We start from the raw sequence: 55,990 nt of genomic DNA on the forward strand, positions 1-55,990 counted from the left end.
GCGGCCGCCTTCATCGCCTTCTTGTTCTCCCGGACCTTCGCCAGGGAGACCGGGTCCACGATGTCGGCGACCGACATCAGCAAGTCCTCGGCGCCGTAGGGCCCGGCGGCCTCCCGCCACCCGGGTGCCTCCAGTCCGAACTGCTTGCCCAGCAGGGCGAGGAAGATCCGGGCCTTCTGGTCGCCGAACCCGGGCAGCGCTTTCAGGCGCTTGAGCACCTCGGCGCCGGTGGGCCCGCCGCGGGTCCAGATGTTCTCCGCCTGCGAGTCCCAGTCGTCGCGTACCGCCGCGCAGACCGCCTGCACGCGGGCCGCCATGGACCCGGGGAAACGGTGGACGGCAGGACTGATCCGGAAGAGTTCCTCGAACTCCGCCGGGTCGGCGGAGGCCAGCGTTGCGGGATCGAGAGTGCCGGCCCGTTCGGCGATCTTCGCCGGCCCGGCGAACGCGGACTCCATCGTGACCTGCTGGTCCAGCAGCATACCCAGCAGCAGGGCCAGCGGATTCTCCGCCAGCAGTCGGTCGGCGTCGGAATCGCCGGTGATGTAGAGACTCATGATCGACCTTCCTCGGCGCCGACGGACACCGGCGCATCGTCGGACTCCGCGCCCACCGGCGAGGTCATCGCCAGCAGGGTGCGGAGGATGTGGGCACCGTCGTCGGCGATGCCGTCGTGGTGGAAGTCCGCGGACTCCCAGACCCGCAGTCCGCGCACGCGGGCCGCGGTCTCGAGGCTCAGCTCCCGGTCGACGTAGACGTCGTCGCTGTAGACCGCCGCGGCCACGGGGACGCGGTTCTCCGCCAGCACCTCGAGGTCGTACAGGTCCTCCCAGTCGTCGATTCCTGCGAGGACCTCCGCTGTCTCCCGCAGCGGGGCGAGCGCGGGATCATCGGCGAAGTACCAGGGGTAGACCATCTCGCCGGTCAGCAGCGGTTGAGCGGCCTCGGGGCGGAAGTCCGGGAACTCGGCGAGGACCCGATCGGCGGCCCACGCGGTGGCGACGCCGCCGGGACCGTCGTGCCGGCGGCCGAGCCCGGCCTGACCGTAGATCGACTCGTGCATCAGCGCGTAGAGCGGGTTGGACAGGCGCGAGACCTGCTGCTGGAGCGTCTCGACGAACGTGTCGGCGAGGCGTCGGCCGTCCCGGGTCCGCACGAAGGGCTGCTCGAGCACGTGGTGCAGCTGGTGCACGCGCGCGTTGCCGCCGAGGTACTGGCCCAGCATCTGCACGAGCCCCCGGGTGACCGGACGACCGTCGGGCAGGATCTCCCGCACCCGCGAGACGTGCTCGAAGACCTCGTCGAGCGTCGCCCGGTCGCCGGGGTACCACTCGAAGTACTCCCGGTTCCGGGCCGCCATGCGGGCGTAGGTGGCGCGGTAGACGCGCTCGGCGTGCCCGCTCAGCGGGGCGAGGCCGCCGGTGATCAGCGACCGCTCGAGGCCCTCCGGTGCCAGGGAGAGGTAGGTCAGCGTGATGAATCCGCCGTAGCTCTGGCCCAGCGTGCTCCAGCGCTCGAGGCCCAGCGCGCGCCGGATCGCCTCGGCGTCGTGCACGATCGAGTCCGCCCGGAAGCGGCGGAGGTAGGCCGCCTGAGCGGCGGCGTCCCCGCGGAGGGGGAGCGTCTGGCGGTTCACGGGCGAGCTCAGGCCCGTGCCCCGCTGGTCCAGCAGCAGGACCCGGAAGTGCTCGGCCGCCTCGGCCAGCCAGCCGGAGAGGCTCGTGGCGCGCGGCGCCCCGCTGCCCGGGCCGCCCTGGAGGTAGAGCAGCCAGGGCAGTTGATCGGGGTCGGCGTGGCGGGCGGAGACGACCTCGCGGGCGAACACGGACAAGCGTTCCCCGGACGGTGCCCCGTGGTCCAGGGGGACGTCGAACCAGTGCTCGGTGGTGCGCAGCCCGCGGAGGCTGTGGCTGCCGCGGACGGTGTGGCCTGCGGCGAGCGGGGCGGGTGCGGCCCCGCTCACGTCGTCACCGGCGCCTGCGCGGCGACGGCCTGCAGCGCGTCCCCGTGCAGCCGGCGGGTCGTCCAGCCGTCCAGCGAGCCGGCGCCGAGGGCGTCGTAGAAGCCGATGGCGGGCGCGTTCCAGTCCAGGACCTGCCATTCCAGGCGCCGGTAGCCGCGTTCGACGGCGATTGCGGCCAGCGTGGCCAGGAGCGCCTTGCCGCTGCCGGTCCCGCGCGCCTCGGGCCGCACGTAGAGGTCCTCCAGATGGATCCCGTGGACGCCCTCCCAGGTCGAGTAGGTGAGGTACCAGATCGCCATCCCGACGACGTCGTCGCCGTCGGCGCCCGGGATCGCGGCGACGTGGGCGAAGACCCCCGGCTGCTTCCCGAACAGGTGGTCCTGGAGCATCGCCTCGGTCGTGCGGACGGCGTCGGGCTCGCGCTCATAGGCGGCGAGCTCGTTGATCATGCCCAGCAGGTGGGGCACGTCGCGCGGCTCCGCGGGACGGATCCGGACGGGAGCCGCGGCGGGGGCGGCTCCAGCGGGGGCGGGCTGGGCCGCGGAGGTGTCGGAAGTCATGAGGACTTCCTATGCCAGCGTGGCCCGCGGGTGCAAGTCGGGTCGGTCTGGCGCGTCCGGACGGCTCAGAGCGGGAAGCGGCCGGTGGCACGGTCCCACACGTTGGCCGCCGCAGCGACCAGTAGCGCCGAGCCGAGCATGTGGGTCAGCACGAGGGCCACGGGCAGGCCCGTGAAGTGCTGCCAGTAGCCGATGGCGCCCTGCAGGAGGACCACGGCCAGGAGGAGCATGACGGCACGGCGCAGCGCGCGCTGGCGCGCGTCCCGGGCCACGAGCAACAGCAGCACGAGTGTGGCGGCCACCAGCAGGTACACGGGCGCGGTGTGCATCCGCGTCACGATCTCGGCGTCGAACGGGTGGCGGGGCGAGGCGGCGTCGCCCGCGTGCGGCCCGGTGCCGGTGACGACGGTGCCCAGGACGACGGCGGCGGCCGCGGTGGCGAGCACCGTCCAGCCGAGGGCGCGGACGGGCCTCGCCAGGGGCCTGACCGCCACGGAGTCCTCGCCGCGCCGGGCCATGCCCGTGCGGTTCACCAGGAGTACCGCGACCGCGACGACGACGGCCGAGACCAGGAAGTGCAGGCTCACCACCCAGGGGTTCAGGTCCGTCCAGACGGTGATGCCGCCGATGACCGCTTGGGCCGGGATGACGCCGAACAGTCCGACGGCGAGCCGGAACACGACCGGCTCCGTCCTCCGCATCCTCCAGACGGAGACGATCATCGCGACGGCGATCGCCGTCAGGACGAACGTCAGGGTGCGGTTGCCGAACTCGATGAGCCCGTGGATGCCCATCTCCGGCGTCGGGGTCATGGATCCCGGCACGCAGTTCGGCCACTCCGAGCAGCCCAGGCCCGACTCCGTGAGCCGGACCGCGCCCCCGGTCACGATGATGCCGATCTGCGAGATCAGCGACGCGATGGCGAGCGTGTGCACGCCCCGACCCACGCGGGTTGGCAGGCGGTCGGTCCAGCGGGCGGCGGTCGCGGTCACAGCGGGTCTCCGATCGGAGGGCGGGAGGGGAGGGATCGACTCGTGGGAGCCGGACGGTCGGCGGGCGGGGGTCAGGTCCACTTGAACCACCGGGTCGCGGCCGCGCCCGCGGCGACCGCCCAGAGCAGCAGGACGACGACGGGTCCCAGGGGCAGCACACCGTCCATCAGGGCGGCCCGGAGGCCGTCGCCCAGTGCGGCCGAGGGGAGGAAGCCCACCAGGGCGGACAGGGCGCCCGGGAGCCGGTCGGCCGGCAGCAGCAGGCCGCCAGCGGCCGCGAGCAGGACCCAGGCCAGGTTGGTGATGGCCAGAGTCGCCTCGGGGCGCACGGTGCCGGCGATCAGCAGGCCCAGGGACGTGAAGGCAGCCGTGCCGAGCAGCAGCAGCGGCAGGGCGGCCAGGATCCCGGCGGGGTCGGGACGCCACCCGAGGACGAGGGCGACGGCCGAGACCAGCACCACCTGCAGGGCGAGGACGCAGAGCACGGCGACGGCCTTGCCGAAGATCAGGCCGGCCTTGCCCAGCGGGGTGGTCGAGAGGAAGGTCAGGACGCCGTAGCGGCGGTCGAAGCCGGTGGCGATGCCCTGGCCGGTGAACGCCGTGGAGACGACGCACAGGGCCAGCACGCCCGGAGCGGCGGCGTCGATCCGCGTGGGACCGACGCCGTCGAGCACGTCCACGAGTGTGAGTCCGACGAGCGCCAGCAACGGCAGGACGACGGCCAGGACCAGCTGCTCGCCGTTGCGCAGCATCAGGCCTGTCTCGTAGCGGCCGTGGCGGAGGATCCGGACGGGCAGGGAGGCGGCGTTGCCACCGTGCCGCGAGGGGGCGAGGGGAGTGCTCATGCCGTTCCGTTCGGGCGTTGTTCCAGGGGAGTGGCCTGTTCTTGGGGGAGGCGACGATTCCGGTGATCGGGTGCGCCAGGCGGGTCGAGGGGGCGGCCGGCACTGTCCGCGGCGGAGCCTCCCGCCAGATGGAGGAACACGTCCTCCAGGGTCCGCGGCTGCATGCTCAGCGCCGTCGGCAGCACGCCGCGGCGCTCCAGCCATGCCGTGACCGCCGAGAGGTGTGCCGTGGTGGAGATGCCGGCGATGCGGACCCGGCCGTCGCCGTCGGGGTGCACCGTCAGGCCCGCGGCGGTCAGCCCGGGGTCGGCGGCGAGCCGGCCTTCTGCGGCGAGCTCCAGGACCCGCGCCTCCGTCGGCTCGTGCGAGGTCAGCTCGGCCACGGTGCCCTCGGCGACGTTGCGGCCCCCGGCGATGATGTAGACGTAGTCGGAGAGGCGCTGTGCGTCGTCCATCAGATGCGTGGTGAGGACGATGGCCAGCCCGGCGTCGCGCAGCTCGCGGATCAGCTCGAAGACCGTCTGGCGGGACTGGGGGTCCAGTCCGGCGCTGGGCTCGTCGAGGAACACGGCCTCGGGGCGGCCGACCAGGGCGGCGGCCAGCGCGACCCGCTGCTTCTGCCCGCCGGAGAGTCGTCGGATGGGGGTGTGCGCGAACTCGTCGATGCCCAGCCGCGCCATCAGGGCCACCGGATCCTCCGGGGTGCGGAACATGCCCGCCACGTGCTTGAGCAGCGCGGCCGGCCGCACCGACGGCGGCAGCCCGCCGTCCTGGAGCATCACGCCGACGCGGGAGCGGATCTCCGAGCCGGCCCGGTACGGATCGTGGCCGAGCAGCGAGACGGTTCCACCGTCCGGCTTCAGCAACCCCTGCGCGCAGGCCAGCGTCGTGGACTTGCCGGCCCCGTTGGTCCCGAGGAGCGTGGTGACGGCGCCGAATTCGGCCCGCAGGTGGATCCCGTGCAGGACCCGCACCATCCGGCCGTCGAGCGCGGCGATCGGGCCGAAGTCCTTGCGGAGGCCGTCGACCGTCAGGGCAGGGGTTGACGAAGACACGGGGACATTCTACGCGACGTAGAGGACGACGCCGGCCCGTCACAGTCCGGTTCCGCGGGCGTAATGATCGAGGACTCCACGCCCGCGCGGCTAGGCTGGACGGCAGCACCGCGTGGTCGGCTGGGCAGGGGTGCCGAACCTCACCTCACGGGGCCTGCTATTAAGGGTCGCCTTCCTAGCGGATTAGTTTTGAATAGGTCATGATTATGTTGTGTATTCAGCCGATGTGAGCAGACCTGACGTGGACGGGGTGAACGCCCCGGATCGCCGCATGCCCGAGACTCGCACCCCCGAGACCGAGGAGCGCACCCGTGACCGGGTCCTCCAGGCGGTGCTCGAGGAGGGGCCGGTCAGTGCGGCCGAGCTCGGCGAGTCGCTCGGCTTCACCCCGGCCGCCGTCCGCCGCCATCTCGACGCGCTGAGCAGGCAGGGCCTGGTCGAGGTCAAGCTCATCGCGAGCCAGGGCAGCGGGGCCGGTCGTCCGGCGCGGCGCTACGTGCTCAGCCACCGAGGTCAGGCGAAGCTCGGCAACGACTACCTGGACCTCGCCAGCGAGGCGCTGACGGAACTGCGCAACGCGGCCGGGGACGACGCCGTCGCGGCCTTCGCGGCTCGCCGCTTCCGGGCGATGGAGGAGCGCTACCGTCCCCTCGTCGAGGCGGCGGGAGAGGACGTCAGCGCCCGCGCCGACGTCCTCGCGAAAGCGCTGGCGGAGGACGGGTTCGTCGGATACACCCGCGACGTCGGGGCGAACCTGCCCGAGGCCATGCAGAGCATCCAGCTCTGCCAGGGGCACTGCCCCATCCAGGGCCTCGCGTCGGAGTTCCCGGACTTCTGCGAGGAAGAGACCAAGACTTTCGCCCGGCTGCTGGGCGTCGACGTGCGCAGGCTGTCGACGCTCGCCCGCGGCGGGCACGTGTGCACCACGCACGTGCCCGTGGGGCGACACAAGACTCCTCAGCGAGCTGAGAAGAGAACTCGAATCAAGATCAACAAGCAGGAGAGGCTGCGATGACGGATCAGATTTCACAAGAGGCCGCCGATCCAGGTGTGATCGCCGAGATCCTCGAGAAGAATCCCGAGCTCCACGGCATCGGCAACTACGAGTACGGCTGGTCGGACAAGAACGACGCCGGCGCGAACGCGCGCCGCGGCCTGAGCGAGGAGGTCGTCCGCGACATCTCCGCGAAGAAGAGCGAGCCCGAGTGGATGCTCGACCTGCGCCTCAAGGGGCTGAAGTACTTCGACCGCAAGCCGATGCCGACGTGGGGCGCCGACCTCACCGGGATCGACTTCGACAACATCAAGTACTTCGTCCGCTCCACCGAGAAGCAGGCGACCACCTGGGACGAGCTGCCCGAAGACATCAAGAACACGTACGACAAGCTCGGCATCCCCGAGGCGGAGAAGCAGCGCCTGGTGTCCGGCGTCGCCGCGCAGTACGAGTCCGAGGTCGTCTACCACCAGCTCCGCGAGGACCTGGAGCGGCAGGGCGTCATCTTCCTGGACACCGACACGGGCCTGCGCGAGCACCCGGAGATCTTCCAGGAGTACTTCGGCTCGGTCATCCCGGTCGGCGACAACAAGTTCGCCTCGCTGAACACGGCCGTCTGGTCGGGCGGCTCGTTCGTCTACGTCCCCAAGGGCGTGCACGTCGAGATCCCGCTGCAGGCCTACTTCCGGATCAACACCGAGAACATGGGCCAGTTCGAGCGCACGCTGATCATCGCGGACGAGGACTCCTACGTCCACTACATCGAGGGCTGCACCGCGCCGATCTACCAGTCGGACTCGCTGCACTCGGCCGTCGTCGAGATCATCGTGAAGAAGGGCGCCCGCGTCCGCTACACGACCATCCAGAACTGGTCGAACAACGTGTACAACCTGGTCACCAAGCGCGCCGTCTGCGAAGAGGGCGCGACCATGGAGTGGGTCGACGGCAACATCGGCTCCAAGGTCACCATGAAGTACCCGGCCGTCTACCTGGTCGGCGAGCACGCCAAGGGCGAGACGCTCTCCATCGCCTTCGCCGGCGAGGGCCAGCACCAGGACACCGGCTCGAAGATGGTCCACATCGCGCCGAACACCTCGTCCTCGATCGTCGCGAAGTCGGTGGCCCGCAACGGTGGCCGCTCGGCCTACCGCGGTCTGGTCCAGGTCCGCGAGGGTGCCAAGGGCGCGAAGAACTCGGTGGTCTGCGACGCGCTGCTGGTGGACACCATCAGCCGTTCGGACACGTACCCGTACATCGACGTCCGCGAGGACGACGTGACCATGGGCCACGAGGCGACCGTCTCGCGCGTCTCCGAGGAGCAGCTGTTCTACCTGATGTCCCGCGGGCTGGCGGAGGACGAGGCCATGGCGATGATCGTGCGCGGCTTCATCGAGCCGATCGCCCGGGAGCTGCCGATGGAGTACGCACTCGAGCTGAACCGCCTCATTGAACTGCAGATGGAAGGATCCGTCGGTTAATCATGTCTGAGACCGCAACCGCAATGTCCGGCGAGAAGGCCCGTATCGGCGCTCCGTCGATCGCAGGCTTCACCGAGGAGGGGGAGAACCTCTCCCCGGTGAACGAGACCTCCTCGCCGATCGGCGGGGACGCCGCCAAGGCCCACAGCCATGGCCCGGCCGCCTCCGTCCCGCAGGCCTCCCGGGGCGAGCGCCCCACCAGCTACGACGTCGAGGACTTCCCGGCTCTGACCGGCCGCGAGGAGGACTGGCGCTTCACCCCGCTCAAGCGCCTCGGCGCCCTGCACAAGCAGGCGCCGACCGGTGCCGCGCCAGCCGTCGCCGCCGATCTCTCCGGCGGCGCGACCGTCGAGACCGCGGGCATGGACGACGCCCGCGTCCGCTCCGCCGGCGTGCCGGAGGACCGCGTCTCGGCCCTCGCCTGGAACGCGGCCGCCGAGGCGACGATCGTCACGGTCCCGGCCGGGGCCGAGGGCGCCGCCGCCACGCTGACCATCAAGGGCGACTCGGCCGAGGCCGCCGCCCAGCACCTCGTGGTGGTGGCGGAGCCGAACTCCAGCGCCGTCGTCGTGCTCGACCACGTCGGCTCGGCCGTCCTCTCCCAGAACGTCGAGATCGACGTTCAGGAGGGCGCGCGGCTGACCGTGATCTCGCTGCAGGAATGGGAGGACACCGCGATCCACGCGTCGAGCCAGCAGGCGCGCATCGCCAAGGACGCCTACTTCCGCCACGTCACCGTCTCCTTCGGCGGCGACCTGGTCCGCATGACGCCGTCGGCCCGCTTCGCCGGTCCGGGCGCCGAGGCCGAGATGTACGGCCTGTACTTCGCGGACGCCGGCCAGCACCTGGAGCACCGCCTCCTGGTGGACCACGCGCAGCCGAACTGCAAGTCCGACGTCCTCTACAAGGGTGCGCTGCAGGGCGAGAACGCGCACACCGTGTGGGTGGGCGACGTCCTGATCCGCAAGAACGCCGAGGGCACCGACTCCTACGAGGCCAACCGCAACCTGGTCCTCACGGACGGCACTCGGTCCGACTCGGTCCCGAACCTCGAGATCGAGACGGGCCAGATCGAGGGGGCCGGCCACGCCAGCACCACCGGCCGGTTCAACGACGAGCACCTGTTCTACCTGATGGCTCGCGGCATCGACGAGAAGACGGCCCGCCGCCTGGTGGTCCGCGGCTTCCTCAACGAGATCCTGCAGAAGATCGAGGACCCGCAGCTCGAGGAGCGGCTCAACGAGACCGTCGAGTCCGAGCTCGCGGCCACCGAGGTCTAGACCCCTCCGCCGGCCTCCGCTCGCGCGGCGGCCGGCCCGCCACTTCACGGCATCGCCGGCGGCAGCCCGCCGGAGACCGCCAGACATACCCCACGACGCCGGGCGACCCGGCCTATCAGGAGAAAACGGACACCATGTCTACTCTGGAAATCAAGGACCTGCACGTCTCGATCGACACGGAGCAGGGCACCAAGGAAATCCTCAAGGGCGTGACCCTGACGATCAAGACCGGCGAGACGCACGCCATCATGGGCCCCAATGGCTCCGGCAAGTCCACGCTGGCCTCGACCATCGCCGGGCACCCGCGCTACAACGTGACCTCGGGCTCGATCCTGCTGGACGGCGAGGACGTGCTGGAGATGGGCGTCGACGAGCGCGCCCGCGCCGGCCTCTTCCTGGCCATGCAGTACCCGGTCGAGGTCCCGGGCGTGACCATGACGAACTTCCTGCGCACCGCCAAGACCGCGATCGACGGCGAGGCCCCGAGCCTGCGCCACTGGACCAAGGACGTCAAGGCGGCCATGGAGAACCTGAAGATCGATGCCGACTTCGCCAACCGCAACGTCAACGAGGGCTTCTCCGGCGGTGAGAAGAAGCGCGTCGAGATCCTGCAGATGGAGCTCTTCAAGCCCAAGTTCGCCATCCTCGACGAGACCGACTCCGGGCTCGACGTCGACGCGCTGAAGGTCGTCTCCGACGGCGTCAACCGCGCCTCCGAGCAGAACGAGATGGGCACGCTGCTGATCACGCACTACACCCGCATCCTGCGCTACATCAAGCCGGACTTCGTGCACGTGTTCGTCGACGGCCGCGTCGCCGAGCAGGGCGGCCCGGAGCTGGCCGACCAGCTCGAGGAAGAGGGCTACGACCGCTTCCTCGTGAAGGCCTAGCCATGAGCGAGGAGACCCACGGCAGCACCCAGACGCCCCTCGAGGACGTCGAGGAGGCGCTGAAGGACGTGATCGACCCCGAGCTCGGGGTCAACATCGTGGACCTCGGCCTGCTCTACGGGCTGAAGTACGACGACGAGGGCACGCTCATCATCGACATGACCCTGACGACGGCCGCCTGCCCGCTCACCGACATCCTCGAGGAGCAGGTCGCGTCCTCGCTGGAGAGCGTGGTGGACGCGCACCGGCTCAACTGGGTCTGGATGCCGCCGTGGGGTCCGGAGCGGATCACCGACGACGGTCGCGACCAGATGCGGGCCCTCGGCTTCAACATCTGAGACCAGACTCCGCCGCCCCTGCAGCGGCGCACGACGACGGGACCGCAGCCCTCCGCGGAGGGCTGCGGTCCCGTCGTCGTTGATCAGGCGGCCGGCCGTTCGGGGGCCCGAGGGCGGGCCCCGGACGGCTATGCGGCGTCGTCGTCCCGGTCCATCAGGCCGCGGGCCGCGAGCGCGTCGGCGGTGCGGTGCGCGTAGCCGACCGCGCTGACCACCACCGGCCCGGCGAGCACGAGCGGGTTCCGCCGGAGGCCGCGGGCCGTCGCAGCGTCGGTCACGTCGCCGGCGGCCCCGGCGAGGGCGGGGATGCTCCGCAGCATGACGTGAAGGGCGAGGGTGACCGCGTCCGCGTCCACGCCGAGGCGCCGCAGGGGGGCGAGCGCCCGGGCCAGCCCGTCCAGCAGGTCGGCCTGCTCGGTGCTGAGCAGCAGCAACCGGGCCGCCTGCAGCGCGGCGAGCATGCTTCCGACGATGCCGACCGCGTGCCAGAGGCCGGCCAGGCCCCCGCCGGCGAGCCACCACTGGTGCACACCCAGGATGGCGAACATCCACCAGAGGTGCTTCAGCGGCCACGCCCAGCGGCTCAGCACGTGGCGCCCGGCCAGGGCGTAGAGCAGGACAGTCAGGGCGGTGAGCCCCACGGCGACGGGTGCGATGCGCCACACCAGGGCCGCGGCACCGATCGCGAGGACCGCCAGGTACTTGGCCCACAGCGGCGCCCGGTGGATCGGGGAGCTGCCGGGGACGAAGAGGCCGAATCGATCCGCGCGGGCGCGCATCAGACGCCCTCCAGGGCCAGGTGCCGGTAGGCGTCGACGGCGTCGGACGCGGCTCCGTCGAAGACGATCCGGCCGTCCTCGACGACGAGGGCTCGGTCCGCCTCCGCTGCGAAGGCGAGGTCGTGCGTCGCGTAGACGACCTGCTGCTCAAGCCCGTCGAGGGTCCGCCGCAGCAGCGCGTCGTTGCGCAGGTCCAGCAGCGTGGTCGGCTCGTCCGCGACGAGAATCCGCTGGCCGGCGGCCAGGACGGTCGCCAGGGCGGCCAGCTGCCGCTCGCCGCCGGAGAGGTCATAGACGCTGCGCTCCGCGAGACGTTCGATCCCCAGGCGGGCGAGCACCTCCAGCGCGTGCGCCCGCCGCTCGGCGCGGTCACGGACCCGGGCCCGGAGCGAGAGCTCGACGTCCTCGACCACCACCGGCATCACCAGTTGGGCGAGCGGGTCGGTGAAGAGGAACCCGACCGTCCGGCGCACGCGCCCGGTGTCCCGGACGGTGCACGCGCCGTCGACGAGGACCCGCCCGGTGCTCGGCCGCGCCAGGCCGTTGATCAGCTTCAGCAGCGTGGACTTTCCCGAGCCGTTGGCGCCGATGACCGCGATGCGCCGCTCGGTCAGCGTCAGCGTGAGTGGATGCAGGAGGTCGCGGGCGGCGTCGGGCAGGCCGCGGCGCTGCGCATCCTCGTCCGGGACCGACACTCCCGCGGACTCGAACACGATGGATGGTGCTGGCATGGTCTCCATGATCCCGCCGATCCGGGTCCCGTGCTAGCCCCGGAAGTCCCGGCGGGCCAGCCGCGGGAACGCCTTGAACACGGTCAGGGCGATGAGCGCTGCGAGGAAGCACTTGACCAGGTCGCCGGGCCAGTACGGGAGGTCGTACAGGGCCGCCTGCGCCAGCGGCAGCTGGGCATTGAGGCTCATGCCCAGGATGCCGAGCGGGTGGGTGGCCAGGAACGATCCGGCGAGGCAGGCGAGCACGAGCAGCAGGAGGGCCCCAGGGCCGCGGGCGGGGCGGCGGGCGAGGGCGCGGGTCGCGACGGCACCCACGATCAGGGCGTTGAGCGGGAACGCGAGCAGGTACCCGGCGGTCGGGCCGGCGAGGACGCCCAGCCCGCCGGAGAACTGCGCGAACACCGGCAGCCCGGCCAGTCCGACGACGACGTAGAGCAGCACGGCCGCGGCGCCGCGCCAGGCGCCGAGGATGAGCCCGCACAGCGCCACGCCGAGGGTCTGCAGGGTGATCGGCACGCCCAGCGGGCCCACCGGGATGGCGGGCAGGAGGGCGAGCACGGCCAGCAGGGCGGCGAAGACGGCGATGAAGGCGACGTCGCGGGCCGTGGCGGCGGAGCGCCTCGGTGCGTCGGCGGCCGGGGTGCCGGGGGCGGAATCGGGCACGACGGCGTCGGGGTTGCGGATCGGCATGGTGAATCTCACTCCTCTTGAACAGTGTTCAACGATCCTACACGAGCCGTCACCGATAGACTGGTATGTCGCCCTGCATTGCTTTCCGTCTGGAGTTGAAACCCCCGTGATATCCGTTGCCGACCTTGAACTGCGCGCCGGCGCACGCCTGCTCATGGAAGGCGTCTCGTTCCGCATCGACAATGGAGACAAGATCGGTCTGGTCGGGCGCAACGGCGCCGGCAAGACCACGATGACCCGCGTCCTGGCGGGGGAGGGGCAGCCCGCCGGCGGAACCGTCACGAGCAGCGGGAGCGTCGGCTACCTCCCGCAGGACCCCCGCACGCCGAACATGGACCAGCTCGCCCGCGACCGGATCCTCGCGGCCCGCGGCATGGACGAGATCGTCGGCCGGCTGCGCAGAGTCCAGGACGAGATGGCCAGCGAGGACGCCGAGGTCCAGGCCAAGGCCATGCGCCGCTACGACCGGCTGGAGGCGGAGTTCATCGCCGCCGGCGGTTACGCCGCGGAGTCCGAGGCCGCAGCAATCTCCAACAACCTCGCCCTGCCCGAGCGGATCCTCAACCAGCCCCTGAAGACGCTCTCCGGCGGTCAGCGCCGCCGCGTCGAGCTGGCCCGCATCCTCTACTCCAATGCGGATACGCTCCTGCTCGATGAGCCGACCAACCACCTCGACGCCGACTCCATCGCCTGGTTGCGCGAGTTCCTCAAGAACCACCAGGGCGGCCTGCTGGTCATCTCGCACGACACCGAGCTGCTCGAGGCGACCGTCAACAAGGTGCTCTACCTCGACGCCATGCGAGCCACGGTGGATCTCTACAACATGGGCTGGAAGCGCTACCAGGACCAGCGCGTCGCGGACGAGGAACGCCGGCGCAAGGAACGCGCCACGGCGGAGAAGAAGGCCGCCCAGCTCAAGGACCGTGCCGCGCGCTTCGGCGCCAAGGCCTCCAAGGCCTCGGCCGCGCACCAGATGGCCGCCCGCGCCGACAAACTGCTCGCCGGGCTCGAGGACGTGCGCCAGGTCGACCGCGTGGCCGCGCTGCGGTTCCCGACCCCGGCGCCCTGCGGGAAGACCCCGCTCATGGCGGAGGGGCTCAGCAAGTCCTACGGCTCCCTCGAGATCTTCACCGACGTCTCACTGGCGATCGACCGCGGCTCCAAGGTCGTCATCCTCGGGCTGAACGGCGCGGGCAAGACCACCCTGCTGCGCATGCTCGCCGGGGTCGCGCAGCCGGACACCGGCGAGATCCAGCCCGGCCACGGGCTGAAGGTGGGCTACTACGCCCAGGAGCACGAGACCCTGGACCACGACGCGAGCGTCCTGGAGAACATGCGCCGTTCCGCGCCGAGCCATCTGGGCGACGCGGATATCCGCGGCATCCTCGGCTCGTTCCTGTTCGTCGGCGACGACGTGGACAAGCCCGCCGGCGTGCTCTCCGGCGGAGAGAAGACGCGCCTGGCCCTGGCGACCATCGTCGCCTCGAGCGCCAACGTGCTGCTGCTGGACGAGCCGACCAACAACCTGGACCCGGCCTCCCGTGCCGAGATCCTCAACGCACTGTCCAACTTCGAGGGAGCCGTCGTCATGGTCAGCCACGACGAGGGAGCGGTCCAGGCGCTGAACCCCGAGCGCGTGGTCCTGCTGCCGGACGGCGACGAGGACCTGTTCAGCGACGAGTACCTCGAGCTCGTCACCCTCGCGTGAGTCCCCGCCACTGAGACACGCGAGGGACGGCCCCGTGCGGGGCCGTCCCTCTGCTGTTCCGCCGGCGTTCGCCGCTCACCGGCGCTGGGCGATCGGGCACGCATTCGTACCTACTGTGGAGGGCGCCTGCTGCCTTCCAGGGCGTCCAGGTACGCGTCCTCGAGTTCCTCGTCGGTCGGCGCGCCGTCCCTGCGCCGTACCGGCTTCCTCCGGGGAGGCCGGTAAGCCGAGTGGACGACCTCCACGCCTGCGGCCTCGGCCTCCGCTGCGGCCTCGCGGTCCTCGCGGTTGATCCGTGCCTGCTGGCGCGCCGCCCAGACCAGGGCCACGAAGCCGAGCACGCCGAACGCGAACCACTGCAGCGAGTAGGAGAGGTGGTTGCCCTCGTCGAGCTCGGGCTTCTCCAGGGCCGCCGGCATCGGCTCCGCAGCCGGCGTCTCCGAGGCGATGACGCCGTACGCGCCCGGCGCCACGGCGTAGTCGAGCTGCCGCTCGATCGCCCGGCGCTCGATCGACGCCACCTGTCCGTCCGGGGCGCCGCGGTCGAGCTCGGGCTCGTAGGGACGGACGCGGACGACCGCCTCGACCGTCCCGGACGGCGGGGCGGGGATGGCGTCGGGACGGCCGGCCTGGTCGTTGCCGATCGGAAGCCATCCGCGGTCGACGACGACGACGTCGCCGGCCTGCGTGCGGAAGGGGACGAGGACCTCGTAGCCCGGCCGGCCGCCCAGCGGGCGGTTGCGCGCAACGATCGTGTCCTCGGCCAGGTACTCGCCGGTCATCCGCACCGGGGTCCACTCGGCCTCGCGGGGGAGCGACTCGAGGAGCCCGGACGCGTCAGCGTAGGGGCGGGGGGCGGCGTCGTAGTTCTGCTCGACGATCTGGTTGGCGGCCCGGGCCTGGTCCAGCCGGTTCATCTGCCAGTTGCCGAGACCCCAGCAGGCCGCCGCGAAGACGCAGACGAGGGCGAGCCAGCCGACCCAGCGGGTGCTGACGAGAAAGCGGTACACCGGGTCAGTTCTCCTTGCTGGTGCGGGCAGACGGCGGGCCCGAGGGCGGGGCGTCCGCCGACGGGGCGGCCCGGTCGAAGGGGACGGTCTCCTTCCAGAGGCCGCGCTGCGTCAGGTAGTCCTGCAGCCAGTCGCGATGCTCCGGGCACGCCAGCCACTGCTTGCGCCGCTCGGGTGTGTGGATGCGGGGGTTGTTCCAGAGCAGGGACCACGCGGCGGGCGCCCGGCAGCCCTTGCGGGAGCACGTGGGCACCTCCGGCCCCTGATGGCCGGCGAGCTGGTCGAAGATGCTCATGCGGCGGTTCCTCCCTCGTCGCGTCGCTTCCCCTCTGGCCCGTCCTGCCCGGCGTCGTCGTCGGTCCCGGTGTAGAACTCGCCCTCCATCGTCTCGGGCCCGTCGTGCCCGTCGGGCCCGGCGTCGTCGGTGGGCCGGGCCTCGAGGGCCGCCTGCTGCGGCGGATCGACGAACGATGCCGGCGTGTCGCGCAGGTGGTCTCGGCCGGCGCCGTTGGCGATGACGACGGCGACCCACGGCAGGAACGTCGCGCCGGCGAGGCACACCCACACGAACCACGAGTCGAGGAAGAAGAACGCCGCGATGAAGCAGGCCACGCGGATCCCCATGGTCAGGGTGTACTTGAACATGCGCGAGTGCACGTCCACCGAGTGCGCCTCTTCGGCCTCTGTGATCGTGTACACCGCGGGCTCCGGCCGGCGGCCGCCGCGATGATGCGAACCGTGTTCGTGGGGCTGGGGAATGTCCATGGCTACCTCGTCCCATTGTCTCACCGCGGGGCCCCGGAATCCGAACCGACGGCCGGTAGGATGACCGGGACACCGAGCCCCCACCACCGGAGGAATTTTCATGCCCGATCCGACGCCCGCACCCCGCTCCGTCCTCGTCACCGGCGGCAACCGAGGCATCGGCCTCGCCATCGCCCGCGCCTTTGAGGCCGACGGCGATCAGGTGGCGATCACGTACCGCAGCGGCGATGTCCCCGAGGGGCTCCTCGGCGTGAAGGCGGACGTCACCGACGCCGCGTCGATCGACGCCGCCTTCACGGAGATCGAGGCGCAGCATGGCCCCGTGGAGGTGCTCGTCGCCAACGCCGGCATGACCAAGGACACGCTGCTCCTGCGCATGAGCGAGGAGGACTTCACCCAGGTCGTCGACACGAACCTCTCCGGAGCGTTCCGGGTCGTCAAGCGCGCCTCGAAGGGCATGATCCGACTCCGCCGCGGCCGCGTGGTGCTGATCTCCTCGGTTGTGGGGCTCTACGGCTCGCCCGGGCAGGTTAACTACGCCGCGTCCAAGGCCGGCCTGATCGGCATCGCCCGGTCGCTCACGCGCGAGCTCGGCGGTCGCGGCATCACCGCGAACGTGGTCGCACCGGGGTTCATCAACACCGACATGACCGCGGCCCTGCCGGAGGAGACCCAGAAGAGCTACCTCGGGTCCATCCCGGCGGGCCGGTTCGCGGAGCCCGAGGAGGTCGCCGGCGTCGTCCGCTGGGTCGCCTCCGACGAGGCCGCCTACATCTCCGGCGCCGTGATCCCGGTCGACGGTGGCTTGGGCATGGGTCACTAAACTTAGAGGTTTCCTACAACCGACAGGGCGTCCGGGGCTGGCAAGATGGTTCCGGACGCCCGACGCGTTGGTGCGGGCCCGACACGAGAGCCATCCACCTGGAGGAGCCAGCATGAGCGAAACGACCGCAGCCAAGGATCTGAGCGGCAAGGCCGCCATCGTCACCGGATCGTCCCGCGGCATCGGCGCCGAGACGGCCAAGCTCCTGGCCGCCCGGGGCGCCTCCGTGGTCATCAACTACCGCCAGAAGGCCCCACGGGCCAACAAGGTCGTCGCCGCCATCGAGGAGGCCGGCGGCCGTGCCGTCGCCGTCGGCGCGGACCTGACGGCCGAGGGCGGCGCGCAGACGCTCGTCGACGCCGCCGTCGAGCAGTTCGGCGGCCTGGACCTCCTGGTCCTGAACGCCTCGGGCGGCATGGAGTCCGGCCTCGGCGAGGACTACGCCCTGCGCCTGAACCGGGACGCGCAGGTGAGCATGCTCGAGGCCGCGATGGGTGCCATGAAGCCGGGCTCGCGCGTCGTGTTCGTCACCAGCCATCAGGCGCACTTCATCCACACCGTTCCGACCATGGACGCCTACGTCCCGGTCGCCAAGTCCAAGCGGGCCGGCGAGGACGCCCTGCGCGAGCGGCTGCCGGAGCTCGAGGAGAAGGGCATCAAGCTCGTCGTCGTCTCCGGCGACATGATCGAGGGCACCATCACCGCGACGCTGCTGGATCGCTCCACGCCCGGCGCCATCGAGGCCCGCCGCGAGGCCGCCGGCAAGCTCTACTCCGTGGAGGAGTTCGCGGCCGAGGTCGCGCAGATGGTGACGGCCGACGTCGAGCACGGTCACACGGAGTACGTGGGCGGGGCCGAGGACTTCCTCAGCGCCCGCGGCTGACCGGGCCGGGCCCAGGGTCCGGACAGACGAGAGCGGGTCCCGTCGGCGCTGCGCCGGGGGACCCGCTCTCGTCTGCCGCTAGTCGCCGGGCGGGGGCCCGCAGACGACCTTGTGCCACGGCTGGTACGTCCAGCGCAACGTGTCCGGCGGCAGGGTCTCCTCCGCGGAGGTGCGCGTCCGGGTCACGTCGACGGTGAAGCCCGGCTGGCCGCCGCGCTCGGGGACGCACTCGTCGGCCTCGTTGTACTTGGTCTCCGGCTCGACGAGGTTGTAGTGGTCGCTCGTCTTGCTCGTCACGGTCCAGTGCTTGGTGCCCCAGAGGCGCGTGTGCACGCGGCCGTCGGCGACCCAGGAGTGGATCATGACCGCGGTGTCCGTGTTGTTCCGCCACTTCATGTCGATCTGGCCCTCCCAGAGCGTCGCCTCGCGGCCGGCCGGGTAGCGGTCGAACCACCGGGAGTGCGGGCGGTGCTCGACGTCGTCGAATCCGGCGAGCCAGCCGACGTTGAACATCTGGGTGGAGATCTGCGAGAGCCCGCCGCCGACGGCGGTGCTGGAGAAGCCGTCCTCGACGACGCCGGACTCGAAGTAGCCGTTCTCCTTGGTGATGGGGCTGAGGACCCCGAGCAGGGAGAACGTCTCGCCCGGCTTGACGACCACGCCGGTGAGCTTCTGGGATCCGGCCACCAGATTCTTGGTCCGGACGGAGTCGTAGGTCGGATACGGCGTCGAGAAGTCGACGACGACCTCCTTGACGCCCAGTGCCTCGGCGTCCGCGGTCGTGAACTCCGGCTGGGTCTCGACGACCTCGACCGAGACGGTGCGCTCCTCGGTGGTGCTCGCGGCCACGACCTTTTCGCCGAGACCTTCGGGGTTGACCTGGCGGCCGGTCTGGTGCGGGACGATGGCCGGCTTCCCCCGCTTCAGGGTGATGCGCGCGTCCTGGGCGTCGACGCCGAGGTCGGGGTTGGCCTCCCTGACGGAGGCCAGGAGCTTCTCGGAGTCGAGGGCCAGGGTGACGCTGCCGTCCTCCGTCTCGAACTGGGCGGCGGCGGCCAGGGCCTCCGGACTGACTTCGGCGACGAGGTCGCCGGCCTGGACCGTGATCGGCCCGGCGACGAGCGGCTCGGCCAGGTTTTCGGCGGCCTCCTTGAACGCGGTGCCGACGATCTCCGGCGGAGTCGGGGTCGTGGGCAGCTCGATCGGTCCGGCGGGGTCGAACCAGCGCTCGGCGACGGTCCCGGAAGCGGCGCTCTGGGCCACCTGGAGTCCCTCGACGGGCTCGGTGACCACGGGGGTGACCCCGTCGTAGGCGAGCTTGCCCTCGACGGGTTCGCGGTTGAGCTTCTCCGCCGCGTCGGCGATCGCCGACTCCAGCTTCGGCCGGTCGATGTCCGCCACGGGGGCGAGCTCGCCGCCGCCGACGACGTGCCGCCAGAGGACCACGGGATCCAGGGTGAAGCCGGTGTAGTCGGCGATCGTCGCCTCCAGATCGAGCCCGAGACCAGACGCGGCGGGATCGAGGGTCGCCTCGGCGTCGCCGGCCGTCACGGCGATGGGCTCCTCCGCCAGGGGCTCGAGCTCGGCGGAGAGCCGCTCCAGGGCCTGTTCGTGGCTCATTCCGCCGACGGGCACGCCGTGCACGGTGGTCCCGCGGGGAACGGCGCCGCCCAGGACGGCTGCCGCGCCGATGTAGCCGCCGACGGCGAGCACGGCGAGGGAACCGCCGATGATCCAGCCCCTGGCGGTCCGGGAGGGCTTCTTCTTAGAGGAGGTCACGCGTAGTCTCTCGAAAGCTGTGTCAGAAAGGGAGGGCGCGGCGGAGCGGATGCAGCCGCATCAACCAAGAGTAGCCGTGGCCGGGCGCGGTCACTGACGTGCCGCGCGGCTCCGAGTGGTTCGTTATGCGATTGTGTTTCAACACTGAGGCGGCGAACCCGGCCCGTCAGGCCGCCGACGGCCGCTCGACGCCCGTCAGCTCCAGGACGGCGTCGAGCCGCGGCAGGTCGATGCGGGCGGCGGCCTCGGTGGCGAGCGCCGGCTTGGCGCAGTACGCCACGCCCAGTCCGGATGCGAGGACCATGTCCAGGTCGTTCGCGCCGTCGCCGACGGCGATCGTCGCCTCCAACGGGACCCCGGACTCGTCCGCCCACCGCCGCAGGCAGGACTCCTTCGCGGCGCGGTCCACGACCTCGCCGACGACTCGTCCGGTGAGTCGGCCCCCGCTGATCTCGAGCTCGTTCGCGACGGCGAAGTCCAGCCCGAGGTCGTCGGCGAGGGGCCGCAGGATCTGGATGAACCCGCCGGAGACGACCCCGACACGGTGGCCCGCCGCACGGAAGGCGGCCACGAGGTCGCGCGCGCCGGGGGAGAGGCGGACGGTGTGCCGCACAGCGTCGATCACGGACGCGTCGAGGCCGGCCAGGGCCTCCACGCGGGCGTGCAGGCTCTGCGCGAAGTCCAACTCGCCCCGCATCGCGGCCTCCGTGACCGCGGCGACCTCCGCCTCGCGGCCGGCGTGGGCGGCGAGCAGCTCGATGACCTCCTGCTGGATGAGCGTCGAGTCGACGTCCATCACGAGCAGCTTGTGCGGGGCGGCGTAGACGCTCGCCGGGACGACGGAGAGGGTCTCGCCGGTCCGTCCGCGGTCGGCCCAGGAACGCGGTGAAGGCACGTCGGCAGCGGTCAGGAGGTCGTCGGCGGCCGCGCGGAGCGCCGCGACGTCCGCGGCCTCCACGGCGAAGCGCTGCCCGCCCAGGGCGACGGCCCGGTCCCCCGCGCCCTCGGGGGCGGAGGAGTCGACGGGAGCGGTCGCCAGCACGGTGCCGCACGCCGACAGTGCGGCGACGATCCGTTCAGCGGTCAGCGCCGCGCAGGCTGGGCCGGGGTGCAGGTGCACGACGACGGCGCTCGCGCGGGTGCGCGCCGCCTCCTCGAAGGCGGCGGCGGTGGTGGGGACGGCTTGAGACGACTGCGACATGCCCCCAGTCTCCCGCGCCCGCGCGGCCCGGCCCAAGCCGGCCGCTCCAGCGTGACGGTCGCCGTGTCCGTTGACACGGGACCCGGTTTGGTCGATTCGCGCCGCGCTGGCCTAGTGTTTTCACCATGAGTGAAGTGTTGGATTTTGCGGAGGTCACGGTGGTCCGGGGCCGCAAGCGGCTGCTGGATGGCGTGGACTGGTCGGTTTCCGAGGGCGAGCGCTGGGTCGTCCTGGGGGCGAACGGGGCGGGCAAGACCACCCTGATGCAGATCGCCGCCACCCGCCTGCATCCCACGTCCGGCACGGTCTCCATCCTCGGGGAGACCCTCGGCCGGGTGGACGTGTTCGACCTGCGTCCGCTCATCGGGCTCTCCTCGGCGGCGCTCGCAGCGCAGATCCCCGCCGGCGAGAGGGTGCTCGACGTCGTCGTCACCGCCGCCTACGGCGCCACCGGGCGCTGGCGCGAGCAGTACGAGAAGCTGGACGAGCGCCGCGCGTTCGGTCTCCTGCACGACTGGGGCATGTCCACCCTCCTGAACCGTCCGTTCGGGTCCCTCAGCGAGGGCGAGCGCAAGCGCACGCAGATCGCGCGCGCTCTGATGACGGACCCCGAGCTGCTGATCCTCGACGAGCCGGGCGCCGGCCTGGACCTCGCCGGCCGCGAGGACCTGGTCCGACGTCTGGCCGACCTGGCGGCGGACGAGGCCGCTCCCGCCCTCGTGCTCGTCACCCACCATCTGGAGGAGATCCCGCCGGGCTTCACGCACGTCCTGATGCTCCGGGAGGGGGAGGTCGTCGCCTCCGGCCCCCTCGGCGAGACCCTCACCGAGGCCAATCTCGCCGCCACCTTCGGCGCCGACCTGAAGCTGACGGCGTCGGACGGGCGGTACACCGCGGTGGCCCGGGCCTAGCCGCACGCCATGCTCGACTTCTGGCGTGAGGCGGTCATCCTCGTCGCCGGCCTCTGGGCCGGCACCATCAACACCATCGTCGGCTCCGGTACCCTCGTCACCTTCCCGGTGCTCCTCGCCCTCGGCACGGCACCGGTCAACGCGATCGTCTCCAACGCCATGGGTCTCGTCGCCGGCGGGTTCTCCGGCGCGTGGGGCTACCGGCGCGAGGCCAGGTCGGTCCCGAAGACCATCGTCCGCCTGCTCCCCGTCTCCCTGGTCGGTGGCCTGGTCGGCGCCTACCTGCTGCTGCACCTGCCGGAGTCCGTCTTCGGCGTCGTCGCGCCGGTCCTGATCCTCGTCGCCGTGCTGCTGGTCGCGTTCCAACCGCGCCTCTCGGCGTGGTCGAAGCGGCGCCAGAGCGCCGAGCAGACGCTCCCCGAACTGGCGGACCGGCAGAAGCTGCCGCCGATCCTGTACGTCCTGGTCTTCCTCATCGGCGTCTACGGCGGCTACTTCACCGCGGCCCAGGGCGTGCTGCTCATGGGCGTCCTGGGCGTTCTCTTCCACGGCAGCCTGCAGCAGTCCAACGCCATCAAGGTGATCCTGTCCCTGGGCGTGAACCTCATCGCCGCCGTGTCCTACCTGCTCTTCGCGTTCGAGCGGATCGACTGGATCGTCGTCGCGCTCATCGCGGCCGGGTCGCTGCTCGGCGGCTTCCTCGGGGCGAAGATCGGCCGGCGCCTCTCACCGGCCTGGCTGCGCGGCGTCATCATCGTGCTCGGCCTCGTCGCGCTCGTCGACATGGTCGCCAGGCTCGTGGCCGGCGCATGATCGTCCGCCTCGAGGCGGCCGACGACCCGCGCGTCTCCGACTACTGGGCGCTCTCCGACGCCCAGCTGCGCCAGACCGCCGACCCGGCCCACGGGCGCTACATCGCCGAGAGCTCCAAGGTCGTCCGCCGCGCCCTCGCGGCCGGTCACACGCCGCGCAGCTTCTTCCTCGCCCCGCAGTGGATCGACGGCCTCTCGGACGTCCTCGAGGCGCACCCGGACGTCCCCGCCTACGTGGGGGAGCCGAGGCTCCTCGAGGCGATCGCCGGCTTCCACCTGCACCGCGGCGCGCTCGCCGCCATGAACCGCCCCGAGCCCCTCGCGCTCGACGCCGTGCTCGCCGGGGCCCGCCGCGTGGCGGTCCTGGAGGATCTGGCGGACCACACCAACCTCGGCGCGATCTTCCGCTCGGCTGCGGCCATCGGCGTCGACGCCGTCCTGGTCACCGAGCGCTGCGCGGATCCGCTGTATCGCCGGGCCATCCGCGTCTCCATGGGGACGGTGTTCCAGATCCCGTGGGTGCGCCTGGGGGACTGGGACGACGCCGTCGCGCAGCTGAAATCCCAGGGCTTCAGCCTGGCGGCGCTCGAGGTGACGGAAGACGCCCGGCCGGTCGACGACGTCGCCCGGATGGACCTGCCCCGGCTGGCCCTGATCCTCGGCACCGAGGGGGCCGGCGTCTCGCCGCGGGCCCTCGCGGCGTCGGACCTGCAGGTGGTCATCCCCATGCGCGAGGGTGTCGACTCGCTCAACGTCGCCGCCGCCTCCGCCGTGGCCTTCTGGGAGCTCCGCCCCCGCTGAGGCGGAATTGGGATCGTGCCCGGCGTGGGATAGGATGGTGCGTCGGTCCATCTCTGCGCGCACGCGCCACGGGTGGGCACCTCACAAGTTTGGCAGCTGGCAAAATCCAGAGGCTCAGAGACAAAGGTTTAAATCATGAAGGCAAACACGCACCCCGAGTACGCACCGGTGGTTTTCAACGACCTGGCATCCGGCGAGAAGTTCCTGACCCGCTCGACCGCCACGTCGAACAAGACCATCGAGTGGGAGGACGGCAACACCTACCCGGTGATCGACGTCGAGATCTCCGCCGCCTCGCACCCGTTCTACACGGGCAAGCAGCGCATCATGGACTCCGCCGGTCGCGTGGAGCGCTTCAACGCACGCTTCAAGAACTTCGGCGGCAAGAAGTAGTCACGCCGCAGTAGGCACGCCGGAGCGCCGACCCGTCGGTGCCCTCGGCAGCAGAGCAGGACCCCGCCGGCACGGCGGGGTCCTGCTGCATTCAAGGGTCCTGCTGCACTCGATCCGACCCGTCGACCGAGGCCGCAGCGCGCCCGGAGCGCGGACGCCCGGTGACTGGCCGGCCAGCACGGATCACTAGAATCGACCCATGACGAATCTGCCTCCCGCCGGCCCCGCCCCTGACGACTACACGCACCACGGCGAGTACAAGGTGGTCGACGGCAAGCTCGTCGTCGTCGACCTGCGGGTCGAGGAGGGGCGTGTCGCGACGGCCAACGTCAACGGCGACTTCTTCCTGGAGCCCGATGAGGCCCTCGCAGACCTCAATGCCGCCCTCACGGGGCTCCCCGCCGACGCAAGCCACGGAACGCTCGTGGAGGCCGTCGTCCAGGGCCTGCGACCGGAGGCCTCGATGATCGGTTTCGACGCCGCGGCCGTCGCTACCGCTGCTCGCCGTGCACTCGGCCACGCGAGCACCTGGGCGGACCACGAGTGGGAGATCCTCCCGCCGCAGGACCTGCCGATCGCCACCAACGTCGCCCTCGACGAAGTCCTCACCCGGCAGGTCGCAGCCGGGGAGCGGAAGCCGACACTGCGCCTGTGGGACTGGTCCGAGCGCGCCGTGGTCATCGGCAGCTTCCAGTCCCTGCGCAACGAGGTCGACGCCGAGGCGGCCGCCGAGCACGACGTGACCGTCATGCGCCGGATCTCCGGCGGCGGGGCCATGTTCATGGAGTCCGGCAACTGCATCACCTACTCGCTCTACGCGCCGGTCTCGCTGGTGGATGGGCTGAGCTTCGCGGACAGCTACCCGTTCCTCGACGGCTGGGTCATGGAGGCGCTCGCCGCCGTCGGGATCCGGGCGCACTACAAGCCGCTCAACGACATCGCGACCAAGCAGGGCAAGATCGGCGGGGCGGCCCAGAAGCGCCTCGCCAACGGCGGTCTCCTGCACCACGTGACGATGAGCTACGACATCGACGCCGACAAGATGATGCAGGTCCTGCGGATCGGCCGGGAGAAGATCTCGGACAAGGGCATCGCGAGCGCTAGGAAACGCGTCGACCCACTCAAGCGGCAGGCAGGGCGCAGCCGCGAGGAGATCCTCGAGACCATGATGCAGGTCTTCGAGACCCGCTACGGGGCCCGGCGCGCGCGCCTCGATGATGAGACGCTGGGCCGCGCGGAGGCACTCGCCGAGGAGAAATTCCTCGCCCCGGAGTGGATCGGCCGCGTCCCCTAGTCAGTCCTGAGCAGGTCGAGGGCATGCGGCCAGTGTGCCGGCGGACTCAGACGGCGCGTTCCGACCCCACGGGCACGGCGACGGCGGCCGCCTGCGCGGTCAGCGTGCGCTCCAGCGTGTGCGTCTGCTCGACGAGCAGTCGGCGCAGTGCCGCCGGAGCGGCCTCGTGCTCGGCGAGCCACTCGTGGGCGCGCTGGACCACCGGGTGTGCGCGTGCGGCCCGGGCCGCGGAGCCGTCCTCGACACCGAGGCGACCCGTGCCGCCGTCGCCCGGCGCGGCCTCGATGTCCTGGGCGAGCGGGAAGAGGCCCTGGATGATGCGGCTGGCCTGCCCGTTGGACAGGGAGTCCCAGACGCCGGCCAGCGCCGGCCAGTACTCGTCGTAGTGGCCGGCGGTCAGTTCGGGCGCGCCGATCTGGAATCCGGCGGCCGTCGCCGAGAGTACGTCGTTGGAGAGCGGGCGCCCCTCGGGGGTCCGGCCCGTCAGGACGGACCGCCATGCGGCAGCCTTGACCTCCGGTACCGGTCGTGCGGCCGTGGCCGTCGCATGACCGACGGCGGCGACGGCGCTCGGGGCCGTGCCGAGCGCCGCATCCAGTTCGTCCTGACCGATCCGGCCGGCGGCCGCTCCGGCCTGCAGCAGCGCCCAGCGCAGCTGCTCGTCAACCTCCAGCCCGGCGATCGGGGACCGGCGCCCCAGGCGGTCTGCCTCCAGGAGCGCGCCCACGGTGGCCTGCTCCGCGCCGTGCCGGGCGAGTCGGGCGAACGCACGGGCCAGGGCTACCTGGTGGTCCGACCCCGGATCGGCCCTTCCGAGCAGGTCGAGGACTCCCGTGGTCAGCGCGGCGATGGCCCCGCCCCGCACGGTGGACGGGGCGTAGTACTCGAGGGCGGTGGTGGTCTGCTCCAGCAGCAGCTGCAGCACGCCCACCGCCCTGGCCGAGGGGGCGAACCGCAGCACGGCGTCGGCGAACTCCGTCGCCGGGAGCTTGGCGTCCCGGACCATGTTCCACAGGGCCGCCCACGCGGTGGCCTCGGCCAGCGGCTCTCCCAGCTCGGCGACGCGGGCGAGCACGGTGGCGAGGGAGACCTCGTCGAACTCCACCTTGCCGTAGGTGAGGTCCTCGTCGTTGGGCAGGACGACGGCCGGGCGCGGGCCTCCGACCAGCCCGGGCACCGGGACGGAGACGCCGGTCAGTTCGACGGCGTGGCTCCCGGTCCGCCGGAGCCGGCCGTCCTCCACGTCCCACGTCCCGACGCGCAGCACGTGCGGCCGCAGCACCTCTCGCCCGGTCACCGGGTCCACCGACTGCTGCTCCAGCACCGCGGAGGTGACCACGCCGTCGTCGTCCGTCTCCAGGAGCACGCGCAGATCCGCCACGCCCGCGGTCTCGAGCCAGGCCGCGGACCACTCGCGCATGTCCCGGCCCGAGGCCTCGGCCAGCACGGCCAGGAAGTCGTCCAGGGTGGTGTTGCCGAACGCGTGCGCGGCGAAGTACCGGCGCGCCGCGGTGAAGAAGGCGTCCTCGCCCACGTAGGCGGCCAGCTGCTTCAGCACCGAGGCGCCCTTGGCGTAGGTGATGCCGTCGAAGTTCTGCCGCGCCGCCTCCACGTCCGGGATGTCCGCGACGATCGGGTGTGTGCTCGGCAGCTGGTCCTGGACGTACGCCCACGCCTTCCGGCGGTTGGCGAAGGTCACCCACGGCTGGCCGAGGTCGGTGGCGCGCTCCGTGGCGAGCGCCCCCATGTAGTCCGCGAAGGACTCCTTGAGCCACAGGTCGTCCCACCACTCCATGGTGACGAGGTCGCCGAACCACATGTGCGCCATCTCGTGCATCAGTGTGTTGGCGCGCCCCTCGTGCTGCGCGGCCGTGGCACGCGAGGTGAAGACGTAGCGCTCCGTGAACGTGACCAGGCCCGGGTTCTCCATGGCGCCGAGATTGTACTCCGGCACGAACGCCTGATCGTACTTGCCCCACGGGTAGGGGTACTGGAAGAGGCGGTGGAAGAGGTCGAGGCCGCTCTTGGTGACCTCGAAGATGCGGTCCGCGTCGAAGTCCTTCGCCAGCGACGCCCGGCAGGAGGCTCCCAGATCGATGCTGAGCGTGCCGCCGTCGGCCGTCGTCCCGGTCCACTGGTCCGTGACGTAGTGGTAGGGGCCGGCGAGCACGGCGGTGAGGTAGGTGGACATCGGCTCCGTGCGGCGGAAGTGCCACGTGGCCGTGCCGTCGCCGTTGTCGTCCACGCTGGCCACGGCGCCGTTGGAGGCGACGTGCCAGTCGGCGGGGGCCGTCACCACGACGTCGTACGCGGCCTTCAGGTCCGGCTGCTCGAAGTTCGCGAAGACCCGGCGCGCATCGGCCGGCTCGTACTGGGTGTAGAGGTAGGTCTCGCCGTCGGCGGGATCGACGAAGCGGTGCAGTCCCTCGCCGCTGGTCGAGTAGAGGCCGCGGCCGCTGACGACGGCGGTGTTCCGCTCGCGCAGGTCCGGCAGGTGGATGCGGTGCTCGCCGACCACGGTCTCCGGGTCCAGGAGGGTCCCGTTGAGCTCGACGGAGTCGACGCCGCCGTGCAGGAAGTCGAGGAACGTGGACTCGCCGGGACGGGCGCAGGAGAAGGAGACCGTGGTCCGCGAGCCGAAGTGCGGCCGGTCCGGATCCTGGGCCCGCGAGAGGTCCAGCTCCAGCCGGTACGAGACATCGGAGACCAGTCGGGCGCGTCGGGCCGCTTCACTGCGGCTCAGGTTCTTCGAATCCACAGGGCCATTAGACCATGAAAGAACCGTTTGAGATAAGGGCCGCGGCGCCGAGGCCGGCGAGCGCGACGACGATCCAGGCGATCAGGGCGGCCGCAGTGGCCCGCCCGGCGGACCCGACGAGCGCCCGGAGGTCGATCGCGTAGCCGAGCCCGACCAGTGCGGCGCCGAGCAGCAGCTCCTGCACGACCTGCGCGATCTCGAGGACCGCCTCGGGCAGGAGCCCGGTCGCCCGCGCCGCGACCATCAGGGCGAATCCGACGACGAAGCCGGGCACGAGCGGCGGCAGGGACCCGCCGGCCGCGGGGGCTGCGGGAACCGGTTCCGGGTCCGGGCGAGCCGACGCGGACGCCACCGGTGCGCCGGCAGCCCGTGCCGCGCCTCCCGGCGCGCCGGACGCGCTGCGCCGGGCCGACCATGCGCCGAGCATGGCGAGCGGTGCGAGGGCGAGAACGCGCAGGAGCTTGACGACGACGGCCGCCGCGAGCGCCGTCGTCCCAGCGGTGGCGGCGGCTTGCGCGGACCCCGCCTGTGCGGCGGCGTCGGCGATGTCCGCCGTGGCGACCACCTGGCCGACGTCGTGCACGGAGGCTCCGACCCAGTGGCCGAAGGTCTCCGGGCCGAGCCCGAGCACGGTGTTCAGCAGCGGCAGGGCCGCGATGGACAGGGTCCCGCACAGCGTCACGAGGGCCAGGGGGATGGAGGCGTCGCGGGCGGTGCCGCGCGCCTGGCTGACGGCGCCGATCGCGCTCGCGCCGCAGATCGAGAAGCCGGCGGCCAGGAGGGTCGGCTGGTCGCCGGGCAGGCGGAGCGCCTTGGCCGTCGCCCAGGTGCCGGCGAACGCGACGACGACGACGCCGAGCACGGCCGTGATCCCGACCAGGCCGAGGGCGGCGACGTCGGCGAGCACCAGCTGCAGGCCGAGCAGGACGATGCCGGCGCGCATGAGCAGGGTGCCGGCGTAGTCCATCCCGGGGGAGAGGGCCGCGCCGGGGCCGCTGGACCGGCCCCGGCCCCGGAGGACGTTCCCCAGCACGGCGCCCGCCGCCACGCAGAGCGTCATCGCCGGGATGGCCGGCAGCGCCGCCGCGGCGACGAACGCCAGCGCGACGACGACCCCCGCCCCGGCCAGGCCCGGCAGCGCCGCCGGGCCGGGCAGCAGGGCGCGCAGCTGCCGCCGCAGCGACGCGCGGCCCCGGGCACCTGCTCGGCCCCGTGGGCCGTCCGCCGCCGGGTCGGGCCGGCTCGTCACCAGGGCGACCTCGCGTAGTCCTTGAGGAAGCATCCGTAGAGGTCCAGCCCGGCCTCGCCGGCGACGACGGGGTGGTAGACGCGGGCCGCGCCGTCGATCAGGTCCAGCGGGGCGTGCCAGCCGTCGGCGGCGTGGCGGAACTTGTCGTCGTGGGGCCGCTCGTCCGTGATCCAGCCGGTGTCCACGGCGGTCATGAGGATCTTGTCCTCGGTGAAGAGTTCCTCGGCGCTGGTCCGGGTGAGCATGTTCAGCCCCGCCTTGGCCATGTTGGTGTGCGGGTGTCCGGCCCCCTTGTAGCGGCGCGAGAACTGTCCCTCCATCGCCGAGACGTTCACGATGTACTTCCGTCGGGCGTCCGAGGCCGCCAGTGCGGGTCGGAGGCGGCTGGCCAGCAGGAAGGGCGCCGTCACGTTGCAGAGCTGGACCTCGAGGAGCTCCAGCGGGTCGACCTCGCCCAGGACCTGCGTCCAGCTGTTCTGGCTCACGATGTCGGGCACCAGGCCCCCGGCGTCGATCGCCGTGCCGGCGTCGATGCGCTCGAGGGTCGCGGAGCCGGCGGTCATGGCGAGCTCGGCGAGGCGCACCGGGTCCATGGCCTCCGTCTGGGTCAGCTCGGTGGCCTGCAGGTGGAACGCGGCGGCGAGGGCCTTGGGGTGCTCCTGCGGCGAGTGACCGCCGCCGAGGACCTCGGGACCGCCGTGGGCCGGGGTGAGCTCGGGGGGCAGCGGCCGCGACTCGTTCTCGACTAGATGGCGGTAGGAGCCGGCCGAGCGCCGGACCGTCTGCGCGGCGTTGTTGATCAGGATGTCGAGCGGGCCGTCGGCGGCCACACGGTCGGCCAGCGAGATCACCTGGGCGGGGTCGCGCAGGTCGATGCCCACGATGCACAGGCGGTGCAGCCAGTCGCCAGAGTCCTCGACGGCGGCGAACCGGCGGGCGGCGTCGTGCGGGAACCGGGTGGTGATGGTGGTGCGGGCGCCGTCGCGCAGCAGCCGCAGCGCGATGTGCATCCCGATCTTGGCCCGGCCGCCGGTGAGGAGGGCGCGCCGTCCCGTCAGGTCCGTGCGCGCGCTGCGCCACGCCCGGCCGGCCTCGGCGCACTCCGGGCACAGGGCATGGTGGAACGCATCCGCACGGGTGTAGTCCCGCTTGCAGACGTAGCAGCCGCGGGGGCGGATGTACTCGCCGGCGCTGTCGCCATCGGTGCCCGAGCTCAACGGCAGGCCGAGCGTCTCGTCGTCGAGCCGGTCCGGCGCGCCGGTGGCGGTCCGCTCGGCCACGGCGCGGTCGTGCTCCTGCACCTCCCGGCGCGCGACGGCCTTGCGGTAGCGCTTGACCTCCTTGAACATGCGGCTGGTGCCGCGACGCACGGCGATGAACCGCTCGTCGTCGTCGGGGAGGGTGTGGACGGCGCCGAGGACGCGCAGGCACGTCTCGAGGTCGGCGTCGGTGAAATCGGGGGCCGCGTCGGAGACGACAGCGTCCGCTGCGGCGGACCCGGGGATGTGCTGGGCATCGGTCATGACGGTAGAACTTTACCGGCCCGGCCGGAGCCACGCCCCCACGGGGCCGCGTCGCCCCGCCCCGGACATCGCCAACACGGGCAGGGGAGACCGGGGGCAGGGCGGGTGCCTGCTACGGCCCCCCGGCTACTGCGCGCCCCGGGCGGGGGAGGACAGGGCGGTGTCCGGCTCGACGACGCGGCGCTTGCTGATGACCGTCAGGCCGGAGTCGGTGACGACGAACCCGCGGGCCCGGTCCGCCTCCGGGTCCACGCCGATGGTGGCCCCCGGCGGGACGACCACCTGCTTGTCGAGGATCGCCCGGCGGACCACGGCTCCGGCACCGATCCTCACATCGTCCAGCAGCACGGAGTCGGAGACTTCGGCACCGAGCCCGACCGCGACGTCGGTGGAGAGGACCGACCGCTCCACCTGCCCGCCGGAGATGACGACGCCGTGGGACAGGAGGGAGTCGTGGGCGGTGCCAGGCGTGCCGTCCTCCCCGTGGACCAGCTTGGCCGGCGGCGACGCCGTCTGCCGGGTGAAGAGCGGCCACTCGTGGTTGTACAGGTTGAACGCCGGGACCGCGGACAGCAGATCCATGTGCGCCTCGTAGTAGGAGTCCAGTGTCCCCACGTCGCGCCAGTACCGCAGCGGCGTGGGTTCCTCGCCCGGCACCGGATTGGTCGAGAAGTCGTAGACGGCGCAGTCGCCGCGGTCGACGAACGAGGGGATGATGTCCCCGCCCATGTCGTGCGCCGTCTCCTCGCGCCGGGCATCGGCCTCGAGCGCCTCGATCAGCGCGTCGGTGGTGAAGATGTAGTTGCCCATGGAGGCCAGGAACATCGACGGATCGTCGGGCAGGCCCGGGGTGGTCGGAGGCTTCTCGACGAAGCGCGCGATGCGGCCGGGGCGCTCCGGGTCGACCTCGATGACGCCGAACTGGTCGGCCAGCTTCACGGGCTGGCGCACCGCGGCGACCGAGGCATTCGCACCCGAGGCGATGTGCGCCTCCAGCATCGACGAGAAGTCCATCCGGTAGACGTGGTCCGCGCCGACGACCAGGACGTAGTCCGGCTGCGCGTCGTGGATGAGGTTCATCGACTGGTGGATCGCGTTGGCCGAACCGAGGAACCATTCCTTGCCGAGCCGCTGCTGCGCCGGGACGGAGGCCACGTAGTGGCCCAGATGCGTGGACATCCGCCAGGTCTCGGAGATGTGTCGGTCCAGGGAGTGGGATTTGTACTGGGTGAGGACCACCACCTGTCGGTAGCCCGAGTTCACGACGTTGGAGAGCGCGAAATCGATCAGTCGATAGGCGCCCGCGAACGGGACGGCGGGTTTGGCTCGGTCCTCCGTCAGCGGCATGAGGCGCTTGCCCTCTCCACCAGCGAGGACGACGGCGAGTACGCGGCACTTGGGCATGAGTTACTCCAATGTCCATCGGGCGACCGGCGCGGGTCGAGCGAGGCCTGATCCACGCCGTGATCTGTGACAAAACCCTATGTGACTTCGCCCGCACCGGCTACGTTAGGACCGTGCGAGTAGACATTGTTACCAAAGAGTTCCCTCCGACCATCTACGGCGGCGCCGGCGTCCACGTGGCCGAGCTGACGCGCGTGCTCGCGTCACGGGCGGACGTGCGGATCCACGCCTTCGGCGAGCCCCGTCCCGACGAGTACCACGGGGCGCGGGTGAGCAGCTACGCCGCGCCCGCGGAGCTGGAGGGCGCGAATGCGGCCGTCCAGACCCTCGGCACCGACCTGCTGATGCTGGAGGACCTGGCCGGCGCCGACGTCGTCCACTCCCATACCTGGTACGCCAACATGGCCGGACATCTGGGCGGGCTCCTCCACGCCGTCCCGCACGTGGTCAGCGCCCACTCGCTCGAGCCCCTGCGCCCGTGGAAGGCCGAGCAGCTCGGCGGCGGATACGCGCTGAGCTGCTGGGCGGAGCGCACCGCCTACCACGGCGCCGCAGCCATCATCGCGGTCTCGGCGGGCATGCGGGCGGACATCCTGCGCGCCTACCCCGACGTCGATCCGGACCGGGTGCACGTGGTGCACAACGGCGTCGACGTGGAGGCATGGCGCCCCGTGCCCGCGACGAACGCGCTCGAGCGCTACGGCATCGATCCCGCCGGCCGCTCGGTGGCGTTCGTCGGCCGCATCACCCGGCAGAAGGGACTGCCGTTCCTGCTGCGTGCGGCCGCCGAGCTGCCAGCGGACGTCCAGCTGGTGCTCTGCGCCGGCGCCGCCGACACCCCCGAGCTCGCCGCGGAGGTCTCCGAGCTCATCGACGGCCTCCAGCGCAGCCGCGGGAACGTGGTGCTGATCGAGAAGATGCTCCCCCGGGAGGAGGTCATGCAGGTGCTCACGCACGCCACCGTCTTCGCCTGCCCCTCGATCTACGAGCCCCTCGGCATCGTCAATCTCGAGGCCATGGCGTGCGGCACCGCCGTCGTGGCCACCGCCACCGGCGGCATCCCCGAGGTCGTCGACGACGGGAGCACCGGCTACCTGGTCCCCGTCGAGCAGCACGACGACGGGACCGGCACGCCCGTCAACCCGCAGGAGTTCATCGCCGGCTTCGCCGCCGCGCTCAACCGGGCCCTCGAGGACCCCGCGGAGGCCGAGCGGATGGGAGCCCGCGGCCGGGAGCGGGCGGCACGGAACTTCTCGTGGGATGCGATCGCCGACCACACGCTCGAGGTGTACCGGGCGGCGCTCGCCGGCCACTGACGCGGGTCCATCGACGCCGTCGACGGGCAGCTGGACGCTCCGGCGCCGCAGGGGCCCGGCAGACCGGAACGACCGGCCGGCCGGGCCCCTGCGCTGCCCGCTGAGCCCGTGCCCCAGGCCAGGCACCGGCGCCGCGCGGTCAGCCCCGCGAGTGCCCGGCCCGGGCCTTGGGGCCCCGCTCCTTCAGCCTCGCCTTCTCCGACGCGCGGCGGCGGGCGATCAGTACCTTCTCGTCCACCGGGGCCTCCGCCGAGGCGCGGAGCCGGCGGTAGTAGGCGCGGGCCTCGTCCTGGCGCTCGGCCTCGATGCCGGTGGCGATCTCCGCCCGCAGGTGCTCCGGGCCGTAGCCGAACGCGTCCACCAGGTCCTGGGCGTGCGGGCGCAGCCGGGAGAGCAGACGGTTGATGTACGGACCCAGGGTGCGGGCCCGCTGCCCGGAGAGCCGCCCGTTCATCAGGTACCAGTCGAGGTCGCGCTCGATCAGGCACAGTCCGAACAGGTCGCGCAGCCAGGTCAGCACGGACTCGGTGCCCGGGTCCTCCACGGCGTCGACCTGGCGCGTGAAGGCCTCCCACTGCAGGAGCTCGCCGTGCGCGCGGGCCGCAGCGATGATCCGGTCCTGATGGGCGTTGAACAGCGCGGCCGCCTCGGCCTGCGGCCGCTTGGAGGCGCCCTTCAGCTCGCCGGCCACCTCCGCGACCATCGACCGGACCCGGTCTGCGAGCAGGTCCCGCTGGGTCTGCGGGTCCTTCAGGAAGTTCGCGCTGCGCTTCTCGCTGCCGGCGTCGGTCCACGACTGGGCCAGCTGCCGCAGTCCCCAGCGGTTCAGCGCCACGTCCTCGGCCTGACGCACCGCATACCGCGCGAGCACGCCGGCGTCGAGCCGGCGGAACTCCTCGGCGTAGTCCGCCAGCAGTCGCTTGGCCACCAGCTGCAGCAGCACGTTGTTGTCGCCCTCGAACGTCACATACACGTCCAGGTCCTGGCGCAGCGACGTGAACCGGTTCTTGGTGATGAACCCTGCCCCGCCGCACGCCTCGCGGCACTCCTGCAGGATGTCCAGGGCGTTCCACGTGGAGAGCGGCTTCAGTGCGGCCGCGAGGGTCTCCAGGTCCTGGCGCGCCTCGTCGGTGTCGCGCTCGCCGGAGAAGACCTGGTCGAACGTCTCCAGCAGCTCCTCGTGCGCGAAGCTCATCGCGTACGTCGTCGCGATCCGCGGCAGCAGCCGGCGCTGGTGCCGCTGGTAGTCCAGCAGGACCTCCTCGTCCGTGTCGGAGGAGGCGTTGAACTGGCGCCGCTGGTTCGCGTAGGTGACGGCGATCTGCAGGGCGACCTTGGACGCCGCCGTCGCAGCGCCGTCGAGCGACACGCGGCCCTGCACGAGCGTGCCGAGCATCGTGAAGAAGCGCCGCCCCGGGCTCTCGATGGGGGACGAGTACGTGCCGTCCGCGGCGACGTCCCCGTACCGATTGAGCAGGTTGGTCCGGGGGATGCGCACCTGGTCGAAGTGCAGGCGCCCGTTGTCGATGCCGTTGAGCCCGCCCTTCAGGCCGTCGTCCTCGCCGCCGACACCGGGCAGGAACCCGTCGGCGTCGCGGATCGGGACGTAGAAGGCGTGGACCCCGTGGTTGACGCCCCGGGTGATCAGCTGCGCGAACACGACGGCCGCCGTGCCGTGCACACCGGCGTTCCCGAGGAACTCCTTCCACGCCGCCCGGAAGGGCGTGTGCAGCACGAACTCCTCCGCGTCGGGATCGTAGGTCGCCGTCGTCCCGATGGCGGCCACGTCCGAGCCGTGCCCGATCTCCGTCATCGCGAACGCGCCCGGGATCTCCAGGCTCATGATGCCCGGCAGCCACTGGTCGTGGTGCTCGCGGGTGCCCAGGTGCAGCACCGCGGACCCGAACAGGCCCCACTGCACCCCCGCCTTGATCTGCAGCGACGGGTCGGCGACCACCAGCTCCTCGAACCCGGCGATGTTCCCGCCGTGATTGTCCGAGCCGCCGAGCCGCTCCGGGAACGCCCGGTGCACCGCCTTCTGCTCCACCAGGTAACCGAGCTGCTCGAACACCCGTTGCCGGTGCTCGGCCAGACCCAGCCCCTCGACGCGGTGCGTCTCGGGGCGCGCCGACAGCTCGCGCGCCGTCCGACGGGTCTCGGCCCACCGGCCGAGGAGCTGCTCGCCGAGCGCGGCGACGTCGATGCGGGGGTCCGCGACCTCTGCGGTAGGAATCTCCTGGCTCATCTACTGGCCTTTCGTGTGGGGGCGGCCGATGCCGTGCACCAGCCAGCCGGTCAGGATTTCGGTCATCTCGCCATGACTCGGACGGGTCGGCGACTCGGTCTCGCGCAGCCACGCCTCGCCCGCCGCGCGCACCATGCCGATCGCGGCCTGCGGCCAGAACTGCGCTCGCCGCGAGGCCTCCTCGCCACTGGTGCCGGGATCGCGGAGCAGGTAGTGCGTCAGGGACTCGGCGACGAGGGCGGTGACGTCCCGGAAGAACGTGTCCAGCGGCTCCTCGGCACCGTCCTGGGCACCCGCCAGGGGGTCGTGGTCCACCGCGGTGACGAAGAAGTACACGTTCGGCGAGCTCTCGGCGAGCTCGAGGTAGGCGCCGACCATCCGGCGCAGCCCCTCCTCCTCGGTGGGTGCCGCCTTGGCGGCGCCCACGACGGCGGCGCGCATCTGCTGCACGACGACGGCGCCGAGGTCCCGCCGCAGACCGGACTTGTCGCCGAAGTAGCGGTAGAACACGGACTTGGACGTGTTGGCGAAGGCGGCGATCTCTTCCATGGAGGCGGACGGGCCGAAGCGGTGCACGGCCTTGCGCGCGAGCCGGAGGAGCTCGGTGCGCCGGGCCTCCCGGTGCGCGTCCCAGCGCTGGCTGCGGCCGTCGCGGGTGCCGCCCGGGTCCGGAGGTGTGTCGGATGTCGAGTTCACGATACTGAGCGTATCAGGTAAGCTCGGTCACAGTGATGCATGCCGGTCGCACCGGCCCGCATCTGAATCGCAGTCTCCACCGCAGGAGGAACCCATGGCCAGCAGCGCCCCATCCGCACCGCAGCACCCGACCACCGGCGCGAGGACCGTGCGCGACGCCGTCGTCATCGGCGGCAACCGCATCCCGTTCGCCCGGGCGAACGGCAAGTACGCAGACGCGTCCAACCAGGACATGCTCACGGCGGCGCTCGACGGTCTCGTGGCCCGGTTCGGGCTGCAGGGCGAGCGGATCGGCGCCGTCGCCGCCGGTGCCGTGCTGAAGCACTCCCGCGACTTCAATCTGGTGCGCGAGGCGGTGCTCGGCACGGCCCTCGACCCCGCCACGCCCGCCTACGACGTCCAGATGGCCTGCGCCACCGGCATGGAGGCCATCGGGTCGCTGGCCAACAAGATCAAGCTCGGCCAGCTCGACTCCGCGATCGGCGGCGGAGTGGACACCACCTCCGACGCCCCCATCGCCGTGAGCGAGGGGCTGCGCCGGGTCCTGCTGGAGTTCTCCCGCGCTCGCAGCGGCAAGCAGCGCCTCGCCGCGCTGTCCAAGTTCCGCCCGAAGGACCTGGCGCCCAACGCGCCGGGCACGGGCGAGCCCCGCACCGGCCTGTCGATGGGCGAGCACCAGGCCCTGACCACCGCCGCGTGGGGCATCACCCGTGAGGCGCAGGACGAGCTGGCGCTGGCCAGCCACCAGAACCTCGCAGCGGCCTACGACCGCCACTTCTTCGACGATCTGATCACCGAGTACCGGGGTCTCTCGCGGGACAACAACCTGCGCGCGGACACGACGCTGGAGAAGCTCGGGACCCTCAAGCCCGTCTTCGGCAAGGACCTCGGCTCCAAGGCGACGATGACGGCCGGCAACTCGACGCCGCTGACCGACGGCGCGTCGGCTGTGCTGCTGGGCTCCGAGGAGTACGCCCGCCAGCACGACCTGCCGATGCTGGCGAACTTCGTCGACTTCGAGGCCGGTGCCGTCGATTTCGTCCACGGCCGCGAGGGGCTCCTCATGGCGCCGGCGTACGCCGTCCCGCGCCTGCTCGAGCGCAACGGCCTGACGCTGCAGGACTTCGACTTCTACGAGATCCACGAGGCCTTCGCCGGCACCGTGCTCTCCACGCTCGCCGCGTGGGAGGACGAGGACTTCTGCCGCAACAAGCTCGGCCTCGATGCCGCGCTGGGTCCGATCGACCGCAGCCGGCTCAACGTCGCGGGCTCGTCCCTGGCCGCCGGCCACCCGTTCGCCGCCACCGGCGGCCGCATCGTCGCCACGCTGGCCAAGCTCCTGCACGAGAAGGGCTCCGGCCGCGGACTGATCTCGGTCTGCGCCGCCGGCGGCCAGGGCGTCGTCGCGATCCTGGAGGCACGCTAGATGACCAACCGCTACCAGAAGCTCGTCAGCGCCGGCCCCGCCAAGGAGGTCGCCAAGAGACTCGGGCTGCCCCGCCCCGCCGAGCTCCGTCGCTACCGTCCGAGCGAGCCGCTCGTCCCCGGGCCCGTGCTGGTCCTCGGCTCCGGCGCCAGCGCCGAGCCGGTCTCCGAGCAGCTGCTCGCCTGGGGCCTCGATGTCTACCGGCACCAGCCGCAGGGCCGCCGCCTCGGCGCGGTCATCGTCGCGTACGACGACGTCTCCCACCCGGGCGACCTCGCAGACGCCGCCCTCGAGCTCGGGCCGGCGGTCCGCCAGCTCGCCCCGAGCGGGCGCGTGATCACCGTCTCCCGGCCGGCCCGGGCCGGGGACGCCCCGGCCGTCGCCGCGGCGCGCCGCGGAGTCGAGGGCCTGCTGCGCTCGCTCGCCCGGGAGCTGCGCGGGGGAGCCACCGGCAACGGCATCCTCCTGGCCGAGGGCGTCGGGGCCGGGGCCCCGAGCGCCCTGGCCGCGTTGCGCTTCCTGCTCTCCGGCCGCAGCGCCTACGTGGACGGTCAGTTCCTCTCCGTCGGCAGCGAGAACGGGGCTGCGCCCGAGGACTGGGACCGTCCCCTGGCGGGCAGGGTCGCCGTCGTCACCGGCGCGGCCCGCGGGATCGGCGCGGCCATCGCCCGCGTCCTCGCCCGCGACGGCGCCAAGATCGTGGCCGTCGACGTCCCCGCCGCCGGCGGGGCTCTCACCTCGGTGGCGAACGAGGTCCGTGGAACGGCGCTGCAGCTCGATATCACCCGCGCCGACGCCGGCCACCTGATCCTCGAGCACGCGCTCGAGCGGCACGGCGGGCTCGATATTGTGGTCCACAACGCGGGCATCACGCGCGACAAGCTGCTCGTGAACATGGACGAGGCGCGGTGGAAGTCGGTGCTCGCCGTGAATATCGAGTCCCAGCTGCGGATGAACGAGGCCTTCCTCGGTGCCGGCCGGGACGGGCTGCGCATCGTGTCCCTGGCCTCGACCAGCGGCATCGCGGGCAACCGCGGGCAGACCAACTACGCCGCCTCCAAGGCGGGTGTCATGGGCATGGTCGAGGCCTCGGCGGCCGATTTCGCCGCGATCGGCGGCGGGATCAACGCGGTGGCTCCCGGCTTCATCGAGACGGACATGACCGCGAAGGTCCCCGTCCCGACGCGAGCGGTCGCCCGCCTGCTGATGCCTTCGCTGATGCAGGGCGGTCTGCCGGTGGACGTGGCCGAGGCCATCGCGTTCCTCGCCTCCGACGCGGCAGCCGGCATCAACGGCGAGACGCTGCGCGTCTGCGGCCAGAGCCTGATCGGACGGTGAGCGTCGTGGAGGACCGCCGGACCATCGTCCTGGACCAGGCACCGCCGCTCGCCCGCAGCTATGCCGCGGCCGCGCGGAAGGCGGCCGCGTCGGCCGTCCCCGGACTCGGCCGAAGCGCGCGCGGCGCCGGCGGCCAGGAGCTCCCTCCCGTCGCGCACCGCGTCGGCGGGGTGCGGGCCGAGCGCTCCCGGCTAGCCCGGTACCAACGACTCATGGGCGATACGCTGCGGGACTCCCTGCCCTCGGTGTTCGTGCACGGCCTGGCGTTCCCGATCGCGATGGGCGTGCTGGTGGCCGACGACTTCCCGCTGCCGCTGCTGGGAATGGTGCATCTGGCCAACCGGGTGGAGCACCGCCGGACGATCGGCGCCGACGAGGCGCTGACGGTTACCGCGTGGGCGGAGAACCTGCGTCCGCACTTCGCCGGGACCCAGGTCGACGTCGTCGCCGAGGTCTCCGCGCCGGGCGGCGCCGACGGGGACGCATCTGCGGCGGGGGCCGGATCCGACGTCGTCTGGCGGGGCGTCTCGACGTATCTGGCCAGGGGCGTCGACGCCCCCGGCGCGGTGCGGCCCCAGCGGCCGTCCCGGCCGGACTTCGACGCGCCGATGAGGACGGGCCAGTGGCGTCTGCCCGCGGACACGGGCCGGGAGTACGCCAGCATCCTCGGCGACTGGAACCCGATCCACCTGAGCAGCCTGTCGGCGAGAGCCCTCGGCATGAAGCGGCACATCGCGCACGGGATGTACTCGGCCGGCCGGGCGCTGGCCTCGACCGCGCCGGTCGCGGGCGGCTACACGTGGTCGATCGAGTTCGAGGCCCCCGTCTTCCTGCCCGCGACGGTCCAGTTCGCCGTCGCCGATGCGGCGGAGGCAGGACCCGGGGCGCTGCAGTTCACGGGTTTCAAGCGCGGAGCCTCGCGCCCGTACTTCTCCGGGACGGTCGCTCCGCGCTGACACGGTCGTAGATCCCGAGGGTCGTCGCCGCCGCCGTCTCCCAGGCGAAGGCGGCGGCCTGCACGACGGCGGCGCTCCCCATCCGCGCGAGCACCCCGCGGTCACGGCTCAGGTCAGCCAGCGCCCGGGCCCAGTCCGCGGGCTGCTGCCCGGCGATCAGGCGCCCGGTCCGGCCGTCCGCCACCGTGTGGCGCAGGCCCCCCACGGCGTTCGCGAGGACCGGGGTTCCGCAGGCCTGCGCCTCCGCGGCGACCAGGCCGAAGGACTCGCTGTAGGAGGGCACCGCCGCCACATCGGCGGCCCGGAACCACTGCGCCAGCTCCTCGGCTCGCCGCGGGGGAACGAGCCGGATCCGCAGTCTGGGGGAGTCCTCGGGCAGGAGCTCGGCGAGGTCCAGGTGGTCGGGGCCGGACTGGTGCCCGATCAGCGCTACGTCGAAGCGCACGCCCGGATCCAGCTCGACGGCTTGCTGGAGCGCCTCCAGCAGCAGGTGCGGGCCCTTCAGGCGCTGGATGCGACCGGCGAACACGACGCGCAGCGCGGAGGGGCCGCACGGCCCCTGCGCGAACCAGCTGGCCGGGCCGTGCGGACGGAAGACCTCGTGGTCGACACCCGGCGGCACCAGGGAGATGCGGCCCCGATCAGCGCCGTAGAGGGACTCCAGGTCCTCGACTTCGCTCGGCGTGTTGGCCGTCAGAGCGGTCGCCGAGCCGGCCAGGAGGTCCTCCGCCGCGAGTCGGCGGGCAGGCTCCACAGCCGTCGCATCGTCGCGGAGTTTGACCCGGGCCATCGTGTGCATGGTGTGGACGAGCGGCGCGTCCCACCGCTCGGCCAGCTCCAGGCCGGCGAGGCCCGAGACCCAGTAGTGGCTGTGCACGACGTCGGGGGACTCTCCCGTGGTCCGGTACCAAGCGGCGATGCGCTCGACGATCTCACCGACGTGCCCCGCGAGCGACGTCTTGGTCACCGACTCCGGGCCCACCGGCACGTGGTGGACCGACACGCCGGGGACGGTGCGGGCCGTGGTGATCGTGGAGGCGCCGGTCGCGGCCGCCGGAACGCGGGTGAAGACGTCGACCTCGACACCGAGGCGGCCCAGATGCTCGGAGAGCTGAGCGACGTAGACGTTCAGGCCCCCGGCGTCCCCGGAGCCGGGCTGGTCCAGCGGCGAGGTGTGCAGGGAGAGCATCGCGACGTGGCGCGTCCTCGCCCCGGGAGCGGCTGCGGAGTGCACGAGCAGGCCTCGGTTCTCTGAAGCGACAAGGCAGATCTTTTGTGCCGAGACGTACAAAAGACCTGCCTTGTTGGGTGGGCTACTGGCCGAATTCGTCGACGCGCTTGCCGCGGCCGAGGAGCTCGGCGATGGCAGCGACCGTCCGCTCGGCGGCGCGGCCGTCGCCGTACGGGTTCACGGCGTTCGCCATCGAGTTGTAGTGCTCCTCGTCGTGGAGGAGCCGGTGGACCTCGTCGACGATCCGGTCCTCGTCCGTCCCGATCAGCACGACCGTGCCGGCGCTCACGGCCTCCGGGCGCTCGGTGTTCTCGCGCATCACGAGGACGGGCTTGCCGAGGCTCGGCGCCTCCTCCTGCACGCCGCCGGAGTCGGTCAGGACCACGTGGGCCAGGGAGAGCATGCGGGTGAATTCGCCGTAGGCGAGCGGCTCGGTGACGACGACGTTGTCCAGGCCCTCGAGGGAGGGCAGGACGGCCTCGCGCACCACCGGGTTCTTGTGGGCGGGCAGCACGATCGTCATGTCGGGCTCGGCCTCGGCGATGCGCTTGAGCGCCCGTCCCACGCCCTCCATCGCGCCGCCCTGGTTCTCACGACGGTGGGTGGTGACCAGGAGGATGCGGCGCCCGGAGGCGGCTAGCTCCTCCAACTGCGGGTCGGAGAACGGCACCTCCTTCTCCACCGTGGTCAGCAGGGCGTCGATGACCGAGTTCCCGGTCACGACGATGTCCTTCTCGGCGATGTTCTCGGTGAGCAGGTTCTTCTTGCTGACCGAGGTCGGGGCCAGGTGCAGACTCGTCACCTGCGAGGTCATCTTGCGGTTCGCCTCCTCGGGGAAGGGCGAGAAGATGTCGAAGCTGCGCAGGCCGGCCTCGGCGTGGACCACGGGGATGCCGTGGTAGAACGCGGCGATGGCACCGGCGGTGGAGGTGGTGGTGTCGCCCTGGACGATGACGGCGGCCGGCTTCTCCGTCCTGAAGAGCTCGTCGAGACCGTCGATGGTGCGCGTCATGATGCCGCTGAGGCTCTGGTTGGGGCGCATGATCTTCAGATCCACATCCGGCTCGATGCCGAAGAGCTCGTTGACCTGGTCGAGCATCTCCCGGTGCTGCCCGGTGACGACGACCCTGGAGTCGAAGAGGTCGGATTCCTCGAGAGCCTTGACGATCGGGGCCATCTTGATGGCCTCCGGACGGGTGCCGTAGATCGGCATGATGACAGGGCGCATGTGCTTCGGTTTCCCTCGGGTAGGTCGATCGATCGTGCCAACCATACCAACGGTGTCCCGCCGGGTGTCGGGAGCGTGCGCCAGCCCACGCCCGGGAACGGGCAGTGGCGGGGCCTAGGCGCTGCGCCCCGCGAGCGCGGTCAGGACGCCATCGGAGTATCCGGGCCAGACGTCGATCGCCCACGGACCGAAATCGCGATCGGCCAGCGCGACGCAGGCGGCGCCGGCGGCGGGGTCCGCCCAGAGGAACGTCCCCGACTGGCCGAAGTGCCCGAAGGTCCGGCCGGAGTTCCGCGTGCCGGTCCAGTGGGGGTCCTTCTCCGCCTTGATCTCCAGCCCGAGGCCCCAGGCGTTGTCTGTCTGCCGGCCGTACCCCGGCAGGACGCCCGCGAGGCCGGGGAACTGCGCGGTCGTGGCCTCCCGGTGGGTCTGCTCCGCGAGCAACCGGGGCTGCAGGAGCTCGGCGGCGAAGCGGGCGAGGTCCTCTGCGGTCGAGATCCCGCCGGCGGCCGGAGAGCCCTCGAGCCGGGTGGCGCCCATGCCGAGGGGTTCGAGCACGGCCTCGCGCAGGTAGTCCGCGAAGGCCATGCCCGTCGCGGCCTCGAGCGTCTCGCCGAGCACCTCGAATCCGGTGTTGGAGTAGATCCGGCGCGTCCGCGGCGCGGCCCGCACCGTGCGGTCGGCGAAGTCGTAGCCGGCGGTGTGCGCCAGGAGGTCCCTGACGGTCGCCCCCTCGGGGCCGGCCGGCTGCTCGAGCTCGAGGGCGCCCTCCTCGACGGCGATGAGCACGGCGTAGGCGGCCAGCGGCTTCGTCACGGACGCGAGCCGGAACGCGCGCCCCGTCTCCCCGGCCCGGGCGATCACGCCGTCGGGCCCGACGACGACGGCGGAGGCATGGTCGACGGGCCAGGATTCGACGGCGGACGCGGCGGCGGTCAGCGGCTCGGTCATGGTGCTCCTCGGGTCGGTGGCGGCGGTGACGGGGGACCGTCCGGCCGTGCGTTCTTCGGGCTTGGCTACGCGGTCGCCGCGGCGTGAGCGAAGGTGTGGTCCTCCGGGAGGACGATCACCAGCTGGTGCGGCCGCCGGGCGGTGGCCGGCGTGAGCTCAGCCTCCCACTTCTCGCTGGCGGCGGCCAGCAGCTCCTCGGGACTCGTCGGCGCCTCGCCCGACCGGGCGAGCAGGTGGCGGACGAGCTCGCCGCGGGTGTGCTTGGCGAAGTGGGACACCACCTTGCGGGCGCCGGCGCGGATCTGGACCACGGAGACCGCGACGGTCCGGGCCGCGGGAGGAGCCCAGGCTGCGGCGTAGGTGCTCGAGCGGCAGTCGATCACGAGCTCGCCCTCGGTCCTCGGGGCCAGTGCCGCCGTCAGGCGCGGCTTCCACCATGCGGCGAGCTTGCCGAACTCCGGCAGCTTCACGGACATGGAGAGGCGGTACGCGGGGATCGGGTCGGCGAAGCCCACCGCGCCCCAGAGCGCGCTGACGACGACGATGGACTGGTCCGCGGCGGCCTGCTGCTCCGGCGCCAGGGTCGCATAGCCGAGCGCCTCGTAGAGCACGCCGGTGTAGACGGTGTGGGCCGGCCCGGCCGGTTCCCGGTGGAGCCGACGGTTGCGCTCGATCTCCTCGGCGAGCGAGGCGCCGACCCCCAGGACCTCGTGGGCGTCGTCGCCGTGCGAGGCAGCGACGAGCGCATCGAGCACGCTGCGCCGGTGGCCCGCGAGGGCGGGGAACGAGAGGGTCGACGGGTCGAAGTCGCGGTCGGTCAGGGCGGCGCGCTTGCCCTCGGACGGCGGGAGAAGAATGAGCACGGGAGCATCGTAGAGCCTGCGCGCGGGACGTGGCCAAGCCGTGTCGTCCGTCGCGGCGGAGGAGTGGTGGACGGGATGACCTGTACGCCGGGTTCTGTGCCTGCCGCGGTTGCCCGACTGGCAGGTGACGATCATCCATCTAGGCGCACCGTTGCCGATGCGCTCGAGCGGCCTACCCGGCTGCTGGGCGGACAGCCTCATGCGCAGCCTGTCTGGCCTTGCTCCGGGTGGGGTTTACCGAGCCGGCCCGGTCGCCCGGGCCGCTGGTGGTCTCTTACACCACCGTTTCACCCTTACCCGCTGCGGGAGCGGGCGGTCTGTTCTCTGTGGCACTGGCCTGCGGGTCACCCCGAGTGGGCGTTACCCACCACCCTGTCCTGTGGAGCCCGGACGTTCCTCGTGCAGGGCACGCGATCGTCCGGTCATCCCGTCCAGCGTCCCAGTCTACGCCCCGCGGCCGGCGACGAGCCGATGTGACCATCCTCACGCTCGCCGGATTCGGCGGAGCGCGGGTGGTCCCTAGAATGGAAGGCAGAGGCAACGAGGCCTCGCTCGGGGAGGATCCTCATCCCCGCGAACCGTATCTGCAATGGTGCTTTCACGGTGCCGACCGGCCACGTTGGATCCTGGGCCGGCCAAGGAAGGATATTCAGTGACCCAGCAGTCGACCGCGGCGCTTGCCGACTGGAGCAGCCGCGAAGAACTCGCCGAGGCCATGATCCCGCTGATCGGGCGTCTCTACCGCCGCAACAACGTGGTGACGTCCATCTACGGGCGAAAGCTGATCAACAAGTCGGCCGTCGACATCCTCAAGGCCCACCGCATCGCCCGCCACAACGACGGGACCGAGCTGCCGCTCGATCAGACGTTCCCCATCCTGCAGGCCATGGACGGCCTCAACCTGGGTGCCGCTGCCGTCGATATCGCCCGGATGGCGCGCAAGTACCGCGACGCCGGCGCGGGCCGCGACCTCTCCGCGTTCCTCAAGGAGGAGTTCGGCGACAAGGTCGGCGCTGCGGGCGCCACGGACGCCGAGCCGACCGACGTCGTCCTCTACGGCTTCGGCCGCATCGGCCGCCTCCTCGCCCGCATTCTGATCGAGCGCGGCGGCTACGGCCTGCGCCTGCGCGCGATCGTGGTCCGGAAGGGCTCCGAGACCGACCTCGTCAAGCGCGCCTCGCTGCTGCGGCGCGATTCGGTCCACGGCCCGTTCGACGGCTCCATCACCGTCGACGAGGAGAACAACACGATCCTCGCCAACGGCACGCTGATCCAGGTGATCTACTCGAACGACCCGACTGCCGTGGACTACACCCAGTACGGCATCGACAAGGCGATCGTGGTGGACAACACCGGGCGTTGGCGCGACCGCGAGGGCCTGTCCCAGCACCTGCAGGCCAAGGGCGTCGGCCGGGTCCTGCTGACCGCGCCGGGCAAGGGCGACGTGAAGAACATCGTCCACGGGATCAACCACGGCGACATCGCGGCCGACGACACCATCGTGTCCGCGGCATCCTGCACCACGAACGCCATCACGCCGGTCCTCAAGGCCCTCGGCGACGAGTTCGGCATCGTCCACGGCCACGTCGAGACGGTCCACTCGTTCACGAACGACCAGAACCTCATCGACAACTTCCACAAGGGCGACCGCCGCGGCCGCTCGGCGGCGCTGAACATGGTCATCACGGAGACCGGCGCCGCGAAGGCCGTCGCCAAGGCGCTCCCGGAGTTCGAGGGGAAGCTCACCGGCAACGCCATCCGCGTCCCCACCCCCGACGTCTCCATGGCGATCCTCAATCTCAACCTGGAGCGCGAGGCCACCAAGGAGGAGATCAATACCTACCTGCGGCAGATGTCGCTCAACAGCACGCTGCACAAGCAGATCGACTACATCGACTCGCCCGAGGTCGTCTCGACCGATTTCATCGGTTCGCGCCGCGCCGGCATCGTCGACGGGCTGGCGACCATCGCCAGCGGCAAGAACGCCGTCGTCTACGTCTGGTACGACAACGAGTTCGGCTACTCGTGCCAGGTCATCCGCGTGATCGAGGAGCTCGCGGGCACCCACCCGCAGGCCTTCCCGGCCGTGGCCGGGCAGCCCTCCGACGCCGAGGCGGTCCAGCTCGCCGGGCAGCCCGCCTGACGCGCACTCCGCCGACGCCTGTCTCCGGCACCTGAGGCCGGGGACGGGCCCGGAACGACGGCGGCCGGCGACCTCCCTTTGAGGAGGTCGCCGGCCGCCGTCTCTGCGTGCCCGGGCGTCGGGCCGGGAGAGTGCTCGGGGCGTCAGTGCCCGAACGGGTCGGGGTCCGTGCCGGGTAGCCAGCTGTTGCCGGGGGCTCCCCACTCGAGATCCTTCTTGGCCTTCTTCCACCGTCGGGCCCACCGGTCGTTCAGCCGGTCGACGTACAGGAGCCCCTCGAGGTGGTCGTACTCGTGCTGCATGACCCGCGCGAACCAGCCGGTCGCGTCGAACGAGATCGGCTCCCCGTCTCCGTCGAAGCCCTCGACGCGGGCGAAGTCGGCCCGCTTGAGTGGGAACGAGAGCCCGGGCGCGGAGAGGCAGCCCTCGCCTTCGTCGTCCGGATCGGGCTGTGCCTGAGAGATCTTCGAGAGGGTCAGCCGCGGGTTGACGACCACGCCGCGGGGCGGGACGCCGTCGTCGTTCTCGTACTCGTAGGTGAACAGCCGGAGCCCGACGCCGACCTGAGGCGCGGCGAGACCGACGCCATGGGCGGCGTCCTGGGTCTCGAACATGTCCTCGATGAGCCGGCGGAGGTCGTCGTCGAACTCGGTGACCTCCTGCGCCCGGCGGTGCAGGCTGTCCTCGCCGTAGATCACGATGGGGAGAATCGCCATGGGCCTGTCCTTCCTGCCAAAAAGAAAGCCGCCCCGGTCAGACCGGGGCGGCAACTTCGGGGTGAGTAACGGGGCTTGAACCCGCGACCTTCTGGACCACAACCAGACGCTCTACCGACTGAGCTATACCCACCATTGCACCGGGAAGACTGGCCCGAGGGCCGTTCCAACCGAGTGTGAGTCGCTTCGACGGGGCAGTATTCCACCGCGCTCCGTCCGGGCAACGCACACTATCTTACACACAAAACGACGTCGGGACCCTAATCGGTCCGGTGTGCCGTGCGCCACACCGGCGCTGGCGGCGGAGTCAGGCGGGGGAGGGGCCCTCGAGCTCGGCGGCGGCCTCGCGTGCGGCGCGTTCGGCGACGATCCGCTGGGCGATCTTCTGGGCCGCCTTGCTCTCCGGACCGGGCGCCGGGACCATGACGGCTGCCCGGTAGTAGCGCAGCTCCTCGATGGAGTCGCGGATGTCGCCCAGGGCGCGGTGGCCGCCGGTCTTGGCCGGCGCCTGGAAGAACGCCTTGGGGTACCAGCGGCGGGCGAGCTCTTTGAGGGTGGAGACGTCGATGATCCGATAGTGCAGGTGGTCGATGACGTCGGGCATGTCCCGCGCCAGGAAGTTGCGGTCCGTGCCCACGGAGTTGCCCGCCAACGGCGCCTTGCCGGCCACGGGGACCCAGGTGCGGATGTAGTCCATGACCTGCCGCTGCGCCTCCGCCATGTCGACGCCCCGGTCGAGAACCTCCAGGAGACCGGAGTCGGTGTGCATCCGACGGACGAAGTCGTTCATCTGCGCTAGAGCAGCGGGCTCGGGTCTGATCACGACGTCGACCCCGTCGCCGAGGACGTTCAGTTCGGAGTCGGTGACCAGGACGGCGACCTCGATGAGCGCATCGTCGGCGAGGTCCAGGCCGGTCATCTCGCAGTCGATCCAGACAATTTTCTCAGCAATAATAGGCACGGGGCCAATCTACCCGAGGGCCCCGGCGGGTTACCGTCGCGCCGGCCCGCCCAGGGCCATCAGGACGGACAGCAGGCCGAAGGCGAGCAGCGCCGTCGCACTCGCGGTCAGGGCCTGCGGCACGGCGAGGCCCACGAGAGGACCGCCGACCGCGACGACCACGGCGGCGAGCGCACCCCACCCGAGGACGGGGAGCGGACCGGAGCCGCGACGGGTTCCCGGCGGCGTCGAGTCACTCGAGGCGTGGCGGCCCATTGTTCCCCCTGGCGGTCCGGCGTGGAATGCGATGCTGCGACGCCTCCAGCCTAGGCGCAGCTCCCGGGTGACGGTTGCAACAACGCGCCTGCGGGGCGACCGATGACCCGGTTCCGTGGCACGCCCGGTGCTAGGATCAGGCCCAGTTCGACCGCACTGCCGCGTTCCGACGGGCGCATCCTCCGCAACGCGAAGCACCGCACCGTGAGGTTCCGGCGTCCGTTCCGCGAGCGGCGCGCAGACATCCGTGGCACGGCGGCCGTGCCCGCCTCCGCGAACGACCGTGACGACCGAAGGACTGCCCGCGTGAACCCGACCGCACCGCCTGCTCCCGCGACGGCGGGAACCGACCGGGTCAACCGCACGATCATCGAAGGTGCGATCGGGTCGCTGATGGTGGTCTTCGGGTCGCTCGGCGTCGGATGGCTGGCCTCCGTCTCGCCGCTGAACCGTCTGGAGCTGCTGATCAGTCTGCGCACCACGGAGTGGGGCGTCATCACCACGACGGCGGTCATGACCCTGGGGTGCTGGGTCCTCTTCCGCGCCTGGCTGCGGCTGGGGCAGAAGCTTGAGGGTTGGCCGGAGGGCTCGCTGCGCACCGTGTGGAAGGCGTGCTTGGCCTGGGGCGTGCCGCTGCTGGCCTGCGTGCCGATCTTCTCCCGCGACGTCTTCGCCTACATCGGCCAGGGGCGACTCGTCGCCGCCGGCCACGACCCCTACCAGCAGGGGATCTCCACCGTCGCGAACTGGTTCCAGCTCGGCACCGACACCATGTGGGCGGAATCGACGACGCCCTACGGCGTCCTCTTCCTCGACGTGGAGCACCTGGTCATGCTCATCGCCGGTGAGGATCCCGACCTGGCGATCTTCCTCTTCCGGCTCGTCGCTTTCGCCGGCGTGCTCCTGTGCCTCCTGTACGTGCCGAAGCTCGCGTCGCTCCACGGCGTCAACGGCGCGCGAGCCGCATGGATCACGGTCGCGAACCCCCTCTTCCTCATCTCCTTCATCGCGAGCGCCCACAACGACTCCCTGATGACCGGGCTGGCAGTCGCCGGCACCTACTACGCCGCCACGGGACGCGGGATCAGGGGCGTCCTGCTGGTGACCGCGTCGATGGGCATCAAGCCCATCACCCTGGTCCTGCTGCCGTTCATCGGACTCCTGTGGGCCGGCCCGGGGGCCTCCTGGGCGCGGCGGTTCCGGTACTGGTTCTACACCGCGGGGATCGGCCTGGGCTCGATGGTGCTCATCGGCTACCTGAACGGCTACGCGCTCGGCTGGCTGGAGGTCATGCTCACCACGGGCACCGGCTACAGCGTGTACTCGCCGCTCGGCGTGCTGATCGGCTTCTTCTACGGCACGCTCGGCCCCCTCGGCGTTGATACCTCGTGGGTGCTGCCGACGCTGAAGCTCATCGGGCGCCTCGGCTCAGTCGCCGTCGTCCTCTTCCTGATGTTCAAGGGCTCCCACGGGCACCTCATCCAGCGGACGGTCCTCGCCTTCGCCGCCCTCGTGGTCCTGTCCCCGATCATCCACCCGTGGTACCTGTTGTGGCTGCTGCCCTTCTTCGCGGCCAGCGGGATCCGCAGCGACTGGCAGATCGTCTGGGTCTACTTCACGGTCGCGTTCTTCATCGCGTACGGCGTCGCCGACCAGCTCTTCGTGTGGCAGTTCCTCAGCCACCTGAAGCCGTGGCTGCAGAACCTGGCCACGGCCCTCTCCTGGCTCTTCATCGCCTACCTCGTCTTCATCGATCCCGGAACCCGGAGGATCTTCGTCGACTTCTGGCGCTCCCTGCGGCTGCCGGAGCGCGCCGGCCTGCGGAAGCGGGCGGGCTGACATGACCCCGCCCACCCTGTCGCCGCAGGGGCGCAGCGTCCAGGTGCCGTTCCCGTCCCTGACGGCCCATCTGGACCGGTTGCGGAGCCGGCTCTCCGGGCTGCCCGTCCTCCGACGGATTCTGGGCGGCCCCGAGGCCGACGTCCACGTGGTCCTGGCCCAGGGCCTGCTGGCGAGCATCCTCGTGATGGTCGGCTCCTGGGGCGTCGGGATGCTGGCCACCAGCCAGGACTCGCTGTTCGCCCGCGCCGCGTTGCTGAACATGCTGCGGGCGGACCCGGCCGTCGTCGTGGCGGCCAGCATCCTCCTGGCCCTCGGACTGATGCTGCTCTGCCGCGCCTGGCTGCGACTGGGCCAGCGGACCATGAGCGGCAGCGCCGACATGACGGTGGTCCGGCGGGCGGTCCTCTCCTGGTCGGCCCCGATGATGCTCGCGTTCCCGATCTACAGCCGCGACGTCTACTCCTACCTCGCGCAGGGGCGGCTCCTGCACCAGGATTTGAACCCGTACGAGAACTGGGTCTCGCAGCTGCCTGGGTGGTACGCGGAGGGCTCCGACAGTCTCTGGTCCGAGTCGCCCTCGCCCTACGGTCCGCTGTTCCTGATCTTCGCGCGGGCCACGTACTTCCTCACGGGAGGTGTCCCGGAGATCGGGGTCATGGTCCTGCGCCTCTTCGCGGCGGCCGGCGTGCTCGTCTGCCTCTACGCCGTGCCGCGGTTGGCCAGCGAGCACGGGGTCTCGCCGTCGTGGGCGACGTGGATCTGCATCGCGAACCCGTTCTTCCTCGTCGCGATGGTCGGGGGAGTGCACAACGACTCGGTCATGGTCGGCGGCACCCTGCTGGCCTTCCTCCTGATCTACCGCAATCGGCGTGTCCTGGGCATCGTCGCGGCCGGGGTGGCGATCGCGATCAAGCCGATCGTGGTCCTGGCGTTGCCGTTCGTGGGACTGGCACTGCTGCGCCGGCCGTCGCAGGCCGATCTTCCGGAACCTGGGCTGAGCCGCAAGCTCCCCGCCTGGGTCGGCGTCGGCCTCGTCGCGGGGTTGACCCTGGCGGCGTTCGGAGCGGCCTCCGGGCTCTGGTTCGGCTGGATCGAGGCCATGGCCACCGCCGGCACGGCGGCCTTCCCCTACGCTCCCATCGGCTTGCTGGGCCTGATCGTGGGCTGGGTCGCCTCCTGGTTCGGAGCGGACGCCACCGTGGTTTCCGGCGTCGTGTACTCCGGCTTCAGGGCGCTCTCCATCGTCCTGACCGTGTGGTGGGCGTTCCGCCTCCGGGCGGCGGATGCTGTGCTGGGGTGCGCTCTCGCGCTGAGCGCCGCCGCCCTGCTCGCACCGGTCATCCAGCCGTGGTACCTGCTGTGGCTGGCCCCGCTGTTCGCCGTGCACCGCCGCTACAGCGATCTGCTCGGGATCGCCTGGTACGTCGTGTCGATGGTGCTGGTCCTGATCGTGGCGATCGAGCAGCTCAGTGTGGCGCAGTGGATCGAGTCGCTGCCGGTGCAGATCACGGCCGGCGTCGTCGGCGTCCTGTACCTGGCCTACATCATGCTCGTGGACCCCAAGACGGCGACGCTCTTCGTCCCGCTCCGCGCCGCCGTCGTCGACCGGTGGGTCGGCCGCTTCGGCCTGCCGGAGGGCCGACCCACCGGCACGGCGGGACGGACTTCGTCGGGCGGGAGCCCCCGGGAGTAGAACGCCGGCCGGCACGCGCGGCAGGACAGAGTCCCAGGACGCGCACGACGGCGGCGCACCGCCCCGTGGGCCCCGCAGGGTCCGTGGGCGGTGCGCCGCCGTCGTTCTTGCTGCACTGGATCGCCCCTTCGGCCGCGCTGCGGACGGAGGGGCGATCCAGTGGCTCAGCGGGTGGGGACGATGCCCGTCCGCGCCATGGCGTCCGCGTACGCCGCGCGGATCTCCTCCAGGTGGGCGTGCTGGCGCTCCGGCGAGCCGGCGAAGGCGCGACCGCCGAGGGACTTGACCTTGTAGACCTTGAAGCCGCGGCGCCACAGGAGGGGATTCTCGGTCTTCAGGAGCTGCTCCACCAGGCGGTGCGCCTCGGTGCCGTGGGCGACGATCACCGACGCCCTCGGGACGACCTTCAGCATCCGCAGGAGTGGCTTCAGGCCCGAGGTGATCTGCGCGGGCTGCAGGCGCCCGTTGGGCTCTCCCGGCGTGTGCCAGGGGTGCACGTTCCACGGCATGATGTACTCCGGCCGCAGGCCCAACTGCCACTGCAGCCCGAGGAGGCGGGTGACGGCGTCGGGCTCGCCGGCGGAGATGAACCCCGAGGCGTCGGCAGCGCCGACGTTGGAGAACAGGGAGACGATCTTGGCCTGGTCCGCGTCGTGCACCGGATCGACATAGCTGACCGAGGACTCAGGGCGCAGGGCCTGGGTCTCGTCCAGGATGCGGTTCACCGGCAGAATGTGCTCCTCGTAGCGGCGGTCCCACAGGGTCATCGGTTCGGATGCAACAGCGGTCATAGAGAGGCGCAACTCCTTGAGGTTTTTCGAGCGCGCTCGTCAGCGCGAGCGGCGAGTGGGAAGATCGAGGAATTCCGGGCCGGGCGGGATCGGGCGGTCCGATGCGGCGGTCCGGGTGCGGGCGCGGTGGCGCGCCGACGGGTGACTCCTACTAGGTTACCAATCCGTGAACGCGGCGTGGGCCGCCGGTGAAGCGAGCGCCATGAGATCCTTCCCACCGAGCCAACCCTTGACGCGGGGACGGCCTGCCCGATGCGGTCGCGGCGGCGGGAACCGTTAGAATGGACGGCGTACGCGGCCGGGCCGCGCCCGGCAGGCCGAACGCGACCGAGGGGCCGCCCCGGCCCCGCATGCCTCCGTAGCTCAGTTGGATAGAGCAGCAGCCTTCTAATCTGCCGGTCGCGCGTTCGAGTCGCGCCGGGGGCACCAGAAAGGCCTAGTCAGAGCCAGAACTTGTGACGCTGACTAGGCCTTCCTTTTTCGTTTTGAACACAGTTTGAACACAATTACTCCCGGCGCCCTTTGTCGGAGCCGCCCAGGTCACTCCCTGATGCCTCAAAGCGATCCCGCCGCGCCTGGGCAACAATGGGCAGACCACCACAGGAGGGAAACACCATGAAGCACCAGAGGACCGCCGTGGCAGCTCTGATCGCGGCCGCCGCTCTGACCGTCGCCGGATGCTCGTCACCGGCCGAGGAAGCCCCCGCGCCCAGCCCGAGCCCCGCGGCCACGGCAAGCGCCGATGCCACCGACGAATCCGTCGACCGGACCGACGACGTCAAGGCCGCGGCAGGCGACACGGCCGACCTGGTCACGACGGCGACCGAGACCGAACCCGGCCGACTCGAGATCGAGACGACCATCACCGACCCCCGGAGCGACGGCAGCGCCGAAGCCCAGGACGCGATCGCGATCTGCGAGGCGGCCGCCGGCCTGGACGACGTCACGTACGTCAATGTGCTCGAAGCCGACGGGACGAGCTTCGTGCTCTTCGGCCATCCCGCCGTCGCCGAAGGCGAGTGCGTGGAGTACTGACTGGACTCGTTGCGCGCCGACGCACTAGTGCGTCGCTGAAGCGCCTCGCTACCCCGACTCGGCGTGGCGAGGCGCTTCGGCATTTCCGGGCTCTGTGCGTGGCCAGGGGCAGGTACTCGGCTCCCACATCGTCTCGTAGGAGGCGCTCGTGCACCAGTACGGCTTGTACTCGGGGAGCCAGCCAGGCTCGCGGGTGACCCACTCCCGGGGGACCCAGAAAGTTTCAAGATCGAAATGTCCGGGGCTTGTTCGCATCATGAAGCCGATCCAGAGGTCGCGCCACATCTGCGCTGACCCGCGGAGGACTTCACCGTCGGGGGTGTCGATACGGACGAATGGTCGGTCGGCGGCGGGCCACCTGTGGATCTCGTCGGGGTGCTCGGGCGGGGTCGTCGGCGCGTCGAACATGGAGCAACCGTAGCTAGCGCCAAATACGCGTAGTGCCCCGCCTCCGAGGGGGCGAGGCACTATGTCATTGCTAGACCGCCAAGGCGCGAGGGTCCGTCCAGCTCGTCGCACGGTTGAAAATTCCGTCGCCCGAGCTCTCGGTACGCACGCTCATCAGTTGCCGCAACTGCGCAACCGCCTCATCGACACGCTCTAGGGCATTTCGGGTCCATCCATAGCGCTGACCCATGTCGTAAACGTGGTGCGCCGAAATAGGTCCAAGCACCTCGATGCCGACGGGCTCGTCATTCTCATCGACATCCACCAGCAGTGTGCTCGTGTACTCGATCGTCTTCTTTACGGCACGATCCGCAATGTGGGCATAGCCCACCTTCAGTGCCTCGTCAAAGTATGTGCTGTCAGTCACTGTTACGTCATCCTCTCGCAACGTAATCTGGCTTCTACCCGTACGTCCGGGGGTAGCCGTATCACCGCCAGTAGGCTGTGATGATCAGTACCTCACCTGTGGGAGAAGCGTCCTCGACAGGTGGAGAAGTAACTACCACAAGTCTACCGCTCTCTAGGTTGACTTCATACACCATACGGTCCGCATGGTCTTTGGACAGGTAGCTTACGCCGCGCCGCCTGTGCTCAGTCAGCACTTCGCTGACGTCAGCCTTCGTGATCCCCCGCCTTCGCATCTGCTGCTCTGCGTGCCGGACATATGCCAGTCGCATGGCAGTCAGCTCTCGGGCGAAGTGACCGAGTGAACAGAAAAGTACAGGCTACGGACCAGCTCGTCCTGGAGGAAGATCTGGGCCATGTATCGTCCCTCATGGTCGAAAGTAAGCGGGACGCCGGCAGAAAATATCATTCCTACCTTGCCCGAATACGGGTTAATGGCCTTCGTCGGTTCGAGCGTGGTCTCGAGCTCCACACCACTAGATCGGTCGTCCGGACCAAGCCTGAGGCGAAGGCCAAACGGATCTCCACCTTCCTCTGCCCGCACTCTACCGGCAACGTAGATGGTGGCCGTTGAAGGAAACATCGCCACCTCTACGCGCGTGAAGCTAGCGCCGACCGAGGTCAAACTGTCCCCTTCGACGCGTGCGAACTCAGCGAGGAACGCGTAGTCCAGGTTCGGAAGTGTGCTAGGGCTGCTCATGTCGATCATGCTAGCCCTATGTAGCTGCTCACTACCACCAACACGAATAGCGCTCCACCCTCGCGAGGAGGATGTGGCCCTTCGACGCGTGCAAGCCGCTCGGGTAGCTGCAGGCTGCGAGCGACCGACGTTGGGACGGTCTTGCCCCGCCGTCCCGCGGAGGTCTCGGCTGGCCAGATGCTTCGGGTCGTAACCGAAGGTCCTGATCGCTACCGAGGCCCCTCGGCTCGTCGCTGCTGCCACCGGCCGCGATGACGGGGCCAGGTGGCTCGTTGCGCTGATGCTCGGGCTCCGCCAGGGTGAAGCGCTCGGGCTCTCCTGGGACGACGTCGACCTGGAGGCAGGAACGCTGGACGTCAAGCGCGAGCTCTACGCGCTGCCTTGGTCCCATGGATGCGCCGACGAGGGGCAAGAACCGACGTGCGAGCGCAGGCGCGGCGTCGACTGCCCGGAGCGACACGGCGGCGGCACCTTCGTGGGGCCCCGAAGTCCGAAGCCGGCGAGCGCACATGGCAGATGCCCGCGTCCCTGGTCGAGGCGCTCAAGCGCCACCAGAAGGGGCAACAGGCGATCAAGGCCGACGCCGGGGACCGGTGGGTCGGGTTCACCCCAGAGGTCCCGGACGCTGCCAGGGTGAGGGCGGGGCAGCGCCGACGGCAGCCGCCACCCGGGCCGGCGGAGCGGTCAGCAGCAAGCACGACTGGACGCTCTGGCGGGCGTTCCTGGCGTCGCAGGATGTCGACCCCGTGCGCCTGCACGATGCCCGGCACACGGCGGCCACGACGCTCCTGGCCCTCGGCGTGGCGCCGCGCGTGGTGATGGAGCTGCTGGGCTGGTCGCAGC

At 71.2% G+C, this 55,990-nt stretch carries 54 protein-coding genes, 2 tRNA genes and 1 other RNA gene (1 of these 57 running past the window's edge); 23 read left to right on the forward strand and 34 right to left on the reverse strand.

Going from position 1 to position 55,990, the window contains the following annotated elements; all coding sequences use genetic code 11:
- From RIN46_RS03760 to RIN46_RS03785, 6 genes are all read right to left on the reverse strand, one after another.
- A partial coding sequence (locus RIN46_RS03760) for an HhH-GPD-type base excision DNA repair protein (protein ID WP_309109437.1) occupies positions 1-557 on the reverse strand: 557 nt, incomplete at its 3' end.
- Complete coding sequence (locus RIN46_RS03765) at positions 554-1,963, reverse strand: alpha/beta fold hydrolase (RefSeq protein WP_309079910.1); 1,410 nt, start codon at positions 1,961-1,963, stop codon at positions 554-556. The genes RIN46_RS03765 and RIN46_RS03760, both read right to left, overlap by 4 nt.
- The gene (locus RIN46_RS03770; RefSeq protein WP_309080125.1) at positions 1,960-2,412 is read right to left on the reverse strand and encodes a GNAT family N-acetyltransferase; all 453 of its coding nucleotides are present in this window, start codon (positions 2,410-2,412) and stop codon (positions 1,960-1,962) included. Before RIN46_RS03770 ends, RIN46_RS03765 begins: the two co-directional genes overlap by 4 nt.
- 176 nt (positions 2,413-2,588) lie before the next feature.
- Positions 2,589-3,515: a COX15/CtaA family protein gene (locus tag RIN46_RS03775; RefSeq protein ID WP_309079909.1), complete on the reverse strand. Its 927-nt coding sequence runs from the start codon at positions 3,513-3,515 to the stop codon at positions 2,589-2,591.
- Positions 3,516-3,586: 71 nt separating this feature from the next.
- Positions 3,587-4,360, reverse strand: coding sequence for an ABC transporter permease (locus RIN46_RS03780; protein WP_309079908.1), 774 nt, complete (start codon positions 4,358-4,360; stop codon positions 3,587-3,589).
- Entirely contained in the window at positions 4,357-5,415 is a 1,059-nt protein-coding gene (locus tag RIN46_RS03785; RefSeq protein ID WP_309079907.1) for an ABC transporter ATP-binding protein, read from the reverse strand. Before RIN46_RS03785 ends, RIN46_RS03780 begins: the two co-directional genes overlap by 4 nt.
- Positions 5,416-5,686: 271 nt before the next feature.
- Between RIN46_RS03785 and RIN46_RS03790 the strand changes: the two genes are divergently transcribed.
- The 5 genes from RIN46_RS03790 (at position 5,687) to RIN46_RS03810 (ending at position 10,395) form a co-directional block, all read left to right on the forward strand.
- Positions 5,687-6,430, forward strand: a complete 744-nt coding sequence (locus tag RIN46_RS03790) for a helix-turn-helix domain-containing protein (RefSeq protein ID WP_309079906.1) — start codon at positions 5,687-5,689, stop codon at positions 6,428-6,430.
- A complete protein-coding gene (sufB, locus tag RIN46_RS03795; RefSeq protein ID WP_309079905.1) occupies positions 6,427-7,887 on the forward strand; it encodes a Fe-S cluster assembly protein SufB in 1,461 nt (486 codons plus the stop codon). The genes RIN46_RS03790 and sufB overlap by 4 nt, the downstream gene beginning before the upstream one ends.
- A gap of 2 nt (positions 7,888-7,889) precedes the next feature.
- Complete coding sequence (sufD, locus tag RIN46_RS03800) at positions 7,890-9,167, forward strand: Fe-S cluster assembly protein SufD (RefSeq protein ID WP_309079904.1); 1,278 nt, start codon at positions 7,890-7,892, stop codon at positions 9,165-9,167.
- A gap of 134 nt (positions 9,168-9,301) precedes the next feature.
- The gene (gene sufC / locus RIN46_RS03805; RefSeq protein WP_309079903.1) at positions 9,302-10,057 is read left to right on the forward strand and encodes a Fe-S cluster assembly ATPase SufC; all 756 of its coding nucleotides are present in this window, start codon (positions 9,302-9,304) and stop codon (positions 10,055-10,057) included.
- Positions 10,058-10,059: 2 nt separating this feature from the next.
- Entirely contained in the window at positions 10,060-10,395 is a 336-nt protein-coding gene (locus RIN46_RS03810) for a metal-sulfur cluster assembly factor (protein WP_309079902.1), read from the forward strand.
- 128 nt (positions 10,396-10,523) lie between these two features.
- Here the strand turns inward: RIN46_RS03810 and RIN46_RS03815 are convergent, their stop codons facing one another.
- The 3 genes from RIN46_RS03815 to RIN46_RS03825 are packed head-to-tail and all read right to left on the reverse strand — an operon-like array spanning position 10,524 to position 12,595.
- On the reverse strand, positions 10,524-11,174 hold the full coding sequence (locus RIN46_RS03815; protein ID WP_309079901.1) for an energy-coupling factor transporter transmembrane protein EcfT: 651 nt from the start codon (positions 11,172-11,174) through the stop codon (positions 10,524-10,526).
- On the reverse strand, positions 11,174-11,905 hold the full coding sequence (locus tag RIN46_RS03820; RefSeq protein ID WP_309079900.1) for an ABC transporter ATP-binding protein: 732 nt from the start codon (positions 11,903-11,905) through the stop codon (positions 11,174-11,176). Before RIN46_RS03820 ends, RIN46_RS03815 begins: the two co-directional genes overlap by 1 nt.
- A gap of 33 nt (positions 11,906-11,938) precedes the next feature.
- Positions 11,939-12,595 carry a biotin transporter BioY gene (locus tag RIN46_RS03825; RefSeq protein ID WP_309079899.1) on the reverse strand — a complete coding sequence of 219 codons (657 nt, stop codon included), beginning with the start codon at positions 12,593-12,595 and terminating at the stop codon, positions 11,939-11,941.
- Positions 12,596-12,701: 106 nt separating this feature from the next.
- On the opposite strand from RIN46_RS03825, the gene RIN46_RS03830 reads away from it, so the two are divergent.
- Positions 12,702-14,303: an ABC-F family ATP-binding cassette domain-containing protein gene (locus tag RIN46_RS03830; RefSeq protein WP_309079898.1), complete on the forward strand. Its 1,602-nt coding sequence runs from the start codon at positions 12,702-12,704 to the stop codon at positions 14,301-14,303.
- A gap of 110 nt (positions 14,304-14,413) precedes the next feature.
- Here RIN46_RS03830 and RIN46_RS03835 read toward each other — a convergent pair whose 3' ends face one another.
- From RIN46_RS03835 to RIN46_RS03845, 3 genes are read right to left on the reverse strand one after another with little or no spacing between them, the layout of a single operon-like run.
- Positions 14,414-15,313, reverse strand: a complete 900-nt coding sequence (locus RIN46_RS03835) for an SURF1 family protein (protein WP_309079897.1) — start codon at positions 15,311-15,313, stop codon at positions 14,414-14,416.
- Between the two features lie 4 nt (positions 15,314-15,317).
- Positions 15,318-15,608 carry a hypothetical protein gene (locus RIN46_RS03840; RefSeq protein ID WP_309079896.1) on the reverse strand — a complete coding sequence of 97 codons (291 nt, stop codon included), beginning with the start codon at positions 15,606-15,608 and terminating at the stop codon, positions 15,318-15,320.
- Positions 15,605-16,012 (reverse strand): DUF3099 domain-containing protein, encoded by a 408-nt coding sequence (locus tag RIN46_RS03845; protein ID WP_309079895.1) that lies wholly within the window; start codon positions 16,010-16,012, stop codon positions 15,605-15,607. The genes RIN46_RS03840 and RIN46_RS03845 overlap by 4 nt, the downstream gene beginning before the upstream one ends.
- Before the next feature lie 166 nt (positions 16,013-16,178).
- On the opposite strand from RIN46_RS03845, the gene RIN46_RS03850 reads away from it, so the two are divergent.
- The gene (locus tag RIN46_RS03850) at positions 16,179-16,901 is read left to right on the forward strand and encodes a beta-ketoacyl-ACP reductase (RefSeq protein ID WP_309079894.1); all 723 of its coding nucleotides are present in this window, start codon (positions 16,179-16,181) and stop codon (positions 16,899-16,901) included.
- 112 nt (positions 16,902-17,013) lie between these two features.
- Entirely contained in the window at positions 17,014-17,784 is a 771-nt protein-coding gene (locus tag RIN46_RS03855) for an SDR family oxidoreductase (RefSeq protein ID WP_309079893.1), read from the forward strand.
- A gap of 78 nt (positions 17,785-17,862) precedes the next feature.
- On the opposite strand, the gene RIN46_RS03860 is transcribed toward RIN46_RS03855, so the two are convergent.
- Entirely contained in the window at positions 17,863-19,563 is a 1,701-nt protein-coding gene (locus RIN46_RS03860) for a VanW family protein (RefSeq protein ID WP_309079892.1), read from the reverse strand.
- 166 nt (positions 19,564-19,729) lie between these two features.
- Positions 19,730-20,764: a phosphoserine phosphatase SerB gene (gene serB, locus RIN46_RS03865; protein WP_309079891.1), complete on the reverse strand. Its 1,035-nt coding sequence runs from the start codon at positions 20,762-20,764 to the stop codon at positions 19,730-19,732.
- Between the two features lie 125 nt (positions 20,765-20,889).
- On the opposite strand from serB, the gene RIN46_RS03870 reads away from it, so the two are divergent.
- The 5 genes from RIN46_RS03870 to RIN46_RS03890 all read left to right on the forward strand — a co-directional run bounded on the left by RIN46_RS03870 (position 20,890) and on the right by RIN46_RS03890 (position 24,975).
- Positions 20,890-21,675, forward strand: coding sequence for an ABC transporter ATP-binding protein (locus RIN46_RS03870; RefSeq protein WP_309079890.1), 786 nt, complete (start codon positions 20,890-20,892; stop codon positions 21,673-21,675).
- Positions 21,676-21,684: 9 nt separating this feature from the next.
- Positions 21,685-22,488 (forward strand): sulfite exporter TauE/SafE family protein, encoded by an 804-nt coding sequence (locus tag RIN46_RS03875; protein ID WP_309079889.1) that lies wholly within the window; start codon positions 21,685-21,687, stop codon positions 22,486-22,488.
- Positions 22,485-23,288 carry an RNA methyltransferase gene (locus RIN46_RS03880; RefSeq protein WP_309079888.1) on the forward strand — a complete coding sequence of 268 codons (804 nt, stop codon included), beginning with the start codon at positions 22,485-22,487 and terminating at the stop codon, positions 23,286-23,288. Before RIN46_RS03875 ends, RIN46_RS03880 begins: the two co-directional genes overlap by 4 nt.
- A 135-nt stretch (positions 23,289-23,423) precedes the next feature.
- On the forward strand, positions 23,424-23,681 hold the full coding sequence (locus RIN46_RS03885) for a type B 50S ribosomal protein L31 (RefSeq protein ID WP_309079887.1): 258 nt from the start codon (positions 23,424-23,426) through the stop codon (positions 23,679-23,681).
- Positions 23,682-23,880: 199 nt separating this feature from the next.
- Positions 23,881-24,975 (forward strand): biotin/lipoate A/B protein ligase family protein, encoded by a 1,095-nt coding sequence (locus tag RIN46_RS03890; RefSeq protein ID WP_309079886.1) that lies wholly within the window; start codon positions 23,881-23,883, stop codon positions 24,973-24,975.
- A 46-nt stretch (positions 24,976-25,021) separates the two neighbouring features.
- On the opposite strand, the gene pepN is transcribed toward RIN46_RS03890, so the two are convergent.
- The 4 genes from pepN to glgC form a co-directional block, all read right to left on the reverse strand.
- The gene (gene pepN / locus RIN46_RS03895) at positions 25,022-27,733 is read right to left on the reverse strand and encodes an aminopeptidase N (RefSeq protein WP_309079885.1); all 2,712 of its coding nucleotides are present in this window, start codon (positions 27,731-27,733) and stop codon (positions 25,022-25,024) included.
- Positions 27,734-27,740: 7 nt separating this feature from the next.
- Positions 27,741-28,982 carry a putative sulfate exporter family transporter gene (locus RIN46_RS03900; RefSeq protein ID WP_309109438.1) on the reverse strand — a complete coding sequence of 414 codons (1,242 nt, stop codon included), beginning with the start codon at positions 28,980-28,982 and terminating at the stop codon, positions 27,741-27,743.
- Positions 28,979-30,505 carry an SDR family NAD(P)-dependent oxidoreductase gene (locus RIN46_RS03905; RefSeq protein WP_309079883.1) on the reverse strand — a complete coding sequence of 509 codons (1,527 nt, stop codon included), beginning with the start codon at positions 30,503-30,505 and terminating at the stop codon, positions 28,979-28,981. The genes RIN46_RS03900 and RIN46_RS03905 overlap by 4 nt, the downstream gene beginning before the upstream one ends.
- 126 nt (positions 30,506-30,631) lie before the next feature.
- Positions 30,632-31,909: a glucose-1-phosphate adenylyltransferase gene (gene glgC / locus RIN46_RS03910; RefSeq protein WP_309079882.1), complete on the reverse strand. Its 1,278-nt coding sequence runs from the start codon at positions 31,907-31,909 to the stop codon at positions 30,632-30,634.
- Positions 31,910-32,022: 113 nt separating this feature from the next.
- Here glgC and glgA point away from each other — a divergent pair, with 113 nt between their 5' ends.
- Entirely contained in the window at positions 32,023-33,225 is a 1,203-nt protein-coding gene (glgA, locus tag RIN46_RS03915; RefSeq protein WP_309079881.1) for a glycogen synthase, read from the forward strand.
- 139 nt (positions 33,226-33,364) lie between these two features.
- Here glgA and RIN46_RS03920 read toward each other — a convergent pair whose 3' ends face one another.
- Complete coding sequence (locus RIN46_RS03920; RefSeq protein ID WP_309079880.1) at positions 33,365-35,470, reverse strand: acyl-CoA dehydrogenase; 2,106 nt, start codon at positions 35,468-35,470, stop codon at positions 33,365-33,367.
- A complete protein-coding gene (locus tag RIN46_RS03925) occupies positions 35,471-36,166 on the reverse strand; it encodes a TetR/AcrR family transcriptional regulator (protein WP_309079879.1) in 696 nt (231 codons plus the stop codon).
- Positions 36,167-36,260: 94 nt separating this feature from the next.
- Between RIN46_RS03925 and RIN46_RS03930 the strand changes: the two genes are divergently transcribed.
- From RIN46_RS03930 to RIN46_RS03940, 3 genes are read left to right on the forward strand one after another with little or no spacing between them, the layout of a single operon-like run.
- The gene (locus RIN46_RS03930) at positions 36,261-37,592 is read left to right on the forward strand and encodes an acetyl-CoA C-acetyltransferase (RefSeq protein ID WP_309079878.1); all 1,332 of its coding nucleotides are present in this window, start codon (positions 36,261-36,263) and stop codon (positions 37,590-37,592) included.
- A complete protein-coding gene (locus RIN46_RS03935; protein ID WP_309079877.1) occupies positions 37,593-38,930 on the forward strand; it encodes a 3-oxoacyl-ACP reductase in 1,338 nt (445 codons plus the stop codon).
- Positions 38,927-39,886, forward strand: a complete 960-nt coding sequence (locus RIN46_RS03940) for a MaoC/PaaZ C-terminal domain-containing protein (protein ID WP_309079876.1) — start codon at positions 38,927-38,929, stop codon at positions 39,884-39,886. Before RIN46_RS03935 ends, RIN46_RS03940 begins: the two co-directional genes overlap by 4 nt.
- Here RIN46_RS03940 and RIN46_RS03945 read toward each other — a convergent pair.
- From RIN46_RS03945 to rnpB, 5 genes are all read right to left on the reverse strand, one after another.
- Complete coding sequence (locus tag RIN46_RS03945) at positions 39,834-41,120, reverse strand: glycosyltransferase (protein ID WP_309079875.1); 1,287 nt, start codon at positions 41,118-41,120, stop codon at positions 39,834-39,836. The two genes, RIN46_RS03940 and RIN46_RS03945, sit on opposite strands and share 53 nt — an antisense overlap.
- A gap of 79 nt (positions 41,121-41,199) precedes the next feature.
- The gene (gene wecB / locus RIN46_RS03950) at positions 41,200-42,345 is read right to left on the reverse strand and encodes a non-hydrolyzing UDP-N-acetylglucosamine 2-epimerase (RefSeq protein ID WP_309079874.1); all 1,146 of its coding nucleotides are present in this window, start codon (positions 42,343-42,345) and stop codon (positions 41,200-41,202) included.
- Between the two features lie 114 nt (positions 42,346-42,459).
- Positions 42,460-43,296 (reverse strand): serine hydrolase domain-containing protein, encoded by an 837-nt coding sequence (locus RIN46_RS03955; protein ID WP_309079873.1) that lies wholly within the window; start codon positions 43,294-43,296, stop codon positions 42,460-42,462.
- A gap of 65 nt (positions 43,297-43,361) precedes the next feature.
- Positions 43,362-44,159 carry a peroxide stress protein YaaA gene (locus RIN46_RS03960; protein WP_309079872.1) on the reverse strand — a complete coding sequence of 266 codons (798 nt, stop codon included), beginning with the start codon at positions 44,157-44,159 and terminating at the stop codon, positions 43,362-43,364.
- 67 nt (positions 44,160-44,226) lie between these two features.
- Positions 44,227-44,589: RNase P RNA component class A (rnpB, locus tag RIN46_RS03965), an RNA gene on the reverse strand.
- 222 nt (positions 44,590-44,811) lie between these two features.
- Here rnpB and RIN46_RS03970 point away from each other — a divergent pair.
- Positions 44,812-46,302, forward strand: coding sequence for a glyceraldehyde-3-phosphate dehydrogenase (locus tag RIN46_RS03970; RefSeq protein WP_309079871.1), 1,491 nt, complete (start codon positions 44,812-44,814; stop codon positions 46,300-46,302).
- Positions 46,303-46,445: 143 nt separating this feature from the next.
- Here the strand turns inward: RIN46_RS03970 and def are convergent, their stop codons facing one another.
- The 4 genes from def to RIN46_RS03990 all read right to left on the reverse strand — a co-directional run bounded on the left by def (position 46,446) and on the right by RIN46_RS03990 (position 48,234).
- On the reverse strand, positions 46,446-47,018 hold the full coding sequence (gene def, locus RIN46_RS03975) for a peptide deformylase (protein WP_309079870.1): 573 nt from the start codon (positions 47,016-47,018) through the stop codon (positions 46,446-46,448).
- Positions 47,019-47,078: 60 nt separating this feature from the next.
- A tRNA-His gene (locus RIN46_RS03980) sits at positions 47,079-47,151 on the reverse strand.
- Positions 47,152-47,325: 174 nt separating this feature from the next.
- Positions 47,326-47,979, reverse strand: a complete 654-nt coding sequence (gene orn / locus RIN46_RS03985; protein ID WP_309079869.1) for an oligoribonuclease — start codon at positions 47,977-47,979, stop codon at positions 47,326-47,328.
- Between the two features lie 30 nt (positions 47,980-48,009).
- Positions 48,010-48,234, reverse strand: coding sequence for a hypothetical protein (locus RIN46_RS03990; protein WP_309079868.1), 225 nt, complete (start codon positions 48,232-48,234; stop codon positions 48,010-48,012).
- Positions 48,235-48,540: 306 nt separating this feature from the next.
- On the opposite strand from RIN46_RS03990, the gene mptB (RIN46_RS03995) reads away from it, so the two are divergent.
- Together mptB (RIN46_RS03995) and mptB (RIN46_RS04000) are read left to right on the forward strand one after the other, a co-directional pair.
- Positions 48,541-50,073 (forward strand): polyprenol phosphomannose-dependent alpha 1,6 mannosyltransferase MptB, encoded by a 1,533-nt coding sequence (gene mptB / locus RIN46_RS03995; protein WP_309079867.1) that lies wholly within the window; start codon positions 48,541-48,543, stop codon positions 50,071-50,073.
- A 1-nt stretch (position 50,074) separates the two neighbouring features.
- Positions 50,075-51,769: a polyprenol phosphomannose-dependent alpha 1,6 mannosyltransferase MptB gene (mptB, locus tag RIN46_RS04000; RefSeq protein ID WP_309079866.1), complete on the forward strand. Its 1,695-nt coding sequence runs from the start codon at positions 50,075-50,077 to the stop codon at positions 51,767-51,769.
- Positions 51,770-51,933: 164 nt separating this feature from the next.
- On the opposite strand, the gene RIN46_RS04005 is transcribed toward mptB (RIN46_RS04000), so the two are convergent.
- Positions 51,934-52,560, reverse strand: coding sequence for a uracil-DNA glycosylase (locus RIN46_RS04005; protein ID WP_309079865.1), 627 nt, complete (start codon positions 52,558-52,560; stop codon positions 51,934-51,936).
- A 352-nt stretch (positions 52,561-52,912) separates the two neighbouring features.
- On the opposite strand from RIN46_RS04005, the gene RIN46_RS04010 reads away from it, so the two are divergent.
- Together RIN46_RS04010 and RIN46_RS04015 are read left to right on the forward strand one after the other, a co-directional pair.
- Positions 52,913-52,989, forward strand: a tRNA-Arg gene (locus RIN46_RS04010).
- A gap of 186 nt (positions 52,990-53,175) precedes the next feature.
- Positions 53,176-53,595: a hypothetical protein gene (locus tag RIN46_RS04015; protein WP_309079864.1), complete on the forward strand. Its 420-nt coding sequence runs from the start codon at positions 53,176-53,178 to the stop codon at positions 53,593-53,595.
- 48 nt (positions 53,596-53,643) lie between these two features.
- On the opposite strand, the gene RIN46_RS04020 is transcribed toward RIN46_RS04015, so the two are convergent.
- The 4 genes from RIN46_RS04020 to RIN46_RS04030 all read right to left on the reverse strand — a co-directional run bounded on the left by RIN46_RS04020 (position 53,644) and on the right by RIN46_RS04030 (position 55,147).
- Entirely contained in the window at positions 53,644-54,003 is a 360-nt protein-coding gene (locus tag RIN46_RS04020) for a hypothetical protein (RefSeq protein ID WP_309079863.1), read from the reverse strand.
- Positions 54,004-54,073: 70 nt separating this feature from the next.
- A complete protein-coding gene (locus tag RIN46_RS04025) occupies positions 54,074-54,409 on the reverse strand; it encodes a DUF2283 domain-containing protein (RefSeq protein ID WP_309079862.1) in 336 nt (111 codons plus the stop codon).
- Between the two features lie 61 nt (positions 54,410-54,470).
- Positions 54,471-54,719, reverse strand: coding sequence for a DUF4258 domain-containing protein (locus RIN46_RS14305; RefSeq protein ID WP_375141830.1), 249 nt, complete (start codon positions 54,717-54,719; stop codon positions 54,471-54,473).
- Between the two features lie 5 nt (positions 54,720-54,724).
- Positions 54,725-55,147, reverse strand: a complete 423-nt coding sequence (locus RIN46_RS04030) for a DUF6941 family protein (RefSeq protein ID WP_309079861.1) — start codon at positions 55,145-55,147, stop codon at positions 54,725-54,727.
- Positions 55,148-55,740: 593 nt separating this feature from the next.
- Here RIN46_RS04030 and RIN46_RS04035 point away from each other — a divergent pair.
- A protein-coding gene (locus RIN46_RS04035) for a tyrosine-type recombinase/integrase (protein WP_309079860.1) crosses the window boundary here: on the forward strand, positions 55,741-55,990 show its 5' portion. Its footprint extends 167 nt past the window's final position; 250 of the gene's 417 nt are visible here — the first part of the coding sequence; it begins with the start codon at positions 55,741-55,743; its stop codon lies off the right edge, out of view.

It is taken from the genome of Zhihengliuella sp. (genome assembly GCF_031178195.1).
GTDB lineage: Bacteria > Actinomycetota > Actinomycetes > Actinomycetales > Micrococcaceae > Zhihengliuella.

Excerpts from the sequence above, each read along its gene's own strand:
- RIN46_RS03770 (WP_309080125.1), bottom strand. The coding sequence starts at position 2,412 with ATGATCAACGAGCTCGCCGCCTATGAGCGCGAGCCCGACGCCGTCCGC.
- RIN46_RS03855 (WP_309079893.1), top strand. The coding sequence starts at position 17,014 with ATGAGCGAAACGACCGCAGCCAAGGATCTGAGCGGCAAGGCCGCCATC.
- serB (WP_309079891.1), bottom strand. The coding sequence starts at position 20,764 with ATGTCGCAGTCGTCTCAAGCCGTCCCCACCACCGCCGCCGCCTTCGAG.
- RIN46_RS03875 (WP_309079889.1), top strand. The coding sequence starts at position 21,685 with ATGCTCGACTTCTGGCGTGAGGCGGTCATCCTCGTCGCCGGCCTCTGG.
- RIN46_RS03870 (WP_309079890.1), top strand. The coding sequence starts at position 20,890 with ATGAGTGAAGTGTTGGATTTTGCGGAGGTCACGGTGGTCCGGGGCCGC.
- RIN46_RS03825 (WP_309079899.1), bottom strand. The coding sequence starts at position 12,595 with ATGCCGATCCGCAACCCCGACGCCGTCGTGCCCGATTCCGCCCCCGGC.
- RIN46_RS04020 (WP_309079863.1), bottom strand. The coding sequence starts at position 54,003 with ATGTTCGACGCGCCGACGACCCCGCCCGAGCACCCCGACGAGATCCAC.
- RIN46_RS03880 (WP_309079888.1), top strand. The coding sequence starts at position 22,485 with ATGATCGTCCGCCTCGAGGCGGCCGACGACCCGCGCGTCTCCGACTAC.
- sufC (WP_309079903.1), top strand. The coding sequence starts at position 9,302 with ATGTCTACTCTGGAAATCAAGGACCTGCACGTCTCGATCGACACGGAG.
- RIN46_RS03955 (WP_309079873.1), bottom strand. The coding sequence starts at position 43,296 with ATGACCGAGCCGCTGACCGCCGCCGCGTCCGCCGTCGAATCCTGGCCC.
- mptB (WP_309079866.1), top strand. The coding sequence starts at position 50,075 with ATGACCCCGCCCACCCTGTCGCCGCAGGGGCGCAGCGTCCAGGTGCCG.
- RIN46_RS03810 (WP_309079902.1), top strand. The coding sequence starts at position 10,060 with ATGAGCGAGGAGACCCACGGCAGCACCCAGACGCCCCTCGAGGACGTC.
- sufB (WP_309079905.1), top strand. The coding sequence starts at position 6,427 with ATGACGGATCAGATTTCACAAGAGGCCGCCGATCCAGGTGTGATCGCC.
- RIN46_RS04030 (WP_309079861.1), bottom strand. The coding sequence starts at position 55,147 with ATGAGCAGCCCTAGCACACTTCCGAACCTGGACTACGCGTTCCTCGCT.
- RIN46_RS04015 (WP_309079864.1), top strand. The coding sequence starts at position 53,176 with ATGAAGCACCAGAGGACCGCCGTGGCAGCTCTGATCGCGGCCGCCGCT.
- RIN46_RS03885 (WP_309079887.1), top strand. The coding sequence starts at position 23,424 with ATGAAGGCAAACACGCACCCCGAGTACGCACCGGTGGTTTTCAACGAC.
- RIN46_RS03820 (WP_309079900.1), bottom strand. The coding sequence starts at position 11,905 with ATGCCAGCACCATCCATCGTGTTCGAGTCCGCGGGAGTGTCGGTCCCG.
- RIN46_RS03920 (WP_309079880.1), bottom strand. The coding sequence starts at position 35,470 with ATGAGCCAGGAGATTCCTACCGCAGAGGTCGCGGACCCCCGCATCGAC.
- RIN46_RS04005 (WP_309079865.1), bottom strand. The coding sequence starts at position 52,560 with ATGACCGCTGTTGCATCCGAACCGATGACCCTGTGGGACCGCCGCTAC.
- RIN46_RS03930 (WP_309079878.1), top strand. The coding sequence starts at position 36,261 with ATGGCCAGCAGCGCCCCATCCGCACCGCAGCACCCGACCACCGGCGCG.
- RIN46_RS03890 (WP_309079886.1), top strand. The coding sequence starts at position 23,881 with ATGACGAATCTGCCTCCCGCCGGCCCCGCCCCTGACGACTACACGCAC.
- RIN46_RS03815 (WP_309079901.1), bottom strand. The coding sequence starts at position 11,174 with ATGCGCGCCCGCGCGGATCGATTCGGCCTCTTCGTCCCCGGCAGCTCC.
- RIN46_RS03850 (WP_309079894.1), top strand. The coding sequence starts at position 16,179 with ATGCCCGATCCGACGCCCGCACCCCGCTCCGTCCTCGTCACCGGCGGC.
- RIN46_RS03935 (WP_309079877.1), top strand. The coding sequence starts at position 37,593 with ATGACCAACCGCTACCAGAAGCTCGTCAGCGCCGGCCCCGCCAAGGAG.
- sufD (WP_309079904.1), top strand. The coding sequence starts at position 7,890 with ATGTCTGAGACCGCAACCGCAATGTCCGGCGAGAAGGCCCGTATCGGC.
- RIN46_RS03780 (WP_309079908.1), bottom strand. The coding sequence starts at position 4,360 with ATGAGCACTCCCCTCGCCCCCTCGCGGCACGGTGGCAACGCCGCCTCC.
- RIN46_RS14305 (WP_375141830.1), bottom strand. The coding sequence starts at position 54,719 with ATGCGACTGGCATATGTCCGGCACGCAGAGCAGCAGATGCGAAGGCGG.
- RIN46_RS03790 (WP_309079906.1), top strand. The coding sequence starts at position 5,687 with ATGCCCGAGACTCGCACCCCCGAGACCGAGGAGCGCACCCGTGACCGG.
- def (WP_309079870.1), bottom strand. The coding sequence starts at position 47,018 with ATGGCGATTCTCCCCATCGTGATCTACGGCGAGGACAGCCTGCACCGC.
- RIN46_RS03905 (WP_309079883.1), bottom strand. The coding sequence starts at position 30,505 with ATGACCGATGCCCAGCACATCCCCGGGTCCGCCGCAGCGGACGCTGTC.
- RIN46_RS03840 (WP_309079896.1), bottom strand. The coding sequence starts at position 15,608 with ATGAGCATCTTCGACCAGCTCGCCGGCCATCAGGGGCCGGAGGTGCCC.
- RIN46_RS03990 (WP_309079868.1), bottom strand. The coding sequence starts at position 48,234 with ATGGGCCGCCACGCCTCGAGTGACTCGACGCCGCCGGGAACCCGTCGC.
- wecB (WP_309079874.1), bottom strand. The coding sequence starts at position 42,345 with ATGCGCCCTGTCATCATGCCGATCTACGGCACCCGTCCGGAGGCCATC.
- glgC (WP_309079882.1), bottom strand. The coding sequence starts at position 31,909 with ATGCCCAAGTGCCGCGTACTCGCCGTCGTCCTCGCTGGTGGAGAGGGC.